Source organism: Chryseobacterium sp. DT-167 (genome assembly GCF_058310155.1).
In genome coordinates this window covers 115344-173014 of sequence record NZ_JBZEEQ010000010.1, presented here as the reverse complement: position 1 = coordinate 173014, position 57671 = coordinate 115344, and the positions used below count along the sequence as shown (strand labels likewise).

The 57671-nt window shown below is 34.8% G+C and carries 51 protein-coding genes and 1 tRNA gene (1 of these 52 only partly in view); 24 read left to right on the top strand and 28 right to left on the bottom strand.

What is annotated here, in order from left to right; all coding sequences use genetic code 11:
• Nucleotides 1-191, bottom strand: the start of a protein-coding gene (locus AC4FQ5_RS14305) for a peptidoglycan-binding protein LysM (protein WP_491144361.1). The gene continues 346 nt to the left of window position 1, outside the view; the window shows 191 of its 537 coding nt (coding positions 1-191); the start codon lies at nt 189-191; its stop codon lies off the left edge, out of view.
• Nucleotides 192-526: 335 nt separating this feature from the next.
• Between AC4FQ5_RS14305 and AC4FQ5_RS14300 the strand changes: the two genes are divergently transcribed.
• Complete coding sequence (locus AC4FQ5_RS14300; RefSeq protein ID WP_491144359.1) at nt 527-1327, top strand: SDR family oxidoreductase; 801 nt, start codon at nt 527-529, stop codon at nt 1325-1327.
• Nucleotides 1328-1511: 184 nt separating this feature from the next.
• Here AC4FQ5_RS14300 and AC4FQ5_RS14295 read toward each other — a convergent pair whose 3' ends face one another.
• Nucleotides 1512-1733, bottom strand: a complete 222-nt coding sequence (locus AC4FQ5_RS14295) for a hypothetical protein (protein WP_491144358.1) — start codon at nt 1731-1733, stop codon at nt 1512-1514.
• A 68-nt stretch (nt 1734-1801) separates the two neighbouring features.
• Here AC4FQ5_RS14295 and AC4FQ5_RS14290 point away from each other — a divergent pair, with 68 nt between their 5' ends.
• The 4 genes from AC4FQ5_RS14290 to AC4FQ5_RS14275 all read left to right on the top strand — a co-directional run bounded on the left by AC4FQ5_RS14290 (nt 1802) and on the right by AC4FQ5_RS14275 (nt 5089).
• Nucleotides 1802-2713: a helix-turn-helix domain-containing protein gene (locus AC4FQ5_RS14290; RefSeq protein ID WP_491144356.1), complete on the top strand. Its 912-nt coding sequence runs from the start codon at nt 1802-1804 to the stop codon at nt 2711-2713.
• A 393-nt stretch (nt 2714-3106) separates the two neighbouring features.
• Complete coding sequence (locus AC4FQ5_RS14285; RefSeq protein WP_491144354.1) at nt 3107-3712, top strand: HEAT repeat domain-containing protein; 606 nt, start codon at nt 3107-3109, stop codon at nt 3710-3712.
• A gap of 47 nt (nt 3713-3759) precedes the next feature.
• On the top strand, nt 3760-4332 hold the full coding sequence (locus tag AC4FQ5_RS14280) for a Crp/Fnr family transcriptional regulator (protein WP_491144352.1): 573 nt from the start codon (nt 3760-3762) through the stop codon (nt 4330-4332).
• A gap of 73 nt (nt 4333-4405) precedes the next feature.
• Complete coding sequence (locus tag AC4FQ5_RS14275) at nt 4406-5089, top strand: metal-dependent hydrolase (RefSeq protein WP_491144350.1); 684 nt, start codon at nt 4406-4408, stop codon at nt 5087-5089.
• 381 nt (nt 5090-5470) lie between these two features.
• On the opposite strand, the gene lacZ is transcribed toward AC4FQ5_RS14275, so the two are convergent.
• From lacZ to AC4FQ5_RS14255, 4 genes are all read right to left on the bottom strand, one after another.
• Complete coding sequence (lacZ, locus tag AC4FQ5_RS14270) at nt 5471-8599, bottom strand: beta-galactosidase, LacZ type (RefSeq protein WP_491144348.1); 3129 nt, start codon at nt 8597-8599, stop codon at nt 5471-5473.
• 876 nt (nt 8600-9475) lie between these two features.
• Nucleotides 9476-11014: a hypothetical protein gene (locus AC4FQ5_RS14265; protein ID WP_491144346.1), complete on the bottom strand. Its 1539-nt coding sequence runs from the start codon at nt 11012-11014 to the stop codon at nt 9476-9478.
• A 1067-nt stretch (nt 11015-12081) separates the two neighbouring features.
• A tRNA-Leu gene (locus AC4FQ5_RS14260) sits at nt 12082-12161 on the bottom strand.
• Nucleotides 12162-12241: 80 nt separating this feature from the next.
• Nucleotides 12242-13009 (bottom strand): MBL fold metallo-hydrolase, encoded by a 768-nt coding sequence (locus AC4FQ5_RS14255; RefSeq protein WP_491144344.1) that lies wholly within the window; start codon nt 13007-13009, stop codon nt 12242-12244.
• Nucleotides 13010-13062: 53 nt separating this feature from the next.
• Between AC4FQ5_RS14255 and AC4FQ5_RS14250 the strand changes: the two genes are divergently transcribed.
• Both AC4FQ5_RS14250 and AC4FQ5_RS14245 read left to right on the top strand, forming a co-directional pair.
• Complete coding sequence (locus AC4FQ5_RS14250) at nt 13063-14490, top strand: TonB-dependent receptor (RefSeq protein WP_491144342.1); 1428 nt, start codon at nt 13063-13065, stop codon at nt 14488-14490.
• Nucleotides 14491-14504: 14 nt separating this feature from the next.
• Complete coding sequence (locus AC4FQ5_RS14245; protein ID WP_219971472.1) at nt 14505-14954, top strand: GAF domain-containing protein; 450 nt, start codon at nt 14505-14507, stop codon at nt 14952-14954.
• 95 nt (nt 14955-15049) lie between these two features.
• On the opposite strand, the gene AC4FQ5_RS14240 is transcribed toward AC4FQ5_RS14245, so the two are convergent.
• The 3 genes from AC4FQ5_RS14240 to AC4FQ5_RS14230 all read right to left on the bottom strand — a co-directional run bounded on the left by AC4FQ5_RS14240 (nt 15050) and on the right by AC4FQ5_RS14230 (nt 17771).
• Complete coding sequence (locus tag AC4FQ5_RS14240) at nt 15050-15778, bottom strand: ABC transporter substrate-binding protein (RefSeq protein WP_491144340.1); 729 nt, start codon at nt 15776-15778, stop codon at nt 15050-15052.
• Nucleotides 15779-15804: 26 nt separating this feature from the next.
• Nucleotides 15805-17127 (bottom strand): magnesium transporter, encoded by a 1323-nt coding sequence (gene mgtE, locus AC4FQ5_RS14235; RefSeq protein ID WP_491144338.1) that lies wholly within the window; start codon nt 17125-17127, stop codon nt 15805-15807.
• An 86-nt stretch (nt 17128-17213) separates the two neighbouring features.
• Nucleotides 17214-17771: a pyruvate decarboxylase gene (locus AC4FQ5_RS14230; protein WP_491144337.1), complete on the bottom strand. Its 558-nt coding sequence runs from the start codon at nt 17769-17771 to the stop codon at nt 17214-17216.
• A gap of 172 nt (nt 17772-17943) precedes the next feature.
• Here AC4FQ5_RS14230 and rpsO point away from each other — a divergent pair, with 172 nt between their 5' ends.
• The 5 genes from rpsO to AC4FQ5_RS14205 all read left to right on the top strand — a co-directional run bounded on the left by rpsO (nt 17944) and on the right by AC4FQ5_RS14205 (nt 23373).
• Nucleotides 17944-18213, top strand: a complete 270-nt coding sequence (gene rpsO / locus AC4FQ5_RS14225) for a 30S ribosomal protein S15 (RefSeq protein ID WP_034679332.1) — start codon at nt 17944-17946, stop codon at nt 18211-18213.
• Between the two features lie 151 nt (nt 18214-18364).
• On the top strand, nt 18365-19555 hold the full coding sequence (locus AC4FQ5_RS14220; protein WP_491144334.1) for an acyloxyacyl hydrolase: 1191 nt from the start codon (nt 18365-18367) through the stop codon (nt 19553-19555).
• A gap of 142 nt (nt 19556-19697) precedes the next feature.
• Complete coding sequence (locus AC4FQ5_RS14215) at nt 19698-21905, top strand: polyribonucleotide nucleotidyltransferase (RefSeq protein WP_491144332.1); 2208 nt, start codon at nt 19698-19700, stop codon at nt 21903-21905.
• Nucleotides 21906-22074: 169 nt separating this feature from the next.
• Nucleotides 22075-22431 (top strand): hypothetical protein, encoded by a 357-nt coding sequence (locus AC4FQ5_RS14210; RefSeq protein ID WP_491144330.1) that lies wholly within the window; start codon nt 22075-22077, stop codon nt 22429-22431.
• A gap of 507 nt (nt 22432-22938) precedes the next feature.
• A complete protein-coding gene (locus AC4FQ5_RS14205) occupies nt 22939-23373 on the top strand; it encodes a cold-shock protein (protein WP_491144328.1) in 435 nt (144 codons plus the stop codon).
• Between the two features lie 56 nt (nt 23374-23429).
• On the opposite strand, the gene AC4FQ5_RS14200 is transcribed toward AC4FQ5_RS14205, so the two are convergent.
• From AC4FQ5_RS14200 to AC4FQ5_RS14180, 5 genes are all read right to left on the bottom strand, one after another.
• Nucleotides 23430-24488, bottom strand: a complete 1059-nt coding sequence (locus tag AC4FQ5_RS14200; RefSeq protein WP_491144326.1) for a nucleotidyltransferase domain-containing protein — start codon at nt 24486-24488, stop codon at nt 23430-23432.
• Nucleotides 24489-26756 (bottom strand): ATP-binding protein, encoded by a 2268-nt coding sequence (locus tag AC4FQ5_RS14195; RefSeq protein WP_491144324.1) that lies wholly within the window; start codon nt 26754-26756, stop codon nt 24489-24491. It abuts the gene before it with no gap.
• On the bottom strand, nt 26732-27967 hold the full coding sequence (locus AC4FQ5_RS14190) for an ATP-binding protein (RefSeq protein WP_491144322.1): 1236 nt from the start codon (nt 27965-27967) through the stop codon (nt 26732-26734). Before AC4FQ5_RS14190 ends, AC4FQ5_RS14195 begins: the two co-directional genes overlap by 25 nt.
• A 79-nt stretch (nt 27968-28046) precedes the next feature.
• Entirely contained in the window at nt 28047-28802 is a 756-nt protein-coding gene (locus AC4FQ5_RS14185; RefSeq protein ID WP_491144321.1) for a nucleotidyltransferase domain-containing protein, read from the bottom strand.
• A gap of 213 nt (nt 28803-29015) precedes the next feature.
• A complete protein-coding gene (locus tag AC4FQ5_RS14180) occupies nt 29016-30398 on the bottom strand; it encodes an RtcB family protein (protein WP_491144320.1) in 1383 nt (460 codons plus the stop codon).
• Nucleotides 30399-30498: 100 nt separating this feature from the next.
• On the opposite strand from AC4FQ5_RS14180, the gene AC4FQ5_RS14175 reads away from it, so the two are divergent.
• The 3 genes from AC4FQ5_RS14175 (at nt 30499) to AC4FQ5_RS14165 (ending at nt 32210) form a co-directional block, all read left to right on the top strand.
• On the top strand, nt 30499-30837 hold the full coding sequence (locus tag AC4FQ5_RS14175; RefSeq protein WP_491144318.1) for a HopJ type III effector protein: 339 nt from the start codon (nt 30499-30501) through the stop codon (nt 30835-30837).
• Nucleotides 30838-30992: 155 nt separating this feature from the next.
• Nucleotides 30993-32015 (top strand): helix-turn-helix transcriptional regulator, encoded by a 1023-nt coding sequence (locus AC4FQ5_RS14170; protein ID WP_491144316.1) that lies wholly within the window; start codon nt 30993-30995, stop codon nt 32013-32015.
• 63 nt (nt 32016-32078) lie between these two features.
• A complete protein-coding gene (locus AC4FQ5_RS14165) occupies nt 32079-32210 on the top strand; it encodes a hypothetical protein (protein WP_491144314.1) in 132 nt (43 codons plus the stop codon).
• A 48-nt stretch (nt 32211-32258) separates the two neighbouring features.
• Here the strand turns inward: AC4FQ5_RS14165 and AC4FQ5_RS14160 are convergent, their stop codons facing one another.
• Both AC4FQ5_RS14160 and AC4FQ5_RS14155 read right to left on the bottom strand, forming a co-directional pair.
• Nucleotides 32259-33449: a DUF1501 domain-containing protein gene (locus AC4FQ5_RS14160; protein WP_491144312.1), complete on the bottom strand. Its 1191-nt coding sequence runs from the start codon at nt 33447-33449 to the stop codon at nt 32259-32261.
• A gap of 91 nt (nt 33450-33540) precedes the next feature.
• Nucleotides 33541-34914 carry a DUF1800 domain-containing protein gene (locus tag AC4FQ5_RS14155; RefSeq protein WP_491144310.1) on the bottom strand — a complete coding sequence of 458 codons (1374 nt, stop codon included), beginning with the start codon at nt 34912-34914 and terminating at the stop codon, nt 33541-33543.
• 239 nt (nt 34915-35153) lie between these two features.
• Here AC4FQ5_RS14155 and AC4FQ5_RS14150 point away from each other — a divergent pair, with 239 nt between their 5' ends.
• The 7 genes from AC4FQ5_RS14150 (at nt 35154) to AC4FQ5_RS14120 (ending at nt 42212) form a co-directional block, all read left to right on the top strand.
• Nucleotides 35154-35717 carry a hypothetical protein gene (locus tag AC4FQ5_RS14150; RefSeq protein WP_491144309.1) on the top strand — a complete coding sequence of 188 codons (564 nt, stop codon included), beginning with the start codon at nt 35154-35156 and terminating at the stop codon, nt 35715-35717.
• A gap of 113 nt (nt 35718-35830) precedes the next feature.
• Nucleotides 35831-36886, top strand: a complete 1056-nt coding sequence (locus tag AC4FQ5_RS14145; protein ID WP_491144307.1) for a glucokinase — start codon at nt 35831-35833, stop codon at nt 36884-36886.
• Nucleotides 36887-37029: 143 nt separating this feature from the next.
• A complete protein-coding gene (locus AC4FQ5_RS14140) occupies nt 37030-37596 on the top strand; it encodes a YceI family protein (RefSeq protein WP_491144305.1) in 567 nt (188 codons plus the stop codon).
• Between the two features lie 78 nt (nt 37597-37674).
• Entirely contained in the window at nt 37675-38286 is a 612-nt protein-coding gene (locus AC4FQ5_RS14135) for a YceI family protein (RefSeq protein ID WP_300347788.1), read from the top strand.
• A gap of 214 nt (nt 38287-38500) precedes the next feature.
• Nucleotides 38501-39142: an alpha/beta hydrolase gene (locus tag AC4FQ5_RS14130; protein ID WP_491144304.1), complete on the top strand. Its 642-nt coding sequence runs from the start codon at nt 38501-38503 to the stop codon at nt 39140-39142.
• Between the two features lie 98 nt (nt 39143-39240).
• Nucleotides 39241-40587 carry an ammonium transporter gene (locus AC4FQ5_RS14125; RefSeq protein ID WP_491144303.1) on the top strand — a complete coding sequence of 449 codons (1347 nt, stop codon included), beginning with the start codon at nt 39241-39243 and terminating at the stop codon, nt 40585-40587.
• 206 nt (nt 40588-40793) lie between these two features.
• Entirely contained in the window at nt 40794-42212 is a 1419-nt protein-coding gene (locus AC4FQ5_RS14120; protein WP_491144301.1) for an L-serine ammonia-lyase, read from the top strand.
• Between the two features lie 132 nt (nt 42213-42344).
• Here the strand turns inward: AC4FQ5_RS14120 and AC4FQ5_RS14115 are convergent, their stop codons facing one another.
• The 7 genes from AC4FQ5_RS14115 to tsaE all read right to left on the bottom strand — a co-directional run bounded on the left by AC4FQ5_RS14115 (nt 42345) and on the right by tsaE (nt 49357).
• Nucleotides 42345-43190: a prephenate dehydrogenase gene (locus AC4FQ5_RS14115; RefSeq protein ID WP_491144299.1), complete on the bottom strand. Its 846-nt coding sequence runs from the start codon at nt 43188-43190 to the stop codon at nt 42345-42347.
• 273 nt (nt 43191-43463) lie between these two features.
• Entirely contained in the window at nt 43464-45737 is a 2274-nt protein-coding gene (locus tag AC4FQ5_RS14110; protein WP_491144381.1) for a cation:proton antiporter, read from the bottom strand.
• A 108-nt stretch (nt 45738-45845) separates the two neighbouring features.
• Nucleotides 45846-46568: a LytR/AlgR family response regulator transcription factor gene (locus AC4FQ5_RS14105; protein ID WP_491144298.1), complete on the bottom strand. Its 723-nt coding sequence runs from the start codon at nt 46566-46568 to the stop codon at nt 45846-45848.
• The gene (locus tag AC4FQ5_RS14100) at nt 46534-47307 is read right to left on the bottom strand and encodes a histidine kinase (RefSeq protein WP_491144297.1); all 774 of its coding nucleotides are present in this window, start codon (nt 47305-47307) and stop codon (nt 46534-46536) included. The genes AC4FQ5_RS14105 and AC4FQ5_RS14100 overlap by 35 nt, the downstream gene beginning before the upstream one ends.
• Nucleotides 47308-47316: 9 nt before the next feature.
• The gene (locus AC4FQ5_RS14095; RefSeq protein ID WP_491144295.1) at nt 47317-47688 is read right to left on the bottom strand and encodes a hypothetical protein; all 372 of its coding nucleotides are present in this window, start codon (nt 47686-47688) and stop codon (nt 47317-47319) included.
• The gene (locus tag AC4FQ5_RS14090; protein WP_491144293.1) at nt 47688-48881 is read right to left on the bottom strand and encodes an alanine dehydrogenase; all 1194 of its coding nucleotides are present in this window, start codon (nt 48879-48881) and stop codon (nt 47688-47690) included. Before AC4FQ5_RS14090 ends, AC4FQ5_RS14095 begins: the two co-directional genes overlap by 1 nt.
• A gap of 68 nt (nt 48882-48949) precedes the next feature.
• Complete coding sequence (gene tsaE, locus AC4FQ5_RS14085) at nt 48950-49357, bottom strand: tRNA (adenosine(37)-N6)-threonylcarbamoyltransferase complex ATPase subunit type 1 TsaE (protein WP_491144291.1); 408 nt, start codon at nt 49355-49357, stop codon at nt 48950-48952.
• A 101-nt stretch (nt 49358-49458) separates the two neighbouring features.
• Between tsaE and dnaG the strand changes: the two genes are divergently transcribed.
• Nucleotides 49459-51429, top strand: coding sequence for a DNA primase (dnaG, locus tag AC4FQ5_RS14080; RefSeq protein WP_491144289.1), 1971 nt, complete (start codon nt 49459-49461; stop codon nt 51427-51429).
• 340 nt (nt 51430-51769) lie between these two features.
• Nucleotides 51770-52456, top strand: a complete 687-nt coding sequence (gene clpP / locus AC4FQ5_RS14075) for an ATP-dependent Clp endopeptidase proteolytic subunit ClpP (protein WP_491144288.1) — start codon at nt 51770-51772, stop codon at nt 52454-52456.
• Nucleotides 52457-52540: 84 nt separating this feature from the next.
• On the opposite strand, the gene tpiA is transcribed toward clpP, so the two are convergent.
• The 5 genes from tpiA to AC4FQ5_RS14050 all read right to left on the bottom strand — a co-directional run bounded on the left by tpiA (nt 52541) and on the right by AC4FQ5_RS14050 (nt 57546).
• Nucleotides 52541-53299, bottom strand: a complete 759-nt coding sequence (tpiA, locus tag AC4FQ5_RS14070) for a triose-phosphate isomerase (RefSeq protein ID WP_491144286.1) — start codon at nt 53297-53299, stop codon at nt 52541-52543.
• A 13-nt stretch (nt 53300-53312) separates the two neighbouring features.
• Nucleotides 53313-55442: a S9 family peptidase gene (locus AC4FQ5_RS14065; protein ID WP_491144285.1), complete on the bottom strand. Its 2130-nt coding sequence runs from the start codon at nt 55440-55442 to the stop codon at nt 53313-53315.
• A gap of 22 nt (nt 55443-55464) precedes the next feature.
• The gene (locus tag AC4FQ5_RS14060; RefSeq protein ID WP_491144284.1) at nt 55465-55815 is read right to left on the bottom strand and encodes a tellurite resistance TerB family protein; all 351 of its coding nucleotides are present in this window, start codon (nt 55813-55815) and stop codon (nt 55465-55467) included.
• A 62-nt stretch (nt 55816-55877) separates the two neighbouring features.
• Nucleotides 55878-56978, bottom strand: coding sequence for a BT_3928 family protein (locus AC4FQ5_RS14055; protein WP_491144282.1), 1101 nt, complete (start codon nt 56976-56978; stop codon nt 55878-55880).
• A 1-nt stretch (nt 56979) separates the two neighbouring features.
• Nucleotides 56980-57546, bottom strand: coding sequence for a DUF1599 domain-containing protein (locus AC4FQ5_RS14050; RefSeq protein ID WP_491144280.1), 567 nt, complete (start codon nt 57544-57546; stop codon nt 56980-56982).
• Nucleotides 57547-57671: the final 125 nt, after the last annotated feature.

Below are 57671 nucleotides of genomic sequence, written 5' to 3'. Positions count from 1 at the left end.
TTATAATCTGTTGTGTTCACATAATTAAAATCTACAGTGCCTCCTGAAGCCACACTTCCTTCGTCGATTGAAATAATATCTGCTAAATTAATATTGACTGATGTACTCACATGGTCTGAATTTTGTGCCAGAACCTGATGAGTTCCTACTGCTATTAGAGATAGCAAGGCGATGAAGATTTTTTTTTTCATGATAGAATAAATTTAAAGTTGGTGTAAAATAATTGTTGTATTCTAATTTAATAGTTCTGTGATATTTGGTTAAATCAAATCTAATAACATTATCTGACATGACCAAATGCTTTATTGCAATGGCTCTGGTAATTAATTGTTTTCACCATCTGCGCCAATATTAAGCAGCAGAAATTTGCTGAAAAGCTATGTAGTTTGGTAAATTTTATCTTAAAAAATAGTTGCAAGTTTATACCAAATATGACAGCGATTTGGAAACAACTTGCAGTAGTTTGGAAACAAGTACGGCAACTAAAATGATGAACTTTGCATTGTAAGATTTAAAAATAATAAAAATGCAGAAAACGATTTTCATTACCGGCGCATCATCAGGCATAGGTAGAGCTACAGCAAAATTATTTCATTCCAAAGGGTGGAATGTTATTGCTACCATGCGAACTCCTGAAAAGGAAACAGAGTTGTCTCAACTGGAAAATGTAACCCTTCTGCCATTGGATGTTACCGATTTGGAACAGATTAAGGAAACAGTTGCCAAAGCGTTATCTGAACATAATGTCGATCTTGTTTTTAACAATGCAGGCTATGGCTTATTAGGCTCATTGGAAGCGTACACAGATGAACAGATTGTACAACAGATAAACACGAATCTTTTGGGAGTTATAAGAGTTACAAAAGCGTTCATTCCATATTTCAGGAAAAAGAAAAGCGGTCTGTTTATCAGCACTACGTCTATGGGAGGATTTTTGGGGTTTCCCCTTCATTCTATTTATCACGCTACTAAATTTGGAATAGAAGGCTGGTCTGAAAGTATGTCATTTGAATTAGGAATGCATCAGATCGGTATTAAAACAATTGCTCCCGGAGCCACGGTCACCAATTTTTTAGACAGATCTCTTGAGAAAGGATTACATCCTGCTTATAAAGATTTAGAGGAAAAACTATTTGGATCCACCGATGATATGATGAGCCAAGGCATACCTGCAGAGCAAGTTGCGGAAGTTGTTTACGAAGCAGCAACGGATGGGAAAGATCAGATTAGATATTTAGTTGGGGAGGACACAAAAGCAATGGACGCCAGACGTTCGAAAATGGGTCGGGAAGATTTTAGAAAAGAACTTAGAAAACAGTTGTTGTAATCAAAAACTAACTTCTTAACTTTAAACATTTAAACATTTAAACATTTAAACATTTAAACATTTAAACATTTAAACGGCGTATGGTGTTTTTATTGAAATTTTTAGGATGTATTTTATTTTTTGTTGGTTTAGCTTTAGTCTTAAAGCCTAATTTTTTCAGTACTTCAGTTCCTAATATGGATGGTTATAAAACAATAGAGAAAAGGGTACTTTGGGGCTTCCTGTTAGGAATCAGTTTTTTTCTGCTGTTTTTTTCTGCCTGGTACTCCTGGAAAATGGTAATAGTAGGATTGCTGATTGCATTGACAGCCGGCATAATTACGGCCAGAATAATAGGTCTCGTGTTGGACGGGTTTTTCAAAAAGCAGCTGTATTGGCTTTTGATAGAACTAATGGTTTTAATCATCCTTGGGTTTTTGTATTCTTTAAGCTCAGAGAATCAAAATTAATTTCAATGTTAACAGGTATATAAAGATGCATAATATACATTCATTATCAGAGTTTCACCAATTATTATCCATCGCGGCGCCACTGCATCCTTTGGTCAGCATCGTGAAAGTTTCAGAGCTCCACGCTGTTCATTCGGAAGTATGGAGTAAATTTACCACCACATTTTACACAGTATCGTTAAAAAGTAATATTCAATCAAAAATAAAGTATGGTCAGAACTATTATGATTTTGACAGTGGTTCTATGATCTTTACCTCTCCCAAACAGGTTCAGTCTGTCGAGGCTGCAGCAAGCAATATGCTGAATAAAAAAGCAGGAACGGGCTATGTTTTGAGCTTTCATCCCGATTTTCTGGCAAACCATCCGTTGGCAGTAAGCATCAGAAAATACAATTTTTTTTCTTACGCAGTGAGTGAGGCTCTGCATATTTCTGAAAAAGAGAAAAAAATAGTTACCGAAATTTTTAAACAGATTGAGGAAGAGTATCAGCATATCGATTATCATACACAAAATGTGATTGTCTCTCAAATTGATCTTCTCCTTACTTATTGCCAAAGGTTTTATGAAAGACAGTTCATCACCCGGCGGGCGGTAAATAATGATTTACTTACCAAAGCAGAACAGATCATCAATCATTATTACGACAATGAAAAAAGTCTTGAATTAGGTATTCTCACAGTGGAATATCTGGCAAACCAACTTCACCTAACTTCCCATTACCTGAGCGATGCTTTACGTTCGCTTACGGGTATGAGTGCGCAGCAGCATATTCACGAGAAGCTTATTGAAAAGGCGAAAGAATATTTAACTTCCACCAATTTGACGGTTTCAGAAATTGCTTATAATCTGGGTTTTGAACGTTCTCAATCATTTAACAAGCTTTTCAAAAAGAAGACGAGTATATCTCCTCTGGAATTTAAGCAGTCTTTCAATTAAGCCCACTTCAATCTGTATCAACAGAAAAATAGAGTTGCTAACTTTGTTATGACATATTCTTATACTTCTTAACTTTAAGAGTATAAAAGAGATCAGAAAAAATTACAGTTTAGAAATCGAAGATTCGACGAAGTCAATTTAAGATCCAAAAAGTATATTTAATTGAAACTTGAAGAAACAAAGCTAGAACGTGACATCTTAAAAAAGCGTTAGGCATCTTTTGTTCATTCATTTGCATTTGTTTTTAAAGGTATTCACGAATACTTCTTCTTGGACAATTTTAAGTTTTACCTGATAAAAAGAGAACGTTATGATCTCATAATCTTTTACACCGTTTGGAGACAATGGGTGACAACGGCATTAGTTTCTTATATTTGTTTAGATATTATTTTCATGAATCAATCTATCAACGATTTGCTTGAACAATTGAAAAACGTTGAGCATGGCTTCAAACATATCATTTCCGCAGGTGATACCTTTTTGGGTGAAGAATTAAATCATTTTGCTGTTTCCCTTAAACTTTTGAATAACGAAAGTTATCAGTACAGAATGTTAGCGACATATATCCTCGGGCAGCTTTCTACTGAGAATTCTGAAGCACTAAAGGTTCTTGAGACACAGGTTGCAGAAGATGAAAACTGGAGAGTACAGGAAATGCTTGCCAAGGCGTTTGACCATTACTGCCAGAAAAAAGGGTATGAAAATTCTTTACCCAAAATACAAAAATGGCTTTCGGATAAAAATCCAAACGTTAAAAGAGCGGTGATAGAAGGACTGCGCATCTGGACAGGACGCCCTTATTTTAAAGAAAACCCTCAGGTAGCCATTCAACTCATCAGCAAACATAGGTCTGAGGAAAGTGAATATCTTCGTAAATCTGTTGGCAACAGCCTTCACGATATTCGCAAAAAGTTTCCTGATCTTATTCAAAGAGAAATAGATTCGTGGGATCTGACTGATAAGCATACTGCTTACACCAAAAGGATAATTGAAAAATAGGGAGGCACAAGGAATAAGCTTTATCTTAATTCCAGATTACTACAAACATGAGAGAACTTGAACAATATATAAAATCGTACTTTGGAGTTGTTGAAACGGGAGACCTGAATACGATAGTTTCATTCTTCGAGGCAAAAACCATTAAAAAAGGAGATTTTTTATTAAAATCTGGTAACCGTTGCAATGAGCTGACCTTCGTACATTCGGGGCTTTTGAGAATGTTTGCTGCCACAGACTCAAAAGAAGTGACACAATGGATTTCTACAAATGGTTATTTTACAGGCGATTTATCCAGTTTTATATTCGGAACTCCGTCAAATCTATCCATTCAGGCATTAGTGGACGCTGAAATCTCAACCATTTCAAAAGATCATTATAACCAGTTAGGCATTTTATTACCCAAGTGGCACGAGTTTGAAAAACTGTTTATCGCTCGTTGTTTTATTACCTTGGAACAAAGAATTTTCAACCATTTGTCTATGACTGCTGAAGAGAGGTATCAAGCTTTTTTTGAACAAAATCCTGCTCTTTTCAATCAGGTGCCTTTACAATATATCGCTTCAATGTTGGGTATGACGCCTGAAACATTTAGCAGGATAAGAAAAAAGCAAAGGTTGTAAATTCTTGATTTTTGTCAAGAGAGATGTTTGAATTTAAATTGATCTTTGCATCTAACATTTAAATCAAAACATTATGTTTATAGGTCATTTTGGAGTTTCCTTTGTTGCGAAAAAATTTGCTCCCAAAGTTTCATTGGCTACACTTTTCGTTGCCACACAATTTGTAGATATTCTTTGGCCGTTTCTGCTTGTTTTTGGTGTAGAAAAAGTAGCTGTAAAGCCTGGCTATACTGAAACAAATGCTTTTGAATTTCTGCATTATCCTTATACACATAGTTTGTTTATGGGTTTGGTTTGGGGGTTAATAGTAGGTGGCATTCACTGGCTGGTGAAGCGCGACTACCGTAGTGCTTTGGTTATTGGTTTTTGTGTGCTTAGCCATTGGCTGCTTGATGTGATAGTTCACGTGGCTGATTTGCCTTTGTCTCCATTTGGCGATTATAAAGTAGGTTTTGGTCTTTGGAACCATGTTGTGGTTACTTTAATAGTAGAAGCGGCCATATTCCTGGGAGGAGTATTCGTTTATACAGGAGTTACCAAAGCAAAGAATAAAGCCGGAAAATGGGGTCTTTGGACTTTGGTAGTATTGCTCTTGCTGCTTACACTTTCTAACACTTTTGGACCAACCCCGCCAGATTCTGTTATGATTTTGTTTTATTCATTTGTAATATTGATGACAATAATTATAGGTCTGTCTTACTGGGTAGATAAAAACAGAATTTTGATTGAACCTGAGATCAACACAACCACTATATAATTAAATAGCTAAAACAAAAAAGTTGTTTAGCTGGAAAATACAGCTAGGAAATCTTATCAAAGTTAAAACAATTTGAAATTGAAAAGCTCCTGACACAGAAGGCAGAGGTGTTATTGAAACTTATGTAAGATATATTACTATATAACTTTATAGAAGAAAAGCGGCTTTGTGCCGCTTTATCCATTATCAGTTGAATATAACAGAAGGTTGTAATTCCCTGATCTTCTTAATGCTTATATTTTCCAGCCATTCTTTTAAGCTTGTCAATTTTGTTAGCGACGATGATATAAGTTCTGGATCGATGGGGTTACATCCTTCTGTTGCAACCATCTCTACCAATTTTTCGAAGGTTTCACTTATGATCTTCTGCATGGTTGTAATTTATTTTTTATTCAACAGACTTATTGTATAGCTATAACTGTATTTTTTGTCGAGCAAGCGGTATTCATCATGCGGATATGCGCCCCAGCTGTCATCACCACCAAGCCCCCTTTGCTTAAGGTCAATGCTTAAAAATACCTGATGTCTTGGCGGCAAATCTGTAGGATGCTGCTGCTTTTTGGTTATTCCTGGGTCAAGGTCTTCGACACTATGATTAATGGCTGTAAAAGCAATAGGCTGCATACCTTCCACTTTTATTCCGTTGCCCAGCTGATCTGTAAGAGTGAACCAACGGACATCCATTTTATTGCCACTCTCCTGCGGACGGATGTATCCCTTGTAGTACTGATTCTCTACCTTATCCTGATAGATGCCGATAAATGACGCACTGTTCCGGTCGATATAATTTTCGTACGGACCTCTTCCATAATAACTGAGGTTATCATAATTTCCAGACAATGTGGTACGCATCCCGAAGCGTGGCAGTTCAGGAAGCTCCTTACCCGTCATATCCATTGTTGCAGTGATCTGTATATCGCCATTATTATGAATGAAATAGTTTATTTGGTAAGGCACATCAATTCCTGCCAGTTGCCACTCGACCTGAATTGCTGTTCCGGCTTCGGTCTGTTCAGCAACTGTAACTTTTTTTAGTTTTTTCTGGTCATGGGCAGAACGCCATAATCCTAATCTTGAAGGCATGCCGTTTCCGAAATCATTATCGGTAGGCGCCCTCCAGAAATACGGTTCAGGAAAATTATTGAAATTGCTATCATTTTTGTTATATCGCGTGAACTTTCCTTTTTGCAGATCAAATTCACCTTTCACGTCACCAGCATTGAAACTCAGTTTTTTATCATCTTTTGTGATGGCTAATTTTGGTTGTGCTACCAATGTTTCTTTTTTCTCAAAATAAGAACCTGCATCACCGAATTGCTCTTTGGCGATCTCCGCTCCGGCAGGCAGCATCTCTGTGGCTGTTTTCGTATATGCATAAAGGTTCAGGAAATACTCGGTTCCCGCAGACGATTTATATTTTGGAAGATTAAGCCTTATATTTTTTGACTGGTGGGGAGCCAGCTGAACATCAAATTTATCTTCATTTACTTTTTCACCATTTTTCAGCAGTTCCCATCTAAATTCATATTGGTTCAAGTCTGTAAAATCAAAGATGTTTTCAATATTAATCAAGCCTGCCTTCAGGTCTTTTGCCGTAAAGATTACATTCTGATACATCTTTTTTACTTCATAGGCACCAGGATCTGGTGTACGGTCAGAACTGATGATTCCATCGGCTACACCATTCTCGTCATTCTGCCAGTAAAATGCACCCAGATCGCCTCCATAAGCCCAAAATGGCTTGTCGTTGGCATCTTTGGTTTTAATGCCCTGATCTACCCAATCCCATATGAAACCGCCCTGCATATTCTTACTCTTCCGGATAATATCAAAATAGGTCTGCATATTACCATTGCTGTTGCCCATTGCGTGTGAATATTCGCACATAATGTAAGGTCTTGTTTTAGTGATATCGGCAGCATATTTTTTCATATCGGCGATGCGAGGGTACATAGGAGCTACAATGTCTGTATTCCAGTCTTGTCCGGCCTGCTCAAACTGCACAGGTCTGGAAGTGTCCCGGCTTTTGATCCATTTATAATTATCATGGAATACGGGGCCGTTGCCACATTCATTGCCTAAAGACCAGATAATAATAGAAGCGTGGTTTTTGTCGCGTTCCACCATTCTTACAATCCTGTCTGTGTGTGCCGGTGCCCATTCCGGCAAGTAAGCTGGGTGTACAGTTGTGTCAAACCCGCCCTGTAGTTCCGCACCCATACCGTGGGTTTCAATGTTCGCTTCATCTACCAGGTACAACCCATATTGATCGCATAATTTATACCATAGCGGATTATTTGGATAATGCGAAAGTCGTACAGCATTAATGTTCAGCTCCTTCATTAATCTGATATCTTTCAGCATCAATGCTTTAGTTGTGGTGTGACCTGTTACATCATCATGTTCATGCCTGTTTACACCGTGTACAGAGATTGGCATACCATTAACCAACAGCCTTGAATTTTTTATTTCAATTTTACGAAAGCCTATTTTCGAAGCAACAATGCTGAGTACCGTTTCTTTCTCACCCTTCAGTGTAAGGACACAATCATATAGATTTGGTGTTTCGGCATTCCATTTTAATGGATTTTTAATGGTTGTCTGAAATTTCAAAGTTTGAATGCTATCTGCATTTACACTGAGTTTTTCCTGTTTGTTATAAATAATTTTTCCTGATTTGTCCAGCAGACTGATAGACAAGCTTCCGTTTTTAAGATCATTCCCTTTAAATTTGCGAAGATCTACATCGGCACTGAACAATCCATCTTTGTATTTACCATCAAGATCTGCCTTTAGAAAGAAATCCCATATTGCTAATTTTGGTAAAGCATACAGGTAAACGTCTCTCTCCAAACCGCTCAGGCGCCAGAAATCCTGATCTTCCAGGTAACTGCCATCATGCCAGCGGAATACCTGTACAGCAAGCAGGTTATGTCCTTTTTTCAGGTATTTGCTGATATTAAATTCTGCCGGAGTCTTGGAAGCTTTAGTCATCCCAACCTTCTCGCCGTTCACATAAATAAATGCACATCCCGAAATAGAACCAAAATGAAGCAATATCTCTTTCTGATCCCAATTTTCAGGAATGGTAAACATTTTTCTGTAGGTGCCTACAGGATTATTCGGACCAATAAATGGCGGTGTTCTGGGATGCGGATAGGTGACATTGGTATAGATGGGAATACCGAAACCGTTCAGTTCCCAATTAGAAGGGACTGCTAAATTTGCCCATCCCGAATCATCAAATGTAGTTTTGTAGAAATCTGTAGGTCTGTCTTTATATTGATCTGTATAGCTGAACTTCCACTGCCCATTAAGGGATTTATAATTACTTGATTTAGTATAATCATCGTAAAGAGCATCTTGCTGATGATCGAAGGATACGAAGGTGACGTGTGGCTTTTCTTTCCCCTTATCAACTAATTTAGGATTTTCCCAATCATTGTTTTGCGCAGGTGCAGAAAAAAAGAATAAGGACAGTAATATTGACGTTACTATTTTTAAGTTCATAAAAGACGTTTTCGTGGTTAACTGATAAACAAATTTATATAAAAAATATGTTCTAGCATAAAGACCACATCGTGAAAAAGCTAAATAAATCAAGAGTCTAGGTGTGCCGCAGCAAGAAATTGTTTGATAAATTCAAAATATAATGGATGGCAATGCAAATCTTGTAAGACCCAAGTTAAGGTATTGTCTGACGATAATCTGTCCGTGAGAGGATTTCTTGTCTGTTGTAAATTGACTAAAGGAAAAGATTATAAAAAATTAGATTTTACAAAACTACTTTATGATGCCTTATCACGAGTAGTTAATCTTGCTAAAGTCTATTCTATCGGGATATTACTTTAAAACGTAAGATCATTGGCTCGATATTCCCTGAAAATTGGAATTTTTTGAAAATCATTATTGAACCGACAAGAGCAATGTTTTACTGTCTTATAGCTATCAGTTTAAAAATGAGTTGGGAGCTAAAAAAACCGGAACGAAAGTGAATTATCACCTTTTTTCCGGTTTTGTACCCAGAACCAAAGATATATCGAAATATTTGGTGGAAAGAATTGTAGAGCTAAATAATGATTAAATAGGTTCTCTATAAATCTTTTTATTTGTGATTTAAGTCATCTGAGTCAAACTAAAAAAGAATTACCAGTATATTTTTGTCAGATATTTTTACAGTTGAAGCCGTTATTAAATTTACCTTTGAATATTTAGAAATAAATAGCTTTTGAATAGTATATCCTTGATGGGTTTCATTTGACTTTTGACCAAACTAAAAATTAAGCAAAGATTTTGTTATAGAATTAGGTAGGACTCTAAAATTTTTGCAACGAATTTTTCACACTCATCTTCATTTTGATAATCGTTATTTTAATGGTATTATAACTATTTTTTAAGTAATTCTCTAGCTTCTTCACGAGATGATTCCCTTATGCTATTTTTTAACTTACTAATTTCATCTATATTATTATAAGATTTCATTGTATTAGTATTCGATTTTTTATTAATGTCAGTTTTGGCTGCTCCTTGACTTGCTAATAATGCTGCTTTTAATTCTGCATATTTTTCAAATAAGTGTGAGTTAATCAAAGGAGACTTAACATTTATTTTTTTTGATGTATTTGTCCTATATAAATTATTATTCATAGAGTGACAAGTAAAACAATTCGTTCCTTCTGTTTGGAATGTGGTTTCCATAGTGATATTTGCTAAATTTAAACTACCAAAACTTTTCCCATTACCGATACCATCTGGTTTTGATAAATTTCCATCTAGTAACTCATTAATTGGAGCATTAGTTTTTGACCATATAGAGCCGACTAATTTATAGTTCGCCCATATTTTAACTTTATCATTCGTAAGGGCTTTTTTAGCTAATTCGTTACTAGATTTAATCATTGTAACAAACTCTTTATCTTCTTTAATAACGACCATTCCTTGAGATTCCTGAGTGTATCTAACTCCTTCAGGATGGGATTGAAATACTTTATTTTTAACTTTTGGAGTAAGAGTGGTTGTATCTTGAATAATTCCATCTTCTGTATTTCCAACAGAGTTTCCATCGAATAATGTGTATTTATCTGATTTAGAATTTACAGGGTCTCCATGAAAACTTGTTCTATCTGGTGCTAAATCTCGTTGATCAAAAGTTGACCACACGCCTTCAGGGTGCTCTGCTGTAACTGTAAATATATGAAAGCCAATCATAGACATTCTTTGTAGCTCAACGTTGTTATAATTTTCGTCCAAATTTTTATCAGGTTGATTTACAATTGCAGTGATATTAAAAGTTTTAGTAGAATCTACTACTTCAGATGTTTTTATCCAAGCTATTTTAATTTCGGTAGCACCAACTGGATATTGATTTTTACTCTCACGAATAGAACGCTTTAAGCTGTCATTTTTTAGTATTTCAGCTGCTTGGCTAATAATTGATGATGCATCGCCTGAATTAAACATCTCTAATATTCCGTCATTAGCATGTATCGAATATCTTACGAGAGAATTGCTCTTGCTACTCAATTTTGTTCCGTCTGCTTGTTGATACAAATCTAAGATTAATGGTAATTTACCATCTTTTAGGTATGAAGATTGTAATCCTTTCTTTTTTAAAAAATCTATTTTTATTTCTTCACCAAAATCATTAACCTGTTTTAATTCTTTCATAAATACAGGAACATTATCTTCGGTATTTGACGTTAACCATAAAAATTTTTGCCAAGACCAGTCAACAAACATTTGATCATTGTCAAGAACTATGGTATCAACTGTATTTTTAATTTCGTTATTCTTATTGTAATCTTCAAAAATACTTACTAAGCCTGTTTGAGTTTTAGAATAAGTATTTTTTTTACAAGATGTAAGCCCCAGTAAAGTAGCTGTTGTAATGCTCAAAAGCATCAATTTTTTGAATTTTGATTTCATGGTTATTTAGATTATTAGTTTTTAGTTGATTATATCTTTAAAATTGCAATAACATTATTTAGTTATAAGCAGGGTGGTTATTAAAAAATTTATTACACTGTTTTACAAATCCATTTTATACAATATAAATTGCAAAACTTTAGACTGAAATTAATTTTCCACTTAGGAACTCGAGATGTTCCCATATGCCCTGTTAGCATAATAATAGTTACTAAAATCATGGCTAAATTATGACCAACAGATAAAAGCATAGAGAATAATATCAATAACATCAATCCCCAACCTGCCGCTAACATGTTTAGTTGATGCTTATTAATAAAACAATATTAATATAATTTATTTGAAAATAATTCAGTATTATCACTGAATTTTGAAGTAATGTATTATGCAATGGTCACTAAATTTTCGTGTGGGATTTAATTGAATCTCTTATTTCGCAATTTCATGAACTTCAACTAAGTTGTGGAAAATTATTGAATCCAAAATTTCTGTCAGGGAACTAAATAGAGTACTTTTCTGAAAGATTAATTAAACAATCAATTAATACATATTTCTCAGATTTGACTCTGATAAATTTAATGAACTCTTTGAGCGTTAAAATGGACTTGACGAGTGTATCTTCAAACACTTTTATCGATGATTTGACTCGTTTGAGCCAAATTAAACAAGAATTGCAAAGCTCATTTTTTATTAAATAATTTCTTTTAGTTTTTGTCTAAAGCAATTTAATTCTAAGAATTATTAACAATCAGCAATGGAATAATAAGCCTTAATTTGGCTGTGTTGGTCTTGTTCCCATTAAACTATTTTCGATTGATATATTAATCAAAAAATGGTGTACTCAAAAATAAGTTACCATTGTCAATTGTATAAAAAAATATACTATCGCACTCATAACTAAAGCAGATATTCAGGAACTCACTCTCCAAACATTCTGCATTTATTTAATGAAATTAAGCTAGTATTATTTAACGGTTAAATTGCTGAATGTTTTCATCGTAAGAATTATAATTAAAAAAAATTAAAAATGGCGCCAACTGTATTCAGTTGGCGCCATTTATCGTTTGTACCCAGGACCGGGATCGAACCGGTACTCCTAAGAACTGGTGTTTGAGACCAGCGCGTCTACCAATTCCGCCACCTGGGCTGGTGTTACAGTATGCTGTAAATCGGTGTGCAAATATAGAAACTTTTTTTTATGTTCAAAAACTTTTTGTAAACTTTTCTTTAAAAAATAATCTCCAAACCATCGTAGGCAAGGTGCATTCCTTTGGGAAGTAACTTATCCTCAATATCATGCAATCCAAAATGATGACTGATATGCGTTAAAAATAATTTTTCAGGTTTCAGTTCTTCGTGAAGTTTTATAACGTCTGCCAATACAAAATGGGCAGGATGCGGATCAAATTTACGGATGCAGTTCAAAATAAGAACATCCAGATTATGTAATTTTTCCTTTTCGGTATCAGAAATGAAACCGGCATCTGTAATGTAAGCCAAATTTTTAAATTTATATCCGAATACATTTATTTTGTAATGGATAACCTCAATGGGAGTAATTTCAAGATCTAAAACTTCAAAAGGTTTATTTTCAATCGTATGCAGGTCAAATGCGGGAGCTCCGGGATATCTTTCATCGGTAAATGCATAAGGAAAACGGTTCTTCACTTCATTTCCCACTCTTTCACTGCTGTAAAGAGGCATATTTTTTCCGCTTTTAAAAATTAGGGGACGCATGTCATCAAGACCAATGACGTGGTCGTTGTGCTCATGGGTAAGAAGTGTAATGTCAACATGGTTTTCCTGATTGATAAGCATTTGCTGTCTGAAATCGGGACCGCAATCGATGAGTATTTTTTTATTTTCATCAGTTGTTACCATTGCAGAAGCTCTGAAACGCTTATCTTTCGGATTTTTCGAGGTGCAGACCTCGCAAGTGCAGCCAATAACGGGAACGCCCTGAGAAGTTCCGGTTCCTAAAAATTTCAACTTCATTTGTTTTGAGGTTGGTTTAATTTTGGTAAATTTACGAAAAATTTAATGTCCTAATGTATCAGAAACTAACTCCTAAACAAAAAGCATTAACAATTAATCTAGATCCTACTATTTATGGTACTTTCGCAGAAATTGGAGCAGGACAGGAAACTGTACGACACTTTTTTAGAGCAGGGGGAGCTTCCGGTACAATTGCTAAGGCAATGTCGGCTTACGACAAAGATTTTAGTGATGCCATCTACGGAAAAGAGGTTAAAAACAGATATGTAACCCAAAACAGACTTCGAAAAATGCTTCGCTATGAAGTGGCCCTGATCGAAGAAAGAATTTCCAGAGAAAACAGCCCAAACAGAAAGTTTTTTTCTTACGCAAATACGGTAACCACCATCAATTTTGACAAAACGGTAAAAGGTCACGGTTGGGTAGGAATCCGTTTTCAGGTAAAAGAAAATGAAGATTATAATGAGGTTGTCATTCACGTAAAATTTAAAGAAAACGATGCTACTTTACAGCAGGAAACTCTCGGTAATTTAGGGGTGAATCTTATTTTCGGTGCGTTTACGTATTTTGATAATCCGAGAAGATTGATTGAATCTCTGTATGACGATGTTGCTACAGATAATCTTGAGATTGATATGATCGATTTCAGCGGTCCCGCTTTCGCTTACGTTGACAACAGACTGATGTCTTTGCAATTGGTGAAAAATAATATGACCGATGCTGTTATCTTTAATTCTCAGGGAAATAATATGCTTCCGGCAGATGTTTTGTACAAAAAAAATATTTTCGCTGTCAGAGGGAGCTTCAGACCGGTAACAAGAGTAAATATTGATATGCTCAGAAACGGAATGGATATGTTTCTGAAAGATGCAATCTGTACCCACGAAGAAACGGAAGTTCTGATCGAAATTACGATTTCAAACCTACGTGCAGATGGAGATATTGATGAAAGGGATTTCTTAGACAGGGTAGATGTACTTGGTAAATTAGGTTACACGGTAATTATCTCAAACTTCTCAGAATATTACCGACTGATCGACTATTTCTCTCATTATACGAATGGCGACATTGGTGTTGCAATGGGGGTAAATAATATGTTGATGGTATTTGATGAGAAGTATTATAAAGATTTATCAGGTGGAATTCTGGAAGCTTTCGGTAAATTTTTCCGTAACGGAATGAGAGTGTATCTTTATCCTTACAAAGATCCTGAAACTCACGAATTGTTAAATTCAGATAACCTTAAAGTAGAAGAAAGTCTGAAAGAATTATATAAATATTTCAAACTCAACAATCGTATTGTAGATATTAAAAATTACGATCCCGAGTTTTTGGAGATTTATTCGAGAGAAATACTGAGAAAAATAGCCTGCAACGTGAGCGGTTGGGAAAATCAGGTGCCGGAAGGTGTTGCTGAAATGATAAAAGAAAGAGGAATGTTCGGCTACAAACAGGAGCTTTCTCTAAAACAATTTTCTTAAAAACAAATTTAAAAATGTCTGAATTAAAAAAAAGACTTTCGTCTATTCTTGAAAGTCCAAAACATAATACTGAGGAGAAACTTGAAAAAGTTTGCCATTTATTGGATCAGGAAATTTCATATTTCAACTGGACCGGTTTTTATTTCAAAAACGGTGATAAAGACGAGTTAAAATTAGGTCCGTATGTTGGTGCAGAAACCGATCACGTCATTATTCCTTACGGAAAAGGAATTTGCGGACAGGTTGCTGTTTCAAACGAAACCTTCATCGTTCCGGACGTTCATTTACAGGATAATTATCTGAGCTGTTCAATTGATACAAAGGCTGAAATCGTAGTTCCGATTTTCAAAAACGGAGAAAATATTGGTCAGATCGATATTGATTCTCATACGATTGATCCTTTCACAAAAGAAGATTTAGAATTACTGGAATGGCTTTGTAATGAGGTTTCCAAGATTTTGTAACTCTTAAAATACATAAATTATAAACTCCGATTTTTGTCGGAGTTTTTTTGTTTGAAATTTCAGCAAATATAATTAACCACAAATTGTATGTTTAATTAAGTATTAAAATCAGCAATTAATTCCTTAAAATAATCTTCACACTTCGCAATATGCGTTCCGTACCACGAGAAAGCTTCTCCGGCAACAATCATGATTTTTTTATCAGGATAAAACGCTTTCAATTCTTCAATATGTTTTTCTTTAAAAGGAAATGGCTCCGAAGAAAGCATAATCACATCTGCTTCATCCAAATCTTCAACCTGAATTTCAGGATACCGGGTTTGATTTTTAAAGATATTTTCAAAACCGATCTCAGATAAAATATTGTGAATAAAAGTATCTGAACCTATCGTCATATAAGGATTTTTCCAGATCAGATAGGCCACTTTTATTTTGGAATTAATTTTTGACTGATTAAGAACATCATAAATTTTCATGTTGAAAATCTGTGCTCTTTCTTCTTTATTAAAAAGTAAACCTAAATTTTTAACTAAATAATAATTGTCTTCGATTGTCTCTGTATTATAAACAATCACTTTGAAATCTTCCATTAAAGTTTCTACCTGATCTTTTACGTTTTCCTCTTTATTGGCTAAAATTAAATCAGGTTTAAGACTTTTTATTTTTTCAATATTCAGGTTTTTTGTTCCGCCAATAATTTCTACATTTTTTATCTTTTCAGCGGGATGAATACAGAATTTTGTTCTTCCGATGACTTCATTTTCGGTTAATCCCAGATCAAATAAAGCTTCAGTAATTGAAGGTACCAGAGAAATAACTTTCATATATAGATTTTAGACTTTTTCTAAAATTACAAAAGTTTTCCGGTTAAGAAAAGTCCGGCAATGGTAAAGTAAATAATTAAACCTGTTACGTCAACCAACGTTGCAACGAATGGTGCAGAAGAAGTTGCCGGGTCAAGATTGAATTTTTTAAGAATAAAAGGAACCATTGATCCCGATAAAGTTCCCCAAAGCACAATCATCGATAATGACATTCCAGCACTGAGTGCGATGAAAAACCAGTAATCACCGTAATCAAACCATCCCATTTTGTGCCAGATCATAATTCTGAAAAAACCGATAACCCCAAGAAATGTTCCCAAAATAAGACCTGTAACCAATTCTTTTTTCATCACAATCCACCAGTCTTTGATGGTAATTTCCTGAAGTGCCATTGCACGGATAATCAAAGTTGCAGCTTGTGAACCTGAATTTCCTCCACTCGATATAATTAAAGGAATGAAAAGTGCCAAAACAACGGCTTTTTCAATTTCGTTTTCGTAATATCCCATTACTGAAGCAGTAATCAGCTGGAGAAAGAATAAAACAATCAGCCAAAGACCTCTTTTTTTGATCATTTCAAACCAATGCGTCTGAATATAAGGATCATCCAAAGCTTCAACACCCCCGAATTTCTGAATATCTTCGGTGTTTTGTGATTCAATCTGATCTAAAATGTCATCAATCGTAACGATTCCTACCAAAACTCCTGCATCTGTTATAATAGGAAGAGCAGTTCTGTCATATTTTTCAAAATAAGTTACTGCATCTTCTTTTGAAGTTGTGGTTTTGATGGCAACAAACTGATTGTCGGTAAGATCAGAAACTAAAGTATCTTCTTCAACTAAGAGTAAACTCCCAAGTGCCAAATCATCAATCAGTCGGTTTCTCTCATCAACTACATACAAGTGATTGATGGTTTCCACCCTTTTTCCGACTTTTTTGATCTGCTGAAGACATCTTTTTACCGTCCATTCTTTTCTGATCTGGATGTAATAAGGGGTCATCAGACGGGCAATAGAATCAGAATCGTAACCCAAAAGTTTTAAAGCAATTCTTCTTTCCTGTGGATTCAGGTGATTGATAGAATATTTAATCAGCTCATCCGGGAAATCTTCAAAAAGTGCAGTTCTGTCATCCGGAGTCATGGCATTCAGGATCTCTGAAACTTCGTCACTACCGATACTTCTGATGGTTTCTTCCTGAAAATCCGGATCTAAATGGGAGAAAACATCGGCTTTGTACTCTTTCGGAACTTTCAGAAAAGCCAACAACCGTTCATCAGCGGGAAGTTCGCTAAGTCGTTCTGCAATATCGGCTGGGTTGAAGATGAGTTCGTCTGTATAATTCAAAACCTGAATTTTTTTTGGATATGCAAAAATAATTCAAATTTTCAACAAACAAGTAAGATAACGTAAATTTAAGGATTTATTAAAGCTTAAAAACCGGCTTCAGAAGAGGGTTTTTGTTTTCTCAATTCTTTAAGGATGCTTTTCATTGCTCCATTGGTCCCTATTTTAATTGAGTTTTCTGCAGAACCTAAAAGACGCATATTTTTACGATAGGTATCATAATCGGATGACGCAATGAGATTTCCTTCAGCATCAAAAAGTTTTAAACTTACAACGACCTGATTTGAGAATACATATTTTCCCAAGCCTACTTTGAAATATTTTACTTTGGGAACAATCACGAAGTCTGCATCATTGTTTTTGCTATATTCGAGAATCGTTTTAGCGTCAATGCTGTCATAGGAAACCTGAACTTCAGATCTCAGCATTTTGTTTTTTCTGAATGTGCTTACGTTATCAGAAACTGTGCTGAAAAACGCATAATTTGTAGGTTCTTTAATTTCTTCCAGATCAGGCTCTACCTCAGGATTGAAGTATAAGATTTTCTTGATTTTGTCGTGAGTATTTGCTTTCTGCGCTTTTACAGAAGAAATGCCGGCAACGAAGACCGTGGGAATCAATATGTAGAGTAAAAAATTTTTCATCTTTTGTCTATGCAAAATTACTGCCTTTTAATCGGAAAAACATAATTTTGTTAAGAATTTTTTAACATATTTTTCTATCAATTTCAATACATGGTATCGATAATGTTTTGCTGAATCAGAAAATAGTCGTACTTTTGCACCCGTTACATAATAATCATTAAACAATATTGGAATGTACTTAACAACAGAAAAAAAAGCAGAAATTTTCGCAAAACATGGAAAATCTGCACAAGACACAGGGAGCGCTGAAGGACAGGTAGCTCTTTTCACTTACAGAATCAACCATTTATCTCAGCACTTAAAGGCTAATCGTCATGATTTCAACACTGAGAGATCTTTGGTAAAATTAGTAGGTAAAAGAAAAAGCTTATTAGATTATCTTAAGAAAAAAGATATTACAAGATACAGAGCAATTATTGCTGAACTTGGTTTAAGAAAATAATCTATCCGATTTCCAAAAACAAAAGCAACTTCGAAAGAGGTTGCTTTTTTTGTGAGATCACATGAAATTGGCAATAAATGTTTGCGTAATCTTTATTTACTTTGATAAAAGAATAGTTAAATTTGCGCTTTTCACATTTTAAACAAAAGATTTGAAATACTTTTACTCATATTTTTTTCTGTTTATATCTGCTTTTTTCTTTTCTCAGGATTTAGATACGATTCCCAAATCAAATTTACGAGGAACAGTAAGTCTGCAGATCGGAAAATTTTTAGGCACGAATGATTATCTGAAAACTCTTGATCACAGAGGATTTATCGGTGCTGCGGCAGAACTGACCTTACAAACCGACGGGAGCAAAGAATGGCATAAAAGATTCGGTTATCCTTACTACGGTGGTGGAATTTTAGCATTAGACTTTCTGAAAAACAGTGATATGGGACGTCCGTTCGCTGTTTACGGAACATTTGGAGGGGCAATTAAGGAAACAAAAACCCATTCCTGGAATTATGAAACGAGTGCAGGTTTTGCATTTGGCTGGGAACCATTTAATCTGGAAAAAGGATATTTGAATGAAACTTCGGGGTCATCGGTCAGTATTTACATCAATTTAGGAGCGAGCTACAAATATTACTTAGGCAAAAATTTTGATTTGGGATTAGGTCTTAATTTCAATCACTTTTCAAATGGTGCTTTAAAACATCCTAATAAAGGAATGAATACTTTTTCTCCCAAATTATCTCTTACATATCACTTTGATAAAAGATTGATTCACGCAAAAGATTCTCTGTCGTCATTTGACAAATATTCAACTTTAGACATCAATGTTTTCGGCGGTGTGCGGCATTCGATATTTTTGGGTAAAGATGATGGTTTTGAATATTCTGATGTTAATTTAACCGAAAAATTTAAAGGCGAATATTATCAGAACTGGGGTGTCGAAACAGTTTATCACACACAGATTACATACAAGTCATCTTTAGGATTAGGAGTTGGACTTTTGTATGATGAAGATTATAACAACAGATTTTATCAGGATGAAAGCGGAGCAATTCAAACTGAAAAGAGATTTAAACACGATAATCTTTTGCTTAATATTTTCCCTTCTTACCGTCTTGCGATTTCAAGGTTTGCAGTTCAGCTGCAGCCGGGATTTTATTTATTTAAAAAGTCTGTTGACAGGCGTTATGATAAATCGGTTTTCTATCAGAGAGTCGGTTTTCAGTATACGATAGGTGAAAATTTATTAATAGGAATTGCTCTCAGATCTTACCAATTTCACAAAGCTGATTATATTGAATGGAGACTTGGATACAGGATTTTTAATAAGAAAAATTTATAATTAAGGTAAAATTAATATGAATATTTCTTCTTATCAACTTTAAATCTTGTATTTAAAACAAAAGCCTTAAATTTGCAAACGAAATTTAGACGAAATATCAATAATTAAAGCGCTCAATACGGAGTGCAACACAAAACAATTTATGAGTATACCTCAAGCAATTACAGAAACGATCATTCTTGCAGACGGCAGAGAGATCACAATCGAAACAGGAAAACTGGCGAAACAAGCTGACGGTTCTGTTGTAGTAAAAATCGGCGGAACAATGCTTTTAGCAACTGTTGTAGCCAGCAAAGAAGCAAAAGATGGTGTAGATTTCTTACCATTGACAGTAGATTACAGAGAAAAATTCTACGCAGGTGGAAAAATCCCTGGAAACTTTTTCAGAAGAGAAGCAAGACCATCAGATCAGGAAATCTTGACAATGCGTTTAGTAGACAGAGTTTTAAGACCGTTATTCCCTGAAGATTTCCACGCAGAAGTTCAGGTAATGATTTCATTAATTTCTTATGACGGACAATCAATTCCTGACGATTTAGCAGGTCTTGCAGCTTCGGCAGCGATCGCAATCACCGATATTCCTTTCAACGGACCGATGTCTGAAGTAAGAGTAGTAAGAATTGACGGGAAATTAGCAGTAAATCCTAATTATGAAGATCTTAAATTGGCTGACCTGGACATCATGGTGGGAGCAACTAAAGATTCTATCGTAATGGTGGAAGGTGAGATGAAAGAAATCACAGAAGCAGAAATGCTTGAAGCGATTACTTTTGCTCACGAAGAAATCAAAAAACAAGTTGAAGCTCAGGAAAGATTAGCCGAAAAGGTAGGAAAATCATTCCCAAAAAGAGAATACAGCCACGAAAATCACGATGAAGCCATCCGTGAGAAAGTGTGGAAAGAAACATACGATAAAGTATACGAAGTTGCCAAGCAGCCTTCAGGAAAAGAAGAAAGAGGAGAGAAATTTAAAGCTGTTTTGGCTGAATTTTTAGCTCAATATGTAGAGCATCCTGAAGAACTGGAGAGAGTAACGCCTTTCGCAAAAGTTTATTACCACGATGTGGAAAAAGAAGCGATGCGTCAGATGATTTTGAATGATAAAATCCGTCTTGATGGTCGTGATCCTCAAACGATTCGCCCGATCTGGAGCGAAATCGATTATTTACCCGGAGCTCACGGTTCTGCAATTTTCACAAGAGGTGAAACTCAATCTTTGACAGCTGTAACTTTAGGTTCGGTAAAAGATGCGAACATGGTAGACAGCGTGATGGTAAATTACGACGAAAGATTCTTCTTACATTATAATTTCCCGCCGTTCTCAACAGGTGAAGCAAGACCTTTGAGAGGAACTTCAAGAAGAGAAGTTGGTCACGGAAACCTGGCTCAGAGAGCTTTAGCAAATATGATCCCGGAAGAAAATCCTTATACCATCCGTATCGTTTCTGATATTTTGGAATCAAACGGTTCATCTTCTATGGCAACTGTTTGTGCGGGAACTTTAGCGTTGATGGATGCAGGTGTTCAAATCAAAAAGCCAGTTTCAGGTATTGCAATGGGATTGGTTACTGATATTAAAACAGGAAAGTTTACGGTACTTTCTGACATCTTAGGCGATGAAGATCACCTGGGAGACATGGACTTTAAAGTAACCGGAACTGCAGACGGAATCACCGCTTGCCAGATGGACATTAAAATCCAGGGATTGTCGATGGATATTATGGAAAAAGCGCTTCTGCAAGCTAGAGACGGGAGATTACATATTTTAGATAAAATCACTGAAACCATCGCTGTTCCAAGAGAAGATGTGAAACCACATGCTCCGAAAATGGTTATGCTTGAGATCTCTAAAGATTTCATCGGTGCTGTTATCGGACCTGGTGGAAAAATCATTCAGCAGTTACAGAAAGATACAGATACGGTGATCGCCATTGAAGAAGTTGGCGAAATTGGAAGAATCGAAATTTCTGGTGTAAACAGAGAAAAGATCAACGCAGCGATTGCAAGAATCAACGAAATTACTTTTGTACCGGTTGTAGGTGAAGTTTACCAGGGTAAAGTAGTAAAAGTAATGGATTTCGGAGCTTTTGTAGCGATTGCAAAAGGTACTGAAGGTCTTCTTCACATCTCAGAAATCGAGTGGAAGAGACTGGATAAAGTTCCTTATAACGAAGGTGATGAGGTAGAGGTGAAGTTTATGGGTTACGATGACCGTAAGAAAATGAAACTTTCAAGAAAAGTTTTATTGCCAAGACCACCAAGACCGGAACAAAAACCAAGACTGGAAGGTCAGGTGAATCCTGAAGGTAAAGACCAGCCGGGAGAGCACAAACCTTTGAACGAAGCTTAAGAAATCATTCTTAATCATATTAAAATCCCTCGAATTTTTTCGGGGGATTTTTTAATTAACATCCATATTTTGAGTGGGATTCTAAAATTTATTCTATTTTTAACTTGAAATTAATTCAATTATTAACAGATCTCAAACCTAATTCTAATATCTAACTTCTTTTTAAGCTATGAAAAAACTTTTTACCCTTCAACTCATTGCTTTATCAGCTTTCAGTGTTGCCCAAACCGTCAATGATGTTCCATTGAAAGATATTGATGTAGATTACGTTCAGATCATTGGAACAGGTCGTTCGCTGAGTACGAAAGTGAATGTGGAAATCGATTTTGGGCAGGAAACAAAATCTATCTCATTTAAAAACGGAACCAACATCAAAGATGAAAGAGGGCGTAATGTGAAATTCAACTCAATGATGGATGCTCTTAATTTTATGTCTGCAAATGGCTACTCTTTTCAGTTTGCTTATACAACCAATAATGAAAAAGATGAAGCTGTCTATTATATTCTGAAAAAGAAAGACAGGTAATTCGAATCAATAACATCCATTTAAAGTTAATTTGAAGCGGTTTTCTGTTTAAAGAAATAATCTGACATTCAATTATTTAAATAATAGTCTTCAAAATCCGTGGAATTGTCGTATATTTGTATTATAATTAAGAAGAAGGTTTCTGCTTTTCTTAAACTATTTAAGTTTAGAATACTCTTTATCCCTCAGTTTTCTTTATTCTGACTGCCGTTTTTTCACTTATATTTTTCTAAATGAATATTGTGCCGGCAAAACGAATCACCAATACTGACAAACAATTCAGAACACCTTTTTACTTCTTTTTCAGGAAGCGAAATGATTGAGATAATCAGATCAATTTCCCGGTAACGATCATAAATCCTAAAAAATTTATTATCTGAATGAAGCGGAATCATTAGAAGAATTTCAATAGAAATCTTTTTATGATGGTAAACAATACCCTTTGATGAAAGGCTAAAAAATCATCAATATTTAAATTCAGGAATAACAATTAATATACAATAATATATGGCGGATTCTTTCTCAAAAAAAGAAAACTTTAAGAAAAAATTACAGAAGCAAAAGGAAAAAGCGATACGTCGCGAAGACCGAAAAAACAGCAATGACAAAGGAAAAAGTCTTGATGATATGATCATGTATGTAGATGCAAACGGTCAGTTGACAAGTACACCTCCCGATAACTCTAATGCAGAGGCGATCAATTTGGATAACATCCAATTGGGTGCCGCTCCTATTCAGGAAGAAGATCCAATAAAATCTGGTATCGTTACATTTTTCAGCGACAAAGGATACGGATTTATCACAGAAGATAATTCTAAAGAAAATGTATTCTTCCACAGTAACAACTGTATTGATATCATCAAAAAAGGAAACAAAGTATCTTTCGAAAAAGAAAGATCTCCAAAAGGCTTTTCTGCGATCAATATCAAAATCATCAGATAGTTTTTTAAACTATATATAAAACAAAACCGTCTCAGTAATGAGGCGGTTTTTTGTTTTTAAGAATATAGATTTTCTCTGATTTCAACTAAGATTTTGGTCGTCTTTTCCAGATCAGGAAAATCGGGAAGTGTTGAAACCGAATGATAATACTCAATCGACCGAATCAATTCTTCAGCTTTCTTCATGACAGCTTCATACGACCAGTTTCCGGCTTTGATGTCTAATAATTCATCACGGTTTTCCACACGGATGTGTAATGAATTGGTTTTAAAAATTTGCTCACAGGACTGCAAAAGACGAATCGTGTGCATCATATTTTTGCTGTCGTAGTTTTGTCCGTGATTCTGGTTGACGTTGTAGCGGTCTTCATTGCGTTCTGAAACCCATTTCCAGTATTCGCGGTAATCTTTGCAGTAAGTGGAATAGGCATCCAAATTACAAAACATAAACGCTACCGATTTTTCTCCTTTTGGAATTGATGACAGAGAAACCTGATTGGCTTCTTCGTTCTGAATGATTCCTTTGTAGCCTGAATCTCCTGATTCATCATAGAAAAAAGCAAACATTCCTTTAGTATTGTCGATGTTGACCAAACCACATTTTTCTTGAACTTTTCCGTTTTCTGAAAGCCATTTTTTCAATGGAACAGAACCATTGCTTTCTAAAACATAACAGAAATCAAGAATTGATTTTCTTTCCTTTTCAATCGGATTTAAAATCTTTTTATTCAATCCTTTTGCTTTTTTGATCTGCGAAATCGCATAACCCGCAAAAGTATCTTTGCATAATTTGGAAAGAAAATCTTCAGGTTTTAGCAAATCCATCAACGGATTTTTCTGTTGAATACAGTCTTCCGGACTCGCCAGCATCTCTAAAATATTCGGATTGTTTTTCTGCAATAATTCTACAAATCTCCCGATCTCATAATACGAAATATCATTCGTCTCATTAGAAATTTGCGGAATATAGTTTAAACCAAAAAAATCTTCTTTTGGTAAATAATATACTCCCCGAATGTCTGTGTCTGAATTTTCGGTTGCGAGTCCGAAAGAGCGGCTTCCGGAAATGGATTGGAAGAGGATTAGGTTTTTGTTTTTAAGAAAATTTACTGTCATTTACTTTCTCTTTAAAATGTTTTTTTCAAAAAATTCTCTTTGTTCTTTAGGGAGGTGGTAAAGTGCAGACTTATTCTTGTTCAATATGATTTTTTGGTATGTTTTATAATAATTGTCTACTATTTTTAATTCCTCAATTTTGTTTTCATTTTCACTTAAGAAATTTCGTATGAAAAATATATCATCTTTCTTCAAATTATCATTATTTATTAAGATATTATTAGTCCAATTAACAATAACATTTTCTAATTCTTTATTGTTTTCTTTTAAATCGTTTTGAATAATAGGAACTATTAATCTAAATACTTTTACTAAACCATCTTCTTGACAACTTTTGAAAAATTTGAATCTTTCCTCGAAATTTAAATTTTTTATTTTGGCAATGAAGTCATTTTGAATTTTTAATGAGTTTTCAGTTTCTTTAGAGCTTAGCATTTCAAAGATAAAAGGATAAAATTTTAGTATGATTGCTTGTAACTCTGTTTCTTCATTATTATCTATTAGGCCTTCGGTTGATAAATAAATGGAAATTAGTTGTTCGTCAGTGTTTTTTATTTCAATCGAATTTTCAATGCTATAAATAATAATTGAGAGCTTCGCTATAGCAAATAAAAATTTACTTTTAAAACTATCTAAATTTGTTTTGTTTATAATGTCTATAGCTTTTTCAAGTAATTTAATATTTTCAGTATCAATACCTAATTTTACAATCGTTTCAATATAACGATTTAAGAAAATAGTTTCCGATTCTATGAACTTAGTATATTTGCTAAGAATATTTAAATTAATTTTTTCATAATATTCATAAGCTTTTTGATAATTTCCAAGTGTATATGCGTAACTTGAAAGAATGATATGAACAACATTTAAGTCAAACTTTTCGTTTACTAAAACTGTAACAACTTCATCGTATTTTTCTTCTTTTAATAAAGACTTACAGTTTTCACGGACTAAATCTTTCTTTACGGATATAGCTTTGTTGATTGCTTTGATTTCATAATCAATTTCTCTTTTTTCTTTATCAGTATCACAATAATCTAATAAATTCAAAAATTTCGACTTCTTACTAACTAATTCGTCAGTATTATAGTATAAAGCCAAAAAATCAATAAATAAAGCTGTAATTCCTTCTTTGTGTTCTCCAACTTCAATGCTTATTCGAAGAAGAGGTTCACTAATATCATAAAACTTATTTCTCTTATCACTTGGATCTGGAATAATATCAATTAAACGCTTTCTATTTAGCTCGCTCAATTGCTTGCTTAGAGATTTTTGTTCTATAAAGCAGTTTTTTGAGATTTCTGTTCCTAACTGAGGTTTGCGGGATAAAGCTATATATCTTAATATTTTTTGTTGCTGAGCAGGCAAATAGCGAATATAAGTTTCATAGTATGGTTTTAAATCATTAATGGTTTTAATGAAATTTTCAGATACCTTTACCAACATATCTGTTTTTAAGAAATTATAGAATGTTACTAAAAGTCTATGATTTCCTTTTACTAAATCAAAAATAGCTCTAACTTGTGACTTTCCTTTTGTTTTTAAATGTTCAACAAGTTTGTCATTCTTTTCAATCTCAGCTATAGAGATTAAAAAAGAGTAAGATTCTTCAAATGATAGGCTTTTTAAATAATATTGTGTGAAAAAACCATAAAAAGGACGGTCTTCTCTGTCAAAATTTTCACTTACAGATTGACTGCTTGCAATTATGCTCACGTTATTATTTTCATATAACCAAGCTCTTAATCTACCTTGCTCCTCTTGGCCCATTTGTTCTAATATATCTCCAAAATTCTCTGTGATAATTAGAAGAGGTTTGTTGTTTGTGTAATTCTTTAATATCTTTTCAAGATAATTTAATTGATTTGCAAAAGATATTTCTTGTAATTTTTCTAATTCTTTTTTAAGAGTTTCTTCATCCTTTTCGTACCATTTTATGAATGAGTTTAAAACACGCAAAAGAAAATCAAAAAAATTCGCAACACCATATTCTTCTTCGGCAAAGTATGCAATTGTTAATTTATCCTCTAAAGAATAATGCCATATTCTAGAATGCAGTACTTTTAGAAGATGTGTTTTGCCCATTCCTCTTTGTCCGATGACCAGTATGAATTGATTATCTCCATTTTCGACAACAGTTTGTACTTTCTTTTCTAAAAAATCTGCTGTTTTATCCCTGCCTGTTAATAGGCTTTCTAATATTTCAGGATTGACGCTTTTTGCACCAAATGACAATATTGTATTTATGCTATGTTTATTCTCCACCATTCTTTAAAAATTTGGTATTTGAAACTGTATATTCTTTCTCCATCCTCTAATCTTCTTCCTAAATAGTGGTCTTCAACTAATGCGTATAAAATTTCTTTAGCTATATTGTCCTCGTCTTCAATTTGAGAGATTATTTCAGACTCTTCTGTTTCATTTGTTGTGTTTGAAATAACTGACAATATTTTCATCATCAGTTGAGCTTTTTTTGGATAATATGTTTCCAATCTTTCTTTTAATTGGTTAAACGCTTTTTGGTACTTAGGATCATTAAGTATTAAATTGTAAGACTCTTCGATGCTTTCCTTTGTTATATTGTTATCAAATTCATTTTGAATAATAATGAATAGATTTGCAATGTAAAATGGAAGTCCATTGCATAAAGCATTTATCTTTTCAAGTAGAATGGTCTTTTCATGTTGGTCAATTTGAAAGCCTGATAAAATGTAGCACTCCATCAAAAATTTGGATTCATCAACTGAAAAAGGTTTTAGGTTATATTCAGTCATATCATTGGTAGGTTCACCTGTATAATCTAATTCTTCTCTGAGAGTTTGGAGTATTACTTTAATTCCGATTGATCCGCAATAAATAAATCTTAATCCCTTTTGTTCTAATTCTTGTCTTCTTTCTCTTAGTATATCGAGTAGTTCAATTGCTTCATCGTATCTTTCTGCCTTGTACCAATCCCAAAGCATTATTGGAAGTTCATCCAAAATCAAAATTAATTTTTGATCATTTTCTTCAAGTGTATTACTAATATCTTCTAATAATTTGAAAAATATTTCTTTCCAGCTTGTTTTTAATTCAGGTAAATTTATTGACACATCTACTGATCCTGCAGTGGCTTTTACGGCTCCTGTAATTTTTCGTACAAGATCATATGTTTTTGAGAAATCAATTTGATACCATTTTTTAAACTCAGTTAATCTCTTGATTAAAAGTTCAATTACCTCTCCAAGATTTTTTTTACCCTGAAGTGAAAAATATACTGCTCTAAAGTTATCTTTTGAAAACTCAGGAATTAAATCGTTGTTACATTGATATTCTAATTTTCTTAGAAGTAGTGTTTTACCCATTCTTCTGATTTCTTCTACTGTAATACTTTGAGCTCTCAAAGATTTTAAAATATTTATAATATCTTTATCTCTGCCGATGATTTTCTCATCTTTTATTGTTCCGGTTGTTGGTGTTAGAGGAAACGGTATATTCATTTGTTGTATTTTAAGCAAATATACGATAATTTTGTTGTACGACAAAATTATCGTACGACAAAATTATCGCACGATGATTTTATCTTCTTATTAATATTATTTCCCTAAAAACCCTTTCCATTTCACCTTTATCCACCTTTCCTCCCTTCAAACTCTTCGCTCTTTCCTCATTATCCTTCACCATTTCCTCCAAAAACCCAAAAAGTTCCCAATCATTTGCATGGTAATACGATTCACCTTTTGTAGCTTTTAAAGCAACAAGATTTTCTATTTTGGTTCTTGTAAAATCATCAACCAAAACCAGCAATTCACTGAACAAAACAGGCGGAACAGTTCCTTTTTCTAATATCCATTTTCCTGTCAAGGCTGTTCGAAGGCAGTAGAAATAAGATTTCAGTTTTACTTCATCGGTTCTGCAGGCTTCGAGATATTTTTTGCTCATGCTGAGATAATGGTAAGAAACCGCTATCGGAGAAAAACAGGAATCTGCTAAAGGTTTAAAAAGTTCATAAAATTTTTCATTTTTCACATAAACGATAGGAGAGTAGAACCAACTCAACAAAGCCGCGTTGGACTTTAACAGGAGATGAAAAGTCTTTCTCAGATCCCATCCGGAACCGTCGAGATCGTCTTCGGTCATGAATTCTATGGTTTCATCTTTATCCCACGGCGACAGATACCAGTCTTTTTCGTGTCGGTATATGAAACGTATGTCGTAATCACTGTCAGGAGACGCAAAACCCCACGCCCGGCTTCCCGATTCTACGGCAAGAAGTATTTCTATGTTTCTTTTTGCCTCTATTTCTTTTAATTTTTCTAATATTTTTGGTGTCATTATTTTTTGTTTTTAATTAGCTATAAGACGCTATTTTTTTTCGTTTACTTTTAAATCTTAAACACAAACGTTGTCATTGACTACGTCGAATCTTTGATTTCCGGAGGAATCTAAATATAGTTTAATAACAAGAGTTTAGATTCTTTCAGAATGACAAAGTGGATGGATATTAAAACACATAATTTGAAATAGCGTCTTGCAATTAAAAACAAACTATGCTTTTCTAAATTTTTTCTTCTTTTTCCAAGGCGCATTCTTCTGAACGTCACCCGCCATAATACATCCGTAAGGCATCACTTCATCCAGCACTTCGCAAAGTCCGTATTTTTCGATTTGTGCTCTTACATTTTTGGCACTTTTATAAGCGGTCGGAAGCTCGGAAATATCAATTTCATTGGAGAAAAAACGGATGTCTAACCCTTTGGTTTCTTCTTCAAAAACTTCTTCAATAGTCTTATGAGCCAAAGATTTTTTATGCTGACTTCTGCTGAAATTTCTTCCTGCTCCGTGGGGTGCAAAACCTAAGTTTCTCTCATTGGTTGTTCCCTGAACGATCAGAACAGGTTCTGACATATTCAACGGAATCAGTCTTGGTCCCGTAATATCCGGCAAAAATTTATCGTCTAAAGGCGTTGCTCCTTTTGCATGGTAAAACAAATCTCCATCCTTGAAAACGAAATTATGTTCGTTCCAATATCGGTCTTCTTTTTCGATTTGCATTTTATTTAAAACCGCATCGTGGATTGAAGTATGGTTTTCTTTCGTCCATGTTCTTATCAATTGAAGAGCTTCCCAATATGATTTTCCTTCTTCTGTTTCGTAAGGAATCCAGGCGTTTTCTTTCAAAGTTTCAGGGGAAATTTCCTGTCTGAAACGGTTGGCGATTTTCATTCCTTTATCGTACAAAGCCGCTCCGGGAGCTCTTGATCCGTGGTGAGTCACCAACATGGTATTTCCGGTATTTTTAGAAATTCCGACAAAAAGGAAATGGTTTCCGTCACCCTGTGTTCCCATATGAGAACGGGCAATGCTGATCAATTTCTCGTCATTCAGGAACCAGTTTACTCTGAAAGCATCCAGCAATTCCTGAGACATTTCCATTTGCTCACCTCTCGGTCTTCCTCCATATCCGAAATGTGTGATTGAATGGGCTGCATCCAAAACTTCTTTAGGATCAGCTTTTCCAAAATCAGTTAACATCACTGAACAACAGATATCTGCGCTATGAAATCCGGGATGAATGGCGTTTTTTGCCACAACAACTCCACCAACAGGAATCTGACCTTCAGGACCTGTCGGACAGGCATCGGGCATGATCGCACCTTCAATTAAAGTTGGGGTTTTCATCAAAACTTTCATCGTGTTGATTACTTTTTCCACGTTATCATTTTCACTTTCGTGTTCAGCTCTGATATTGATGATAAAATCTTTCGGATTTTCATGAAGCGGAATCAAGTCCGGTTGTTTGAACTGTTCTAAATATGCTGTGATTTGGTTTTCGTCTAAATTATTTTCGTTGATATGCGCAATCGCTTCTTTGAACCATTTTGCTGATCTGTATCCTAATTCGATTAAGTTGTTTCCGTTAAATTCCATTTTATTTCGTTTTGATAATGCAAAGTAATTGCGAAGGTGTGCAATGTTTTTGCGTAGATGAAATTATTTTGATTATTTTTGATAAATTAAAATCAGAAATATGCTATTTGAACAATTAGAGAATTCTCAGGATCAGGAACCAATTCAATTCAAAAATGTAATCGCTTACATTGATGAACATTACCATTTCACTCCGACAAAATTCAAAAACGGGAATATGGTAAATGAAGCCGATCAAAATAATGGTTCGTGCAAAGTTTTCAGTTTTGCAAAATTGAATAACTTATCGAAAGAAGATACTTTAAACCTATTTGGAGAATTTTATAGAGATGATGTGTTGCAAAATCCTGAAGGAACCGATCATCAGAATATCAGAAACTTTATAGAATTCGGTTGGGAAGGAATCTCTTTCGAAGGCGACGCTTTGGCTAAAAAGTAAATTTATTTATTCATGTAGTTTGTCATTGACTACGTCGAATCTTTGATTTCCGGAGTAATCTAGGCAATGTTTTTTCAATTTTAAATTGTTGAGATTCCTCGGAATGACAAAGAGATCGTTGAGATTTAAATATATTAAAAACACAAAATAAAAATATGTCATCAAACAAAAATGCCCTTATCCGTTACAAAACTTTAGATAAATGCCTTAAAAATAAATATCGACAATATACTTTGGAAGATTTGATCGATGAATGTTCTGAAGCGTTGTTCGAGTTTGAAGGTAAAGAATCCTTTGTGAGCAAGCGAACCGTGCAACTCGATCTGCAGAATATGCGCAGTGAAAAATTCGGGTATGAAGCGCCAATTGAGGTTTATGAAAGAAAATATTACCGATATAGTGATCCGGATTATAGTATTCATAATATTTCGGTGAATGAAAGTGATCTGAAAGCGATGAATAATGCAGTCCAGATTTTAAAGCAGTTCAAAGATTTTTCGATGTTTAAAGATATGAACGGGGTGATTCAGAAACTGGAGGACTCCATTCATGCAACCAATCAGAAATCGATTATTCATTTAGACAAAAATGAACAGCTGAAAGGGTTAGAACATATTGATATTTTGTATGAGGCGATTCTGAATAAAAAAGTTTTAAATATTTTGTATAAAAGTTTTACGGCAAAAGAATCGAGTAATTTTGTTGTTCATCCGCAATTGTTGAAAGAGTACAATAACCGTTGGTTTCTGATCTGTCTTCATAAGGGAAAAATGCATAATCTCGCGCTGGACAGAATGGAATCTATCGAAGCAGATGAAAAAATTCCTTATATTGATCAGGATCTTGACGGAGACGAATTTTTCAAAGATATTGTGGGAGTAACAGTTTCAGAAACAATGAAGCCAAGAAATGTGGTGTTCTTTGTGGATGCATCGAATACACCTTATATCAAAACAAAACCACTGCATAGAAGTCAGGAAATTGTCAGTGAAAATGAAGAGGGAGCGATTTTCAAAATCTGCGTTCAGATCAATTATGAGCTTGAACGGCTTCTTTTAGGCTTCGGAAATTGTCTCATCGTTCATAAACCGAGAAATCTAAGGTTGAGAATGGAGGAGAAATTTAAAGGTGGATTAAAAAATTATCAGAATCTGGTGATTCCGGACGAAACTTTATAAATGAAAATGTTTTTGTCAATATTTATGGCGCAGAAATTGTAATTATCTTGAAAAATAAATATTATGAGATCAAGAATATTAAAAGCGGTACTTGCAATGCTTGTTCCCATTGTCATTGAATATGTCATCAAGAAATTTACAGAAAAGAAAGAAGAAGTGAAGGATCCGAACAGACAGATTCCTTCGCCACACTAATAATTAACCAATTATATCTTTAGCCTTACAAAAATTGTAAGGCTTTTTTTATACGAAATCATATATGCCGTTTTTCCAGCCGAGAACTTTTGAAGAGTCTGCATTGAGCCAGTTTTTGAGAATGGTTGCGTAGACTTTTCTGAAATCTTCGGTATAAATTAAATCTCCTTCATTCAGATTTTGCAAATCGGGTAGAGCGTTGAGTATTCCTTTCTTTTTTAGTCCGCCGCTGATGAAAAACATTTGATTGGCAGTTCCGTGATCAGTTCCTTTGCTTGCATTTTGAGCGACGCGACGGCCAAATTCTGAGAAAGTCATCAGTAAAATATCATTGAACAATCCGTTGGCTTTCATGTCAGCGACAAAAGATTTTACCGCATCGTTGATTTCACCAAACAATTTTTGCTGTCTTTCATTTTGATTGACGTGTGTGTCAAAACTTCCTATTGAAAGGTAATAAACCTGCGTATTGATGTCAGATTTGATCAGTGAAGCAACGGTTTTAAAATCTTTCCCCAACTTAGAATTCGGGTACTCCTGAGTCGATTTTTTAGCCTTACTTTTTTCGAAAATATAATCGGCGTTATTGATGGTTGACCCTAAAGTTTTGTACAAATAAGAAACCGTTTCGTCATCGTGATGATGGTCATGATCGTAGAGAGATTTGAAATATTTCTCCTGACTTGTCTGATACAGTTTTTTAGGATCTTTAAAGGCAAAAGCTTTGTTGTTTTCACCTTTTAAAGCCAGACTCAACATATCATCAACTTCCAATGCCTGAGTCGGATGTTCGCATTTATAACATTCTTCATCCAAAAATCTTCCGAGCCACCCTGTTTCCAGAAACTCATCACTTTTACTTGCAGAGTGCCAAATATCCATGCTTCTGAAATGCGATTTGTCGGGATTCGGATACCCGACATTATTCAGCAGAGAGAGTTCGCCGCTGTCAAATAATTCTTTAAAATAAGACAAAGCAGGGTTGATTCCTGTTTCGTCATTTAAAGCCAAAGAATCATTGATGGCAATATTATTTCTTTCTTTAAAATAAATATCATTTTTTGTAGGAATGATCGTGTTTAAACCGTCATTTCCACCGGTAAACTGAAGTACGATCAGGATTTTCTGATTCGGATTCAGTGCATTATCCAAAGTCATTGACTGCAGGAAATTCGGAACAAACAATGAAGCCGTTGCCAATGAACTTATTTTTAAAAAGTCTCTTCTTTTGATAATCATGAGATTAGATTTTAAGTTAAAGATATTAGGTTGTAGTTTTTAGGTGATTGTTTAAACTTAAACCTAAAAGCTGCTACCTTCTACCTGATAATTACATTAACTGATATTCCGGTGTTGACATCAGATTGATGATATTCATTTTCACGCTTTGATCAGAAAACTGATTCACGGTATTCATATCTAAAGAGTCTGGGTTTACGATCAGATAATCTTCAGCTTTTTTATTGGTTAAAGCTTTGTCTACTTTGTTCCAGTCTATGATGATGTTGGGATTTTTAAAACTCTTATTTAAAGCTTCCCGGGATTTCATACCCATATCCATATCATCGTCTTCTTTTGCAGAATATTCCATAGGTCTTAAACCTGACCAAATTTGTGGGATCTGAAGTCTCAACATCAAAGTTGAGCTGTCAATCCATGATTTTCCGTTTGGCCAGCCTGCAACGTTTGGAGGATACAGCAACATTTGTCCTAAAAGCTTCTGGTAAACTGAAATGTTTTCAGGATTTTGAATTTGCATCGGTAACATTCTCATCATTCCGGCAAAAAGTTCTGTAGGAGATTTTATTCTGTTTCCGATATTTTTTTTGTCATAAAACCATGAACTTGAAAAGATCTCATTCATTAGTTTTTTAATATCGTAACCTGACTGATAAAAATTTTCGCTGAGATTTTTAATGATTTTTAAATCAGGTTTTTCATTGACGAAGAAAGTGTAAATCTTTGTTGTAATGAATTCTGCTGTAGCTTTTTGTTCTAAAATGATATTTAAAACATCATCACCTGTGAAGTTTCCGGTTTTTCCCAGAAAAGTTTTTGTGCCTTCGTCATGCTGCTTTTTCCGTTCAAGAAAATTGCCTTCTTTATCGTAACCCCATCCTGTAAAAGCTCTTGCCGCTTCACGGATGTCTTTTTCTGTGTAGTTTCCTCTTCCCATCGTAAAAAGTTCCATGACTTCTCTTGCGAAATTTTCGTTGGGATGACCTTTTTTATTCTGCTGATTATTAAGAAAATTCAGCATTGACGGAGAACGGCTGACTTCAAAAAGCAAATCTTTAAAATTACCCAAAGATTTCTCCCTGATAACATTCAAAAGCTGTTGATTGAATTTCGGATTGTTGATTCTTGTCGCAAAATGTCCGTGCCAGAAAAAAGCCATTTTTTCTCTTAACTGTTCATTACTGGTAGTGAACTTTTTGAGAAAATTGAGATTGAGCTCATTGTTCTGCTTTTGATTTACCTTCTGGATTTCTCTTTTCTGTTCAGCAGTAGCTTTGGGATCATTATATTCAATGGGTTCAATGTCGGGAGTTTCATAGGCAATAGGAGAGAAGTTTTCTTCATTGAAAACTTCCTTCAAGATTGTCTTGATGTTTTTATTTTTCAGATCATCTACATGCTCAATTCCCGGTCCGAAACCGGCACGCCATAGAAGATGTTTGTTATTGATAAATGAAGCAACCATAGTCCTGATTTTATTTTTTGATGATTAAATGAAGAAGAGGTTAAAGTATATGAACAATTATTAATAATTATTTATTGTTTGCCTCCATGTAAAGTTAAACAACTATTTAAATATTTGAAAATTTAATCTGTTGATTTTCATTATTTTGTAAAATATTTAAGGTTTAATGTTAAGATGTGTGAATTATTTTGGCATGATTTTTCCTTGTCCCACTTTAGTAAAATTTAAAAATCAATGTTATGAAAATGATTAAGAAAACAATATTAGGAGCAGGAATTTTAACAGCAGGTTTACTTAGTGCCCAAAGCGCACAGATGAATAATATGATCAAGGTAGGTGCTACTGCAGGTATTGCTGTTCCTTCGGACAATCTTTCTGCGGCAGTGGGCGTAGATGTGGCATATCAGAATTTGGTAACTCCTGGTTTTGGTTTAGGTATTGCGACGGGGTATACCCATTATTTTGGAAAAGATAACAATGGGTATGACAATAATGACGTTGGGGTAGTTCCTGTAGCGGCGTTATTCAGAATTTACCCCAAACAGACCGGTTTCTACTTCGGAGCCGACCTAGGTTACGGATTTTTGGTAGGGGATGATCAGGTTGCTGCAAATGCATCAGGAAACAGACCAGACGGAGGTTTTTATCTGAAGCCTGAGATCGGATATCACAACCGAGACTGGAATTTCTTTCTACAATATCAGAAAGTATTTTCCGGAAGCAATGGTGATATGGTAAATCAGGACTATAATGTGGGAAGCATCGGCGCAGGATTTTCTTACAATATTCCATTAGGAAAATAATTTAGACTATTATAATTAGTTATTAACCAAACCTTTTCGAGTTTTTGAAAAGGTTTTCTTTTACCTGACGAGAATTACCAAAACAATTATTATATTTGATAAAATTTGTGATTATGAACTTAAATCCAAAATTTCCACTTTTTTTACCGGGAGTAAAAAACAGCAATAACGATAATGTTTCAATCATCGGTGCAAACCTTCGTGAAGATATTACCACGGTCGCTTATTATATCTCTGGGAATGGTGGAATTGAAACTAAAATTCAAAAAAACTATCCTACGAAAGAATATACTTCTTTTACTGACATTCTCAAACAGTTTGTACAGGAAGAGCAGTTAGAAAATGTTAAACGTCTTGGTATTTCTGTTCCCGGACCGGTTTTGAACGGGAAAAGTAACCCTGCAAGATTAGGTTGGAGCTTTGATGTCGAAGAGTATAAAAGTGCATTCGGTTTTGAAGATGTATGCATGCTGAATGATCAGGAAGCTTCTGCATATGGGATTGCTCTTCTTGAAGACAGTGATCTTGATGCAATTTACAGCAGCGGTCATTTAGAGAAAGGAAATGTTGCGATCTTGGCTCCGGGAAATGGACTAGGTGAAGCGGGATATTTCTTCGACGGAAAATATCTGAGACCTTTTGCTACAGAAGGAGGTCACTCAGAATTTTCTCCCAGAACCAATGTTGAAGTAGAGTTTTACCAGTTTTTAAATAACATCTACGGAATTGTAAGTTGGGAAAATGTACTTTCTAAAACAGGATTATTTAATATTTACAGATTCCTGAGAGATGTTAAAAGACATCCGGAACCGGAATGGCTTTCAGACAAACTTAACAACGGAGATGGTAATTTCACGGAAGAAATTTTCAAAGCGGCAGTTGAAGATGATGTCATGATCTGCAAGATTGCTTTGGATACGTTCCTGGAATTTTTAGCAAGAGAAGCCAACAACCTTACGCTGAAATTAAAAGCAACCGGTGGTTTGCTGATTGCCGGTGATATTCCACAGGTTATCAGACAATATATTGATAAAGACAAATTCTACGAGAAATTTAAAATCAGTGATAAGATGGAAGATATGCTAAAGAATATTCCGATTTATCTCATCAATACAGACAGTACGAGTATTAATGGTGCTGCTCTTTACACCGCTTATTATAAAGATTAAAAATACGACTCCGAAGAAATTCGGAGTTTTTTTATGAATGATTTCAGTCATAAAAAAATATTATGAAAATTGATCTACATCAACGTCAACTACCGATTAAGATAATTACATTTGCAGAGAAAAATAATTAAATAATTTTATTCATGAAAAAAATATTCTTGTTAGCGGTTTTAGCCAGCGGTTTGGCTTTCGGACAGTCAAAAAAAGTAGTATCATCTGATGTTCACTGGTGGGGTTACAAGGTTGCTAAAACTGAATCTAGTTCTCACGACGGTACTGTAAAAGTAAAATCAGGGAATATGATTATGAAAGGTAATGAGCTTGTAGGAGGTGATTTTGTTTTAGATATGAATTCTATCAACGCTACAGATCTTTCAGGAGAATACCAGGGAAAGCTTAATGGTCACCTTAAAAACGGAGATTTCTTTGAAGTTGAAAAATTCCCGACAGCAAGTTTCAAAATCACTTCTGTAAAGAAAAACAATGATAAGGTTTACAATAAATTGATTACAGGAAATCTTACCGTTAAAGGAAAAACAAGTCCTGTTTCGTTCCCGGCAAAAGTTAATTATGCAAACGGAGTGGTGAGTTTAGAGTCAAATAAATTCTCTTTCGACAGACAAAAATTTGATGTCGCTTACAAATCTTCAATGAAAGATGTTTTTGTGAAAGATGATATCGATATGCTTGTAAAAGTGACTGCAAAATAATTTAATCAAAAAAATATTATTAAAAGTGTAGAAGTTCTACACTTTTTTTTATTTTTGTTGAATTGTAAATAAAAAAGAATGAAAAGATTATTATTGTTTGTGATGATGTGTGCGAGCATATCATTTGTATTTGCTCAAAAAAAGGGAGATAAAATTTCAAAAGTGATCACTTCTGAGATCAAATGGTGGGGACACAAAGTCGTAAAAACCAAAGCTTCCTCTCATTACGGTAGCTTGAAACTGAAAAGCGGAAAGTTTAATTTTGATAAAACTGTTTTTGTAGATGGTGAGTTCGTGATTGATATGAGAAGTTTGGTGGTAGCTGATCTTTCGGGTGACGATCAGGTAAAATTGACGAATGAATTGAAAGGAACCAATTTCTTCGAAGTAAAAAAATTCCCGACTGCAAAATTCCATTTGAAAAAGATTATTCCGTTGGCGAACAGCGAGTATAATTCTACGATCGTTGGAGACATTACCATCAAAGGAATCAGAAAAACAATTTCCTTCCCTGCAAACGCTCATATTACACAGTTTACGGTAGAAATCGAATCTTCCGTATTCTCATTAAACAGAAAAGACTTCAGGATTTTCTATCAGAATTCTTTGAAAGATTATTTCATCAAAGACGAGATGGATATTCAGTTTAAAGTTTCTACTCAGAAAGTTGACAACGAAAGACCTTTGTAAGGTTAAAATTTTCATAAATCATCATGCACAGCTTTTTTTAAGTTGTGCATTTTTTTATTTTAGTAATACGAAAAGAATCAGCGTTACCAATTAGTCAAAAATTCCTTAAGAACTTTGCTGAGTGGAACGCCTTTTCGAACGAAAAATATACAGGAAAATTAAAAAAAATCTCAGCGAACTTTGCGTTTAAAATAAAAACAGATAAAATACAAAGATGAAAATATATGTAATAAGCGGTTTGGGTGCAGATTTTAAAGTTTTAGAAAAGCTAAAATTTCCTGAGCATCATGAAATTGTCTTTATCGACTGGATGATTCCTCAAAAAGATGAGAGTTTTGTAGAATATGTAAAAAGGATGGCAGAAAAGATCGATGGTTCTGAGCCGTTTTATCTTTTGGGATATTCTTTTGGCGGAATTATAGTACAGGAGCTCAATCTGCTGAAGCCTGCAGAAAAAGTGGTGATTTTAGGAAGCATTAAATCTGATAAAGAGAAATCAAGATTAATAAAAGCAGGTGAGATCACAAAAATTCCAAAGATCATGCCCGTAAGTTTTTTTAGTGATAAAACCACTACATTTTATTCTGTGGTAAGAAAAATGTTTGATCCGAAAAACCCAAGAATTACCCAATATTTCAGAGTTCGTGATCCATATTATTTAAAATGGTCTGTCGAAAGAATCTCAGAATGGAAATTTGAAGAAACCCCGAATGTTATTCAGATTTTAGGCGACCGTGATATTGTTTTCCCCATAAAAAATTCAAAACCCAATTATGTCATCAAAGGCGGAACTCATCTTTTTCCTGCAACGAAGTATAAAGAAGTTTCAAATTTGCTCAATGAAATTTTTATTTAAATTTTAAATTAGCCCTAAATTTTATTGGGGTTGATTGTTTTTAATGCTGATTTGTTGAAATTTATATTTAATTTTGCAGGGGTTAAAAATAAAAAATTATGAAAGTTGGCTTAAAATGGAAAGTTTCATTTATTATAATTTCTTTAGTAGCAATTGGCGGACTTTTCTGGAAGCCAAGCGTTGATTTTCCAAATACTGGAGATTTTTTAGGTCAGGAAAGTATTGTAGGCTCTGATGTAGCGTGGATTCTGGCCGCTGCCGGACTCGTTCTCCTAATGACTCCCGGACTTTCGTTTTTCTACGGCGGAATGGTCGGAAAAAAGAATATGATTTCTACCATGCTTCAAAGTTTTATTGCTTTGGGAGTTATTTCTATTTTGTGGATTGTTGTCGGTTTTTCTCTGTCTTTCGGAGATTCTCTTGGTTTTGAGATCAATGGCAAACATTACGGAATCATCGGGAATCCGTTTACCTATCCATTTTTTAATCATGTGAGTATTTATCCACATAAAACGATGGCTTCCACGATTCCTTTTATTTTATTTGCATTGTTTCAGATGAAATTTGCAGTGATCACACCGGCTTTGATCACGGGTTCATTTGCTGAAAGAGTTAGATTCATTTCTTATCTCTTATTCATGGTACTTTTCAGTCTGTTCATTTATACGCCTTTGTGCCACATGGTTTGGCATCCTGAAGGTCTTTTAAATAAATTTTTCGGGGTTAAAGATTTTGCAGGTGGTACTGTTGTTCATATGAGTGCAGGTTTTGCAGCTTTGGCAGGTGCTATTGTTTTAGGAAACAGAAAAAATCCGCATCACGAACCTTCGAATATTCCCTATGTAATTTTAGGAACAGGAATGCTTTGGTTTGGTTGGTTCGGTTTCAACGCAGGTTCAGCTTTAAGTGCGAACGCAACAGCTGCAATCGCTTTCGGAACTACAACGATCGCTTCGGCTTCTGCGATGATGACATGGATTTTCTTTGACAGGATCAACGGAAGAAAAGTTTCTGCGTTGGGAGCTTGTATCGGAGCGGTTGTCGGTTTGGTCGCAATTACTCCCGGATGTGGTTTTGTAACGATTCAGGAGAGCTTGTTTATCGGGTTTATTTCTGCGATTGTTTCTAATATCATGCTCAACTGGAATGCTTTAAAGAAAATCGACGATACTCTAGACGTTTTTGCCTGTCATGGAGTAGGAGGAATCATGGGAATGATCTTGACCGCGATTTTTGCACACGGCGAAAATGCGAGTCTTCTGCATGGTGGAATTGGCGTTTTTGCACATCATATGACGGCGTTGGTTTTGGTTTCATTATTTACATTTTTCGGGTCTTTACTTTTATATAAAATTACCAACCGAATTATTACGTTAAGAGTTTCTGAAGAATCAGAGAATATTGGTTTGGATATGTCTCAGCATGAGGAAAGTCTGAAATGGTAAATGCTTTTATAAGCTCACAAGATATTTCGCTTATTTATTTCGCTCTCGCTGATTTGACGGATCTGGCAGATTAAAAAATCTGCTTAATTTGCTAAATCTGTGAGAGAAGAAACTCAATGTATTAATTAAAATTAAAGACTTTCCTACGTTTCATTTCTTTAGAATTTATCGTGTATATTTGCTTTTCATGAAAATGAAAATCACGTATGGAATCTATATCGGTTTTTGAGATTATAAAAGTAGGAATTGGGCCTTCCAGTTCGCACACAATGGGACCTTGGAATGCTGCATCGGCATTCATCAGAATTATAAAAAGAGAACGGTCAATTGCTGAGGTGAAAGAAGTTTTCCTTGAATTCTTCGGTTCATTGGCAAAAACAGGAATTGGTCATGGAACGGATATCGCCGGAATGTTGGGTTTAAATGGAGAAGATTTTAAAACCATTAACACTTCAAAGATCGACGAAATCGTTGATCATATTAAAACGTCTGAGATTCTTAATTTAGGCGGAGAAAAAGAAATTCCTTTTATTTATGGGCATCATTTGGTTCTGAATATGTCCAGATCTTTAGACTTTCATCCCAACGGAATGATTTTCAAGGCAATTTTTGAAGATGGAACAGAGCTCGTACAGGATTTTTATTCTGTTGGCGGCGGTTTCATTGCAAGTCAGGAAAAAAACTCTATCGAAAAACATTGCGTTCGTACTTTGTACCCTTGTCATCACGGTTCAGATATCGTAAAATACTGTGAGAAATTAGGTTTAGATAAAATGTCAGATCTAGTTTTAATCAATGAAGAAAGCTGGAGAACACAGGAAGAAACGAGAAAAGAAGCACTAAACATTTGGGAAAACATCAAAGAATGTATTTACAAAGGTGTTAACAAAGAGGGTGTTTTACCGGGCGGACTCAATGTTACCAGAAGAGCTGCCGGAATCAACAGAAAACTTCTTGGTAATGAGATTTATAAAAATAAAGATCAGTGGTTTCAGCAGGTTGTAGATGCCGAAGAAAACTTTACCAACATCAATAAATGGATTGCCTGTTTTGCGCTTGCTGTAAATGAAGAGAACGCAAGTTTTGGCAGAATTATTACTGCACCAACGAATGGAGCAAGTGGAGTGATACCGGCGGTTTTAATGTATGCACAGGCTTTTACACCCTATACAAGTGACGACGATATTGCGAGATTTTTATTGGTTGCCGGAGAAATCGGAACTTTATTTAAGAAAAATGCAACTATTTCTGCTGCGATGGGCGGTTGTCAGGCAGAAGTCGGAGTTTCATCGGCGATGGCTGCGGCAGGTTTAACCGAAATCTTAGGCGGAAGTGTTGGTCAGGTATTGATGGCAGCAGAGATTGCCATGGAGCACCATTTAGGATTAACATGTGATCCGATCAGAGGTTTGGTACAAATTCCGTGTATTGAAAGAAATACAATGGGAGCCATGAAAGCGATCACGGCAGCGAACATTGCGCTTGAAAGTGATCCAGCGAAGGCAAAAGTAAGTCTTGATCAGGTAATACAAACAATGTGGGAAACTGCTTTGTCGATGAATGACCGTTTCAAGGAAACTTCTGAAGGTGGTTTGGCGATTGCTGTTAATGTTCCGGAGTGCTAAAATAAAAGAAAAATACCTTACTATAAAAACGTCCTGACGTTTTACTTAAAACTTCAGGACGTTTTTTTTAAAAGATACTGCCGTTTCATGCAAAACGGCAGTATCTTTTTTTTGAGGGATAAAATTCCTTTTTTATTTATCTAAAATCCCTCTGATTTTATTCGCATTTTCAATCAATTCTCCCAAATATTCAAAGTTTTCTTTTTCCAAAGCAGATTTGAATTTTCTGAGTTGAGAAATATGTTCGTTCAAAACATCCAATACATTTTCTTTGTTCTGCTTGAAAATCGGAACCCACATTTCAGGATGAGATTTTGCCAGACGAACCGTGCTCGAAAAACCCGAACTCGCCAATTGGAAAATAGTTTCTTCTTCTTTTTCTTTTTCTAAAACCGTATTGGCAAGTGCATAAGAAGTAATGTGAGAAATATGTGAAATGTAAGCCGTGTGAACATCGTGTGCTTCTGCATTCATATAAATCAAATGCATATCTAAACTTTCTATGACTTTTTGAACCAGTTCTAAAGCATCTTTTGCAGAATCTTCCTGATTGCAAATCACTCCTGCTTTTCCTGAAAAACTCTCTGCAACAGCAGATTTCGGACCATGATTTTCTGTTCCCCACATCGGGTGAAAGGCAACAAATCTTGATCTTTTCGGATGATTTTTGACTGAATTTACAATTCCTCCTTTGGTAGACCCTACATCCATTACGGTTTGCGAATCAGAAATTAAATCTAAAACATGAGGCAAAATCTTTCTGGTCGCATCAACGGGAATAGCAATCATGATTAAATCAGAGTCTTTAATTCCGCTTTCTAAATCTGCTTGTTCATCAATAATATTTAAAGCTAGAGCTTCTCTTAAATTTTCTTTATTGTTATCGATTCCGTAAATGAAATCGACTAGTTTTTTTTCTTTCAGTTTTAATGCGATTGAACCTCCGATCAATCCTACACCGATAATGCTAATTTTCATTTTCTTTAAATTTAAAAATAAAAAACCCCGTCCGAGGACGAGGTTTTAAGTTATATAACAAGAATCTCTATCCCAAATCTGAGCTGGAAATTCTATAATAATATGTTCTGTTTTTGTCAATCACAAAGCGAAGATAGCAATTTTTTTTAATTTGAAATTAAAAAGTTGATGGTGAATTTTGCTTCGCAAGTGAATAGTTAATTTAAGATAACAATCATGAAATTTACTATTGGAGAAAATTGACTTGTAAAACAAAATTCATAATTGACTCAATCAGGGATTTGAGATAATCAATGTTGAAGGAATATCTGACAGCCAAAGACTTTTAGAATCTATAAGACCCCGCCAGCTTTTTTTGCTGATCAGCATAAGATCCTGACCATTCAGAAATTCTTTTTCGATTTTCTTTTCATTGTATAATGTAATGTGATTGGGTGCAACCTGTTCGATACTTCTGATGAGTTCTTTCACTTCAATATTACTTCTGATCTGTCCTGCAACATCGAGAATAATAATTTGAGAATTGTTATTGTTGATCAGTCTTTTCGCATATTCAAGCAAATAAAAATCACTTAAATTAAAGATCGGAACAAATACTTTTTCGGCTGAAGTAAATCCTTTTTCAACCAAAACGCCCACCGGAATATTGGTTTTGTCTAGAATCTGAAGCGTAAAATCGTCAAACGGAGAATTGTTGAAAATGTAGCTTTTTCCTTTTACAGTATTCAGTAATTTTTCCGGATTGATAATTTTCGTTGTGAAACCTAAAAGCCTTCCCAATAAACTGCCTTCATACATTGATTTTCCGAGCATGATCAAAAGCAGATCATAATTTCCTTTGTTTGAAATGCTTGTAAGATCGCTTTCAATGTCTGTCGAAGCTTTGAAAAGCGTAGTTACTTCTATCTGTAGATAATTAGAAGTTTCTATGACATTTTTAAACTGATCATTTTCATATTCGTTGATTTCATAAGTGTGCATTTCGTCAACGGGAGCGATATTCATTGCGGTAATGCTTTTGTTGCCATTCATTTTATGTGTAAAATCGTTGGCGAGTTTCAGGAGGGTGCTTCCTGCTTCCGGATTGTCAAAGGAAAGTAAAACACGGTATTTAGAATCATTTTCATCATTCGTACTATCTTCTTCTTTTTTAGATTTAAAAATATAATTGATCAGGTCTAGAGCCGGCCCGGTCATGAATGTTGTGAATAGCGCCATAATAACCATCATCGCAAAGATTTCAGGACTCAAAACGCCAAGATCATAACCGATGTTTAAAACAATCAGTTCCATCAAACCTCTTGTGTTCATCAAGGCACCAATCGTTAAACTTTCTTTCCAGTTGATGCCGAGAAATTTGGCAGTTAAAGCGCTTCCTGCAAATTTTCCGACTACAGCAACCAAAATAATAGCTCCTGCAGTCACCCATAAATGACCTTCGTTTAATAAACCAATTTGTGTACGAAGTCCGGTAAATACAAAGAAAAGTGGTAATAAAAGTACAAGCGCAACGTCTTCTACTTTATCAATAAATAATGATCTGAATTTTGCGTTTTCAGGCATGATTGCTCCTGCCATAAAAGCTCCGAACAAGGCGTGAATTCCGATCACTTCTGTTGCGTATGCCGATAAAATCAATGTCAGGAAAAATATGGCAACCATCGGTTTGTTGATGGTGTTTTTCTCAGCTTGTAAATCTCCGATTCTTTTCAGGAAAGGTCTTACAATTTTAATCATTAAAAATACATAACCGATCGCCATCAGAATCACATAAATTGAGCTGGCAAAAGAACCCGCTTTTACAATCGCAATCACGGCTGCTAAAATACACCAAGCCGTAATGTCGTCTGCTGCTGCACAGGTTATAACAATCGTTCCCAATTTCGTTTTCTGAAGATTCCTCTCCTGAACAATTCTCGCTAAAACAGGGAATGCTGTGATACTCATTGCAATGGCAATAAATAAAGCAAATGACGTAAACTGAACCCCATCAGGAGCAAACTCCTGATAGATAAAATAAGAAAGTCCAATACCTAAAGCAAAAGGAATAATGATACTCGCATGACTGATCACCACTGCATCATGTGCTTTTTTTCTTAAAACACTCAGATCAAGTTCCATTCCGACGATGTACATGAAAAGAATTAATCCGATTTGGCTTAAAAACTGCAAATTTCCCAATGATTCTTTAGGAAAAAGAAATGCGGAAAATTCTGGAAAATACATTCCTAAAAGGGAGGGGCCCAGAATAATCCCGGCAATCATTTCACCGATTACGCTTGGTTGCTTAATTTTAATGCAGATCCAGCCCAAAAATCTTGCTGCCATGATAATAGTGACAATCTGTGACAGTAAAAGAGCCAAAGGATGATGAAGATTGGTCTGAAAAGATTCTGCAAAATTGTCCCATGTAGAACCTTTATGTGCTTTGACAATGATGTTTTCTCCTACTTCCAGCGTTTGTCCCTGTATCATAAACCAATACATCAGACAAGAAAAAACCGCGATGGTCACGATGTAAAAGATGATATTTCTATATTTAGACAAATTCATATTCCCCTTATTTTGTCTACAAATTTGAAAAGAATAAAACGATCTGCAGTACTGATTTTTCTTAAATGTAATGAATCTTCTGAAAAATGTAATAAAAACAGATTATCTGTTTCCAAATACTTCTAATAAAATACTTCTATACGTTTCACCGATGTGAAGTTTAAGAAAATTTTCGTGATTCACTTTAATATTCGTAACAATTTCGCTGGCTGAAAAAGCTTTGATTGCCGAGATTGAAATAATCTCTTTTTTGTTGACCTGAGCAAAATCTTTCGAAGGCAGCATTTCTAAAAGCGATCTGAAGTTGAGATTCTTTAAAACAATTGTTGAATTGTCTTTAAGGGTGATTTCTTTGTCTCGGCTATCGATTTCAGAAGTTTTAATATAGGCGATTTGATCTGTAAAAATAATGGTTTTACCAATATTGGTATTCCATTCGATGAAATCTTTTTTCTGAGAATTGGCGTTGATTTCTTTTACTTTTTCAAACGCCTGAATCAGTCTTTCTTTTTTGATAGGTTTACGCACATAATCGACAACGTTCAGGTCAAAAGCTTCGGCAGCATATTCTTTGTAAGCTGTTGTAAAGATGATTTTTTTTGAATCAGAAATCAATTCTGCCACCTGAAGACCTGTCATTCCGGGCATTTCGATGTCCAGAATACAGACATTGCAGTCGAGATGATTGATTTCGTTCAGGAAAATTTTGGGATCATTAAAAGCTTTTATCACTTCTACGTTTTCTATTTGCTCACACAGAAGTTTGAGATAACTGATTGCCAGAATTTCATCATCTAATATAACGCATTTTATCGTAGAACTCACCTAAATTTATTTTTAATTCTGCTGTGAAGATACCATTTTTTGAACTTCTGTTGAGATCGTAGAAGTTATTATAGATCATTTTTAAACGCTGATCAAGAGACTGACTTCCGAACCCGCTTTTTTCTTTTTCCAAAACATTTTTCAGAGACGCTTTGTTGCTGACTTTCATTGTGAAAACTCCGTTTTCCAGTTCAAGCTGAATAGAAATAAAAGAATCCTGAGCAAGAAAATCTGTGTGTTTAAATGCGTTTTCAATCAAATCAACAGAGATCAACGGGGCAAAAACTTTTTCTTCATAGATAGGATCTGATTTGTCAATTTTAGATTTGATCCTGAAATCAAAAAGCGGGTTGATTTTAATTTTATTAATTTCAATCAGGCTCAGTGCAAAGCTGAATTCCTCTTTCGGGCTTACAAATTTATTGTTGCTTTCGTATAGAATATAGTCAAGAACATTCGCCAGTTTATCAAGCGACATATATGTCTGATAAGCGTGAGATTGCACAGAATTCAGAATATTTTTGAAAAGATGAGGATTCAGTTTGGTACCGATGTGTTCTAATTGCACTTCGTTCAAACGTTGCTCAATCAGTTTATTGGTTTCTGAAAGTTTAGTGTTTTTCTTTCTGAAAATTTGATTCTGACTGAATAAATAAATGCTGACTGTAAGTAAAAAGAAGATAGCAAAAACTCCGACGAAAATCAGATAATCGTGAATCATGTAGTAATTGCCGTCCATTGCAGTAGATTATTTTATTCTTTTTAAGCTTAGCAATTTTGCTTCTTCTTCACATTTTTCATATGTAATTTCATATCTTGGATTATCTTTTGGATAAGAAATCAAGTAGTCTGGGCAAGGTTTTTTCTGAGCGTGGCTTCTGCCGAAATCTACTTTTCCCTCAGTAATGATGCTGTCTTTTAAAAATTTTTCACTGATTTGTAAAGCAGCCATTTCAGCTTTGAAATTTTCAGAATATTTAAAATCTTTAGAAAGAGTTTCTGCAATTACACGGCTGTTTGGCAAATACCCGCTGCAGCTTACACCTTTTTTATTAAGGACAAAAAAAACAATAATAAGCCCCGGAACAAGACCAATTAAAAAGAATTTGATTTTTTTCATTAGAAAATTAAAAGATTGATATCGTGGTAGGTAAGTCCGAAACGGTCGCAGATTACCTTTTTGGTATGTCTTCCCTTGTACATATACAGGCTCTGCTTCATTTCATTTTTGCGGAGAAGCATATTTTCAAAACCTCCTTCTATGTCGTAATTTAAAATATAAGAAAGGAAAAAATTTGATATTGCTTTGGTAGTTGTTCTGGGCATTTTTGAGGTCAGATTGGGAAGCCCGCAATGAATAACACCATGTTTGATGATATAAGGATCATCCATCGTTGTCAGCTCTGAAGTTTCGATTACTTTACCGTTATCAATGGCAATATCAATGATGACGCTGCCTTTTTTCATTTTAGCTACCATTTCTTCGGTCACAATGGGCTGCATATTTAACCTTGGGAGTGCTCCGATGACCACATCTGCACGTCTCAGGCTTTTGCTAAGCTCTTTAGGATCAATAATTGAGGTCGGAACTCTGCTGTCGACCAAAGTATGAAGCCTTCTCAGCTTTGAAAGCGAATTGTCAAAAACTTTTACACTTGCTCCTAAACCGATTGCGGCTTTTGTGGCAAATTCGCCAACGATTCCGGCACCCAAAATGACAACCTCGGCAGGTCTTACTCCTGTGATTCCTCCAAGCATTAAACCATTTGACAGGGCTAATAATTCTGAGGCATATAAAATAGAAACAGTTCCTGCGATTTCCCCGATTAATCTTACTAAAGCCAATTGTTTGTATTCGTCAACGATAAATTCAAAGGCGATGGCATTGATTTTTTTCTCGGCTAATTTTAAAAAATAATCTTTATCTCTTAAATTAATCTGCAATGCTGAAACAAGATAGGTGTTGGGCTTGAGATAGTCGATCTCTTCTTCTGTAGGCGGATTGACCTTTAAAATCAAATCCTGGCTGAATGCTTCTTTAGCATCCTTTGTGATGATCGCCCCCGATTCTGAGTACTGAAGATCGGTGAAAAAAGAACCTTGTCCGGCACCCGATTCTACAATAATCTCATGACCGTGCTGTACCAAAACCTGTACTGCATCAGGCGTTATACAAGTACGTCTTTCGTTGAGACACGTTTCTTTGGGAATTCCAATGCTGAATTGTTTGCCTTTTTTAATAACTTCCAACTTTTCCTCCTTTGGCATTAATTCTTCCTCGGAAAAAGGAGTAAAAATATTTGTGGTACTCATCTTAAATACAATTATGACTTACAGAAAATTAAATACAATCGATTTCGTAGAACAAAGATACATAATATTTAGTCGAAACTGATTTCTCTGCTTTCGCCGTTATTGTGAATGCTCATCGTGTGGTACTTTAATCCGTACAATTCTTCTTCATAGACTTCAGGCCATTCAATGATGCACAAATAGGCATTGTCAAGATATTCTTCGATCCCAATATCAAAGACTTCTTCAATGTTTTTTAATCGATAAAGATCAAAATGGTAGACTTTTCCTTTCGGTGTATTGTATTCATTTACAATTGAATAAGTTGGAGAATTGACTTCATCCGTACTCTCTAAATTTTTAAGTAAAAACTGAGTGAAAGTAGTTTTTCCGGCACCTAAATTTCCTTTTAATAATAAAATAGGATGTTGTAATTGCGGAAGGATTTCTTCTACAACGGTTTGCCAGTTTTCTATCTGTTTTATATTAAATTGCATGAATGTAATTTGATGCAAAAGTAATAATATTACATTTTAAATATAACAATAAACTCCAATTAATTAAATTCTGAAACTTCAAATTTCATTACTTTTGCAAGATGATTTCCAAGCAGACGATAGACAAGATATTTTCCACGATCCGGGTAGAAGAGATCGTTGGAGAATATGTGCAGTTGAAGAGAGCGGGGTCAAACTTTAAAGGTCTGAGTCCGTTTCATGATGAAAAATCGCCGAGTTTTGTGGTTTCTCCAAGTAAGCAGATCTGGAAAGATTTCTCGACTGGAAAAGGAGGAACCGCGATTTCTTTTTTGATGGAAATTGAGAATTTCACCTATCCTGAAGCACTTCGTCATGCTGCCAAAAAATACGGAATTGAGATCGAAGAAGACCAGCGTGAATTTTCTGAAGAAGCAAAAAATGCTCAGTCTGAAAGGGATATTCTTTATAAAATTCATGAAATTGCCAATGAATATTTCCAGAATATTTTATGGGAAAACGAAGAAGGCAGATCAATCGGATTATCCTATTTCAGAGAGCGTGAACTGAAGGATGATATCATCAAGAAGTTCCAGCTGGGATATTCTCCTGAGAAAAAAAATGCGTTTACAGAATTTGCTTTAAATAAAGGATATTCAAAAGAAATTTTAGAAAAATCAGGACTGTCAATTTTTCCTGAAAATTCTCCGGCGGGAATTGACCGTTTTCGTGAAAGGGTGATGTTTCCTATTCACAGCTTTTCGGGAAGAGTTTTGGGTTTTGGAGCGAGAATTCTTAAAAATAATATCAAAACTGCCAAATATCTCAACTCACCCGAAACTGAAATCTATCACAAATCAAATGTTTTGTATGGTTTAAACCAAAGTAAACAGGCGATTTCCAGAAAGAACATTTGTCTTCTGGTGGAAGGTTATATGGATGTGATTTCGCTTCATCTTTCAGGAATTGAAAATGTGGTAGCGAGTTCCGGAACTTCTCTTACGACCGAGCAAATTAAGCTTATCAAAAGACTGACAGAAAATGTAACCATTCTTTTTGATGGTGATAATGCCGGAATTAAAGCAAGTTTCCGAAGCATCGATATGTTGCTGACGGAAGGGATGAACATCCGGGTTTTACTTTTCCCGGAAGGTGACGACCCCGATTCTTTTGCCAGAAAACATCCGCAGGACTATGTGGAAAAATTCATCGAAAATGAAGCGATGGATTTTATTGATTTTAAAGCTGAAATTCTTTTAAAGGAAGCAGGAAATGACCCGATAAAAAAGGCAGAAGCGATCCGAAATATCGTGAAATCTGTTGGTTTTGTGCAGAATGCGCTAAAAAGAGAGGTTTATTTAAAAGAAGTTTCTAATAAATTCGGACTTTCTGAGCAGAGTTTATTTAATGAACTGGATATTCAAAAGCAGATCACTCAAAATCAGGCACCTAAAAGTCAACCAAAAGAAAATATTCAGCCCAAACTGGAAATAGTTCCTGAAAGTGTACAACAAGTTGATCCCATTATATTTGATTTGTTGAATCAGGAAAACAATCTTGTGAATTTAATGCTGAATTTCGGCGACGTTGTTCTCCACAGGGAAAACGAAGAGAACGAAAAATACGAAATTACCGTCATTGAGGAAATTCTTCATCATTTTGAAGAGGAAAACTATGAATTTCAGGTTGAACTAAATAAAATCTTAATCGACAGCATCAAAGAAGGTATTCAGAATGATGAGCTAAGAAAGGGTGATTTTTTTGTCAGTTTTATGGACGAAAATATTACCTCAAAAGTAGTTGATGCCATTATGCCGTTAAATGATCTTGAAAACTGGGCTTCCAGAAATATTTTTCCGCCGAATTATGGTGACAAGATCAACAGTCAGGTTGAAGGAGATATTTTAATTCACAAATTCAGATACATTGATTATTTAATTAAAGAAACTACTAAAAGTCTTGAAAAAGATAAAGATAACGAGTCTAAATATTTTGAATCAATTAAAAAAATAACTTTGCTGAAACAGGCTTCTATGCAGTTGTCTGAGATTTTAGGATATTCTCCGATCAAAGGAATTTATGTGAAAAGATAGGAATTAGGTTGCAGGATTTAGGTCGTGAGAATCATTTTTTAGTTTTTAAATTAGGAGATTGTTTTATAAATTATCAAAGTAAGCGGAGTCTTTGTCATTCCGTAGAAATCTAAATTTTAATACTATCACTATTGAGATTCCTGCGGAATGACAAACATAAGTCTGAAATCATTAGAATATAGAAGAATTAAATCTTTAAGCAGCTTCTAAAAATTATAAAAAAATATTTGGTTAAATTCTGCAATTTAATTCTTAATTCTGCCAAAAAGTCCTATAAAATTTTAGGAATAAAAGTTGTAAATTACATCTTAGTTAAATTTAAAAATATACCAATAGAAATATGGACATTAAAAAAGAATTCAGAGATTTCTCTGTAAAACATTTAGGAAACAACGGTTTGGTAACCGATCAGTATATGGGAATGTATGGTCCTACAAACCTTACGCCTTACATCATGGAAGAAAGAAGAATGAACGTTGCTCAAATGGACGTTTTCTCTCGTCTAATGATGGACAGAATCATTTTTCTGGGAACAGGAATTGACGATCAGGTTGCAAACATCGTAACAGCTCAGCTTTTATTCTTAGAAAGTGCTGATCCTTCGAAAGATATTCAGATTTACATTAACTCTCCTGGTGGAAGTGTTTATGCAGGTTTGGGAATTTATGACACCATGCAGATTATTAAGCCGGATGTTGCTACAATTTGTACAGGTATTGCCGCTTCGATGGGAGCTGTTTTATTGGTTGCAGGTGAAAAAGGAAAGCGTTCTGCGCTGAAACATTCAAGAGTGATGATTCACCAACCTTCTGGTGGTGCACAAGGTGTTGCTTCTGACATGGAAATCAATCTGAGAGAGATGTTGAAATTGAAAAAAGAATTGTATGACATCATTTCTGAACATTCCGGACAGACTTACGAGTGGGTAGAAAAAGCATCTGACAGAGATTACTGGATGACGTCTACCGAAGCAAAAGAATACGGAATGGTCGATGAGGTTTTACAGAGATCTAAAGAAAAGAAATAATTTTTCTTAAATATTTACAAAGAAAAACACGTCAATTGACGTGTTTTTTTATTTTGATAGAATGGCTTTAGCCACGTCTTATTATTAATTAAAACCTTCAATAATCTTAGAAAAATCTTCAATTTTCAAAGCTGCTCCGCCAATTAATCCACCATCAATATCCGGTTGAGAAAAAATTTCTTTAGCATTGTCAGGTTTTACGGAGCCTCCGTAAAGAATAGACACTTCGTCAGCAACTTCCTGTCCGTATTTTTCAGCGATAATTCCTCTGATGTGAGCGTGAATTTCCTGTGCCTGTTCCGGACTTGCAGTTTCACCGGTTCCGATTGCCCAAACCGGTTCGTAAGCAATGACTACTTTCTTGATTTCTTCAGCAGAAAGCGTGAAAAGAGCTGTTTCAGTCTGAGTTTTCACAACGTCTAAATGTTGTCCTGCTTTTCTTTGTTCAAGCGTTTCACCATTACAATAAACAGGAATTAAGCCTTTATCTAAAGCCAATTTTACTTTTTTGTTGCAGCTTTCGTCGTTTTCACCGTGATATTGTCTTCTTTCAGAATGTCCGATCAAAGAACCTGTAACGTCGATAGATTCCAACATATCTGCAGAAAGTTCGCCTGTGTAAGCGCCGCTTTCGAATTCGCTCATATCCTGTGAGAAAACTCCGATTTCGTCTTTTTCAAAAATGTCTTTTGCCATCATCAAATACAAAGATGGGGGAGCGATCCAAACTTCACAATTAGTTGTATTGTCATTTTTATAGCCTAGTAACTGAATCATCAATTGTTGTGCTTCAATTACGTTTTTGTTCATTTTCCAGTTTCCTGCAACTATTTTTCTTCTCATAGTTTATCTAAAATTATTTATTAATTCCTTCTAATTTAAACATAAAAGCATACACCAAAGCAGTATCTTTCAGATAATCAAATCTTCCAGATGCACCACCGTGACCATACGCCATATCTGTTTTTAGTAATAGTACGTTTTTGTCAGTTTTCAAATCTCTTAGCTTTGCAACCCATTTTGCAGGCTCAAAATATTGTACCTGAGAATCGTGCAAACCTGTTGTAACCAAAATATTAGGGTAGTTTTTCTTCTCAATATTTTCATACGGAGAGTAAGATTTCATATAAAAATAAGCTTCCTTGTTACTGGGATTTCCCCACTCATCATATTCGTTAGTCGTTAATGGAATAGTTTCATCCATCATTGTATTCACAACATCTACAAACGGAACCTGAGAAATTACACCGTTCCACAGTTCTGGTTTCATGTTTACAATAGCTCCCATCAATAAACCTCCTGCGCTTCCACCTTGTGCATACAAATGTTTTGGGGAAGTATATTTTTCTTTCACCAAATATTCTCCGGCATCGATAAAATCTGTAAAAGTATTTTTCTTTTTCATCATTTTACCGTCTTCGTACCATTGTCTTCCCATTTCCTGACCACCGCGGATGTGAGCAATTGCATACGCAAAACCTCTGTCTAAAAGGCTTAATCTTGTACTGCTGAATGTTGCATCAATAGAATTTCCGTAAGATCCGTAAGCATAGAGTAGAAGAGGATTGGTTCCATCTTTTTTGTATCCTTTTTTATAGACTATAGAAATAGGAATTTTTGTACCGTCTTTAGCAGTTGCAAAAAGTCTTTCTGTAGTATAATTAGCTTTATTGTATCCGCCTAAAACTTCCTGTTGTTTGAGTAAAATTCTTTTTCCTGTTTTTAAATTTTGCTCAAACTGAGAACCTGGAGTGACTAATGATGTATAACCGAAACGGAAATTATCTGTATCATATTCAGGATTTCCTGATGGATAAACGGTATAAGCAGGCTCGTCAAATTTCAGGAATTCTTTTTTGCCTGTTTTTCTGTCGTAGATTACCAGTTGAGAAAGCCCGTTTTGTCTTTCACTGAAAACAAGATAATTTTTAAACTCGCTGATTCCTTCCATCAGTACATCTTTTCTGTTCGGAACAAAATCTTTCCAGTTTTCAACCCCTGTTTTGTCTAAAGGGGTTTCTACGACCTTAAAGTTGAGAGCATCTTTGTTGGTGGTGATCAGGAATCTGTCTTCCAGAGGTGTCACATCATATAAAACATCTTTCATTCTTGGCTGAAAGACTTTAAATGTTTCGTTAGGTTTATTGGCATTCAAATATCTTGTTTCAGAAGATGTAGTCGCTCCGGAATAGATCATAATGAACTTTTCGTTCTTAGATTTTCCTACACCGATGTAATTGGTTTTATCTTTTTCTTCGTACACCAAAACGTCTTTAGATACATCAGTTCCCAAAGAGTGTCTGAAAATTTTCTCTGTCAGAAGTGTTTCAGGATTATTTGAAGTGTAGAAAATAGTTTTGTTGTCATTCGCCCAAGTTGCTGATCCTGTGGTGTTTTTAATACCTAGATCAAATGTCTTTCCGGTAGAAAAATCTTTTAAAAATAATTTGTACTGTCTTCTGGAAACGTCATCTACACCATAAATCATTTTTGTGTTATCCGGACTGATGCTGAAGCCGGATGCCGAATAATAAGCATGACCTTCTGCCATTTTATCTACATCGAGTAGAATTTCTTCAGGAGCATTGAGGTTTCCTTTCTTTCTGCAATACTTAAAATATTGTTTTCCGGTTTCCGTTCTACTGTAATAATAATATCCGTTTTTAAAAACAGGAACGGTTTCATCTTTTTCTTTGATTCGGGCTTTCATTTCCTTGAAAAGCTCATCTCTGAAAGGTTCTGTATCTTTCATCATGCCTTCCCAGTAAGAATTTTCTGCTTTTAGATAATCAACTACTTTTGAAGAATCTTTTGCTTTTTTAAAATAATCGATCATCCAATAATAAGGATCATTCACTTTATCTGAATGAATGTCTCTTATATGTTCCTGTTTTTCTGCAACAGGAGCTTTTAAATCAGGAAATTTTTGAGACTGAAATGTTGTTGAAATACTCATTGCTATTAATCCTAAATAAATTTTTTTCATCAGTATATTTTGTATTTAAAGTTTACGCCAGATTCCAAAGGTTTTTCAGCAACTTATAAAAAGTATGTTCCTCATCAGTCACCACATCATCAGCTTTGATCAGAGATTTTGCAAACTGGATAAAGTTTAGGCGCTCTTCTTCGGTAGAATCTTCAAGAAAGCAACGTCCGTGAAATTCAAAATGATCTTTCCATTCTTCGGGCTGAAGCAAGGCGATGGTTTCCAATTCGTTATCTAAATTGATCTTAAAAGGAAATTCCTCAGCCAGATATTGCTGAACCAGCATTCCTTCTTCCGGAGCAAATTCACCGTCCACAGACGAAAGAATCATTAGTAAATGGTAACCGGCAATTGATTTATTCGATTTTTGCATTGAGATATATTAAAATTTTTAAATTATTATTTAAAGTACTGAAACTAACCGCTCACTATTGGCTAGTCAATATAATTTTTAGCAGGTTTTTTGTCAACTATTTTTCCTTTTTCTAAAATTAAAACAAAAGGATTGCTTCTAGCAATGGTTTTGATGGCAGTACCATCCATCATTGCATTTTTTATTGTCTTAAAAGTGGTCGGAATTGTAGAAACTCCGTAAACAACAGCAGTTTTGTCAGCATTTGCTTTGGCTTCAACCTTCTGAAGTAATGATGGAGAAACTTCTTTTGGATAATAAGAAAAAACAAGGACAGCTTTCGGTGCGCTGATGATTTCATCCGTAAGGTCAATTCCTGTAGGATCTTCAATTTTAAATTTGGTAATCTCAGATTTGTATCCTTGTTTTACTAAAACCGATTCGTTTTTACCTTCTTCAATCTTCCACGGTGAGCCATCTTCCCAATACTCTGTTTTGTTGATGTAATCATCCTGATTTACTTTTAAAACGTCTCCTGTTTTTGAGTTTTTCAGAGAATAATACGTTTTGTATTCTGTAGGATTTTTTGCAATTTTTGCTTTTTCATCAACCAGATTGGTTCCTATTTTATAATCACGGAAATCGATCAGTGGTTCATTCATAATTCCCTGAGCCATAATGAAAATCATGATTCCGGAGAAAAGTCCTAAAGCGACAGATTTGAATTTATTATTTGATTTTTTCTGATCAGATTCATCTTTTTTAAACTCTTTTTGATACAATAGTACCAGGATTATAAGCCCAGCCAAAAGAATAATATCTTTCACAAAGCTTTCCCATGGTGTAAATTTAATCGCATCACCAAAACATCCGCAATCTGTCACTACGTTGAAATACGCTGAGTAAAACGTCAGAAATCCAAAGAAAATACAAAGCGCAATCAGTGCTGAAAGGGTGAATTTAAGTTTTAATTTAAGCAAAAGCATAAACCCAAGCAAAAGTTCCAAAACCACAACGATGATTGAGAAAGCCAAAGCAAATTTCACAAAAAAGGGCATATTGAAAACAGAAGGTTCAAAATATTCTTCCATTTTAAATGAAAATCCTACTAAATCTATTGCTTTTACAAATCCTGAAAGGATGAAAATAATGGCAACGATGAACCGTAATAAACCTTTGATCATATTAAATAATTTGATGTTTTACATTGTTTTCTTTTTCAGAGAATTTAATCAGGCAGAAAACCGCATAGTTCAGCATATCAAAATAATTAGCATCCAGACCTTCTGATACGATGGTAACGCCTTGATTGTCTTCTATTTGTTTGGTTCTTAAAACTTTCTGGTAAATAAGATCAGTAATCGATGAAATTCTCATATCTCTCCAGGCTTCGCCGTAATCGTGGTTTTTTCTTTCCATCAAAGCTTTGGCTTCCTGAGCATATTTGTCGTAAAGGCTTAAAATTTCTGCTTTATCTTCGTTAAAATCATTTGAAAAACCTTTCTCCAACTGAATCAATCCGATGATCGAGTAGTTGACCACGGCAATGAATTCTCCTTCTTCGCTTTCATCGATCATTTTCACATCCGTCATCTGTAATGTTCGGATTCTGTTGACTTTAATATAAATCTGGTCGGTGATCGAGCTCGGTCGCAAAACTCTCCATGCAGCACCATAATCCTGTAATTTCTTAGTGAAAAGATCACGGCACTCATTGATAACTCTTTCGAACTGTATTGAAGTTTTTAGCATAAATTCTCTTAATAGCCCAAATATACGAATTAGGTTTTAGGTAGCAGGAATTAGGTATAGAGTTTTTGATTGTGAAAGTAGGAGAGTTGTTGAGATTTTGTGCAGGAGCGCTGAGTTTATGATTT

Bases quoted from the DNA above. Each gene is read 5' to 3' on its own strand.
- AC4FQ5_RS14300 (WP_491144359.1), top strand. From the start codon at position 527: ATGCAGAAAACGATTTTCATTACCGGCGCATCATCAGGCATAGGTAGA.
- AC4FQ5_RS14295 (WP_491144358.1), bottom strand. From the start codon at position 1,733: ATGATTAAAACCATTAGTTCTATCAAAAGCCAATACAGCTGCTTTTTG.
- AC4FQ5_RS14290 (WP_491144356.1), top strand. From the start codon at position 1,802: ATGCATAATATACATTCATTATCAGAGTTTCACCAATTATTATCCATC.
- AC4FQ5_RS14285 (WP_491144354.1), top strand. From the start codon at position 3,107: ATGAATCAATCTATCAACGATTTGCTTGAACAATTGAAAAACGTTGAG.
- AC4FQ5_RS14280 (WP_491144352.1), top strand. From the start codon at position 3,760: ATGAGAGAACTTGAACAATATATAAAATCGTACTTTGGAGTTGTTGAA.
- AC4FQ5_RS14275 (WP_491144350.1), top strand. From the start codon at position 4,406: ATGTTTATAGGTCATTTTGGAGTTTCCTTTGTTGCGAAAAAATTTGCT.
- lacZ (WP_491144348.1), bottom strand. From the start codon at position 8,599: ATGAACTTAAAAATAGTAACGTCAATATTACTGTCCTTATTCTTTTTT.
- AC4FQ5_RS14265 (WP_491144346.1), bottom strand. From the start codon at position 11,014: ATGAAATCAAAATTCAAAAAATTGATGCTTTTGAGCATTACAACAGCT.
- AC4FQ5_RS14255 (WP_491144344.1), bottom strand. From the start codon at position 13,009: ATGAAGTTGAAATTTTTAGGAACCGGAACTTCTCAGGGCGTTCCCGTT.
- AC4FQ5_RS14250 (WP_491144342.1), top strand. From the start codon at position 13,063: ATGTATCAGAAACTAACTCCTAAACAAAAAGCATTAACAATTAATCTA.
- AC4FQ5_RS14245 (WP_219971472.1), top strand. From the start codon at position 14,505: ATGTCTGAATTAAAAAAAAGACTTTCGTCTATTCTTGAAAGTCCAAAA.
- AC4FQ5_RS14240 (WP_491144340.1), bottom strand. From the start codon at position 15,778: ATGAAAGTTATTTCTCTGGTACCTTCAATTACTGAAGCTTTATTTGAT.
- AC4FQ5_RS14230 (WP_491144337.1), bottom strand. From the start codon at position 17,771: ATGAAAAATTTTTTACTCTACATATTGATTCCCACGGTCTTCGTTGCC.
- rpsO (WP_034679332.1), top strand. From the start codon at position 17,944: ATGTACTTAACAACAGAAAAAAAAGCAGAAATTTTCGCAAAACATGGA.
- AC4FQ5_RS14215 (WP_491144332.1), top strand. From the start codon at position 19,698: ATGAGTATACCTCAAGCAATTACAGAAACGATCATTCTTGCAGACGGC.
- AC4FQ5_RS14210 (WP_491144330.1), top strand. From the start codon at position 22,075: ATGAAAAAACTTTTTACCCTTCAACTCATTGCTTTATCAGCTTTCAGT.
- AC4FQ5_RS14205 (WP_491144328.1), top strand. From the start codon at position 22,939: ATGGCGGATTCTTTCTCAAAAAAAGAAAACTTTAAGAAAAAATTACAG.
- AC4FQ5_RS14200 (WP_491144326.1), bottom strand. From the start codon at position 24,488: ATGACAGTAAATTTTCTTAAAAACAAAAACCTAATCCTCTTCCAATCC.
- AC4FQ5_RS14195 (WP_491144324.1), bottom strand. From the start codon at position 26,756: ATGGTGGAGAATAAACATAGCATAAATACAATATTGTCATTTGGTGCA.
- AC4FQ5_RS14190 (WP_491144322.1), bottom strand. From the start codon at position 27,967: ATGAATATACCGTTTCCTCTAACACCAACAACCGGAACAATAAAAGAT.
- AC4FQ5_RS14185 (WP_491144321.1), bottom strand. From the start codon at position 28,802: ATGACACCAAAAATATTAGAAAAATTAAAAGAAATAGAGGCAAAAAGA.
- AC4FQ5_RS14180 (WP_491144320.1), bottom strand. From the start codon at position 30,398: ATGGAATTTAACGGAAACAACTTAATCGAATTAGGATACAGATCAGCA.
- AC4FQ5_RS14175 (WP_491144318.1), top strand. From the start codon at position 30,499: ATGCTATTTGAACAATTAGAGAATTCTCAGGATCAGGAACCAATTCAA.
- AC4FQ5_RS14170 (WP_491144316.1), top strand. From the start codon at position 30,993: ATGTCATCAAACAAAAATGCCCTTATCCGTTACAAAACTTTAGATAAA.
- AC4FQ5_RS14165 (WP_491144314.1), top strand. From the start codon at position 32,079: ATGAGATCAAGAATATTAAAAGCGGTACTTGCAATGCTTGTTCCCATT.
- AC4FQ5_RS14160 (WP_491144312.1), bottom strand. From the start codon at position 33,449: ATGATTATCAAAAGAAGAGACTTTTTAAAAATAAGTTCATTGGCAACG.
- AC4FQ5_RS14155 (WP_491144310.1), bottom strand. From the start codon at position 34,914: ATGGTTGCTTCATTTATCAATAACAAACATCTTCTATGGCGTGCCGGT.
- AC4FQ5_RS14150 (WP_491144309.1), top strand. From the start codon at position 35,154: ATGAAAATGATTAAGAAAACAATATTAGGAGCAGGAATTTTAACAGCA.
- AC4FQ5_RS14145 (WP_491144307.1), top strand. From the start codon at position 35,831: ATGAACTTAAATCCAAAATTTCCACTTTTTTTACCGGGAGTAAAAAAC.
- AC4FQ5_RS14140 (WP_491144305.1), top strand. From the start codon at position 37,030: ATGAAAAAAATATTCTTGTTAGCGGTTTTAGCCAGCGGTTTGGCTTTC.
- AC4FQ5_RS14135 (WP_300347788.1), top strand. From the start codon at position 37,675: ATGAAAAGATTATTATTGTTTGTGATGATGTGTGCGAGCATATCATTT.
- AC4FQ5_RS14130 (WP_491144304.1), top strand. From the start codon at position 38,501: ATGAAAATATATGTAATAAGCGGTTTGGGTGCAGATTTTAAAGTTTTA.
- AC4FQ5_RS14125 (WP_491144303.1), top strand. From the start codon at position 39,241: ATGAAAGTTGGCTTAAAATGGAAAGTTTCATTTATTATAATTTCTTTA.
- AC4FQ5_RS14120 (WP_491144301.1), top strand. From the start codon at position 40,794: ATGGAATCTATATCGGTTTTTGAGATTATAAAAGTAGGAATTGGGCCT.
- AC4FQ5_RS14115 (WP_491144299.1), bottom strand. From the start codon at position 43,190: ATGAAAATTAGCATTATCGGTGTAGGATTGATCGGAGGTTCAATCGCA.
- AC4FQ5_RS14100 (WP_491144297.1), bottom strand. From the start codon at position 47,307: ATGGACGGCAATTACTACATGATTCACGATTATCTGATTTTCGTCGGA.
- AC4FQ5_RS14095 (WP_491144295.1), bottom strand. From the start codon at position 47,688: ATGAAAAAAATCAAATTCTTTTTAATTGGTCTTGTTCCGGGGCTTATT.
- AC4FQ5_RS14090 (WP_491144293.1), bottom strand. From the start codon at position 48,881: ATGAGTACCACAAATATTTTTACTCCTTTTTCCGAGGAAGAATTAATG.
- tsaE (WP_491144291.1), bottom strand. From the start codon at position 49,357: ATGCAATTTAATATAAAACAGATAGAAAACTGGCAAACCGTTGTAGAA.
- dnaG (WP_491144289.1), top strand. From the start codon at position 49,459: ATGATTTCCAAGCAGACGATAGACAAGATATTTTCCACGATCCGGGTA.
- clpP (WP_491144288.1), top strand. From the start codon at position 51,770: ATGGACATTAAAAAAGAATTCAGAGATTTCTCTGTAAAACATTTAGGA.
- tpiA (WP_491144286.1), bottom strand. From the start codon at position 53,299: ATGAGAAGAAAAATAGTTGCAGGAAACTGGAAAATGAACAAAAACGTA.
- AC4FQ5_RS14065 (WP_491144285.1), bottom strand. From the start codon at position 55,442: ATGAAAAAAATTTATTTAGGATTAATAGCAATGAGTATTTCAACAACA.
- AC4FQ5_RS14060 (WP_491144284.1), bottom strand. From the start codon at position 55,815: ATGCAAAAATCGAATAAATCAATTGCCGGTTACCATTTACTAATGATT.
- AC4FQ5_RS14055 (WP_491144282.1), bottom strand. From the start codon at position 56,978: ATGATCAAAGGTTTATTACGGTTCATCGTTGCCATTATTTTCATCCTT.
- AC4FQ5_RS14050 (WP_491144280.1), bottom strand. From the start codon at position 57,546: ATGCTAAAAACTTCAATACAGTTCGAAAGAGTTATCAATGAGTGCCGT.